Source organism: Streptomyces sp. NPDC056738 (assembly GCF_042790435.1).
Taxonomy (GTDB): Bacteria; Actinomycetota; Actinomycetes; order Streptomycetales; family Streptomycetaceae; genus Streptomyces.
In genome coordinates this window covers 112736-170406 of sequence record NZ_JBHTZF010000014.1, presented here as the reverse complement: position 1 = coordinate 170406, position 57671 = coordinate 112736, and the positions used below count along the sequence as shown (strand labels likewise).

The window sequence follows — 57671 nt, the reverse complement described above, 5'->3', positions numbered from 1 at the left end:
CGTCCGGGTGGACGTCTCCGACGATCTTGCCCTCGGCGCTGCGCGAGACACCGACGTCGAGGACGGCGGCGCCGGGCTTCACGTCCTCGGCGCGGACGAGGTGCGCGGAGCCGGCGGCCGCGATGATGATGTCGGCGCGCTTGAGGTGCGCGGAGAGGTCACGGGTGCCGGTGTGGCACTGGGTGACGGTGGCGTTCTCGCTGCGCCGCGTCAGCAGCAGCGGCATCGGACGCCCGATGGTCACACCGCGACCGACGACCACGACCTCGGCACCCTTGATCTCCACGCCGTAGCGGCGCAGGAGGGTGAGAACGCCGTTGGGGGTGCAGGGCAGCGGGGCGGGCTCGTTGAGGACGAGACGCCCGAGGTTCATCGGGTGCAGGCCGTCCGCGTCCTTGTCCGGGTCCATGAGTTCCAGGATGCGGTTCTCGTCGATGCCCTTGGGGAGCGGCAGTTGGACGATGTAGCCGGTGCAGGCGGGGTCCTCGTTCAGCTCGCGGACCACCGCCTCGATCTCTTCCTGCGTGGCGGTGGCGGGCAGTTCGCGCTGGATGGAGGCGATGCCGACCTGGGCGCAGTCGCGGTGCTTGCCGGCGACGTACTTCTGGCTTCCGGGGTCGTCCCCGACCAGGACAGTCCCGAGGCCGGGCGTGACGCCCTTCTCCTTCAGGGCCGCCACGCGGACGGTCAGGTCGGACTTGATCGCGGCTGCGGTGGCCTTGCCATCGAGAATCTGGGCGGTCATGGCCCCCATCCTCCCGGATGACGCGGTCCAGGTTCCAATCCGGGGCCGCACCGGCCCCCGAGACGGCCCCCGCACCAGCCTTTCCGCGGCCCCCCACCGCTTCCCCACGCCGTCTCGGCCACCCCCCGACGACCCCAGACCACCCGATTCCCCCGATTCCGGCCATGATCACCGATGTTGCACTTGCACAACACATAGGGAAGTTCGCTGGACAAGTAAGAGTCTGCTAAAGAACGATGAGCACACACAGTGTCGCGGGCAGTACCGGGGGGACGGACCGCTCTGTAGAAATTCCTCCGAACCGTGCCGCGCGTAGTCCCCGCAAGAGGCAACGGAGGAACCCCGCCATGAGTTTCGGCGACCCGAACAACCCCTACGGCCCGCCGCCGCAGCAGCCTCCCGCCGCCCCGCCGGGTGCCCCCGGATACGGGTACCCGCAGGCCCCGCCGAGCGTCCCCCCGCAGGGCTACGGCTACCCGCAGCAGCCCGCGTACCCCGGCTACCCGGGCGGCAACATGATGCCGCAGACCATGCCGGGCCTGATGGTCACCGCGCGCGTACTGCTCTACATCGTGGCGGGCGTGCAGATCCTGATCGGCATCTTCGCCATCTTCGGCGCCGCGACGATCAACGACGCGTCCAACGCGGGCGAGGACACCTTCGGCAACAACGGCCTGTCCGACATCGGCCACGCCTCCGCCGGCATCATCTTCGTGTTCGCGCTGATCTTCCTGGGCCTCGCGGGCCTGTCGATCACGCTGGGGGTCAAGTTCACCAGAGGCGGCCAGGGCATCCGGATCACCACCATGGTGTACGGCATCCTGGGCTCCCTGCTGGGCTTCCTCGGCCTGATCAACGCGGCGGACGTCGGCTCCTCCGCGTCGCTGGTGTTCGCGCTGCTGTGGATCGGCTTCGGCGGTGTGATGGCGGCGGCGATGATCGCTCCGTCGGGCGCCGCGTGGTTCAACCGCCCCCGCTACTGAGCGGTCCGGTACGCACCGAGGGCCGTGTCCCACCCTTGTCAGGGGGGACACGGCCCTCGCGTCATCCACGGAACCGAACCCGACCGCCAGGACGAACCCGACCGCCGGGCCGACCCGACCGCGGCGATCAGTGGAAGAAGTGCCGCGTCCCGGTGAAGTACATCGTGATGCCGGCCTTCTTCGCGGCCTCCACGACCAGCTCGTCACGGACGGAGCCGCCGGGCTGGACCACGGCCTTGACGCCCGCGTCGGCGAGGATCTCCAGGCCGTCGGGGAACGGGAAGAACGCGTCCGAGGCGGCGTAGGAGCCGCGGGCGCGCTCGGCGCCGGCCCGCTCGACCGCGAGCTTCGCGGAGTCGACACGGTTGACCTGGCCCATGCCGACGCCGACCGAGGCGCCGTCCTTGGCGAGCAGGATCGCGTTGGACTTCACGGCGCGGCAGGCACGCCACGCGAAGGCCAGCTCGTCGAGCTCGCCCTCGCTCAGGGCGTCGCCGGTCGCCAGCGTCCAGCTCGCCGGGTTGTCGCCGGCGGCCTGGAGCCGGTCGGTGACCTGGAGCAGCGCGCCGCCGTCGACGGGCTTGATCTCGACGGGGGCGGCAGGGGCCTGGTGGGCCCGCAGCACGCGGATGTTCTTCTTCTTGGTGAGGGCTTCGAGGGCGCCGTCCTCGTACTCGGGCGCGACGATGACCTCGGTGAAGATCTCCGCGACCTGCTCGGCCATCTCCTTGGTGACCGGGCGGTTGACCGCGATCACACCGCCGAACGCGGACAGCGGGTCACAGGCGTGCGCCTTGCGGTGCGCCTCGGCGACGTTCGACGCGACGGCGATCCCGCACGGGTTGGCGTGCTTGATGATCGCGACGCAGGGGTCCTCGTGGTCGTACGCGGCACGGCGTGCGGCGTCCGTGTCCGTGTAGTTGTTGTACGACATCTCCTTGCCGTGGAGCTGCTCGGCCTCGGCGAGGCCACCCGTGCCGGACGTGTAGAGGGCGGCGGGCTGGTGCGGGTTCTCGCCGTAGCGCAGGGTGTGCGAGCGCTCCCAGGTGGCACCCAGGAAGTCGGGGAACTGCGAGTCGTCGACGGGCGCGTACGAGGAGGCGAACCAGGAGGCCACGGCGACGTCGTACGCGGCCGTGTGCTGGAAGGCCTCGGCGGCGAGCCGCTTGCGGGTGCGCAGGTCGAAGCCGCCGCTCCGGACGGCGTCGAGGACGTCGTCGTAGCGGCCGGGGCTGGTGACAACGGCGACGGAGGGGTGGTTCTTGGCCGCCGCGCGGACCATCGAGGGACCGCCGATGTCGATCTGCTCGACGCACTCGTCGGGGGTGGCCCCGGACGCGACGGTCTCCTTGAACGGGTAGAGGTTCACGACGACGAGGTCGAACGGCTCGACGCCGAGCTCGGCGAGCTGCTGCCGGTGGCTCTCCAGGCGCAGGTCGGCGAGGATCCCGGCGTGGACCTTGGGGTGCAGGGTCTTGACCCGGCCGTCCAGGCACTCGGGGAAGCCGGTCAGCTCCTCCACCTTGGTGACGGGCACACCGGCCGCGGCGATCTTCGCGGCGGTGGAGCCGGTGGAGACGAGCTCGACGCCGGCGGCGTGCAGCCCACGGGCCAGCTCTTCGAGACCGGTCTTGTCGTACACGCTGACGAGCGCGCGCCGGATGACCCGCTTGGTGCCCTCGGTGCTCTCGGCCGTGACTGTGCTGTCGGCGGTCACTGGATAACTACCTTTCGTCCCTCAATGCGATAGCCGTTGCGGGCGAGCCGCCCCACGACATCGACGAGCAGTCTTCGCTCGACTTCCTTGATGCGCTCGTGCAGAGCGCTCTCGTCGTCCTCGTTGCGGACCTCGACCACGCCCTGGGCGATGATCGGTCCGGTGTCGACGCCGTCGTCGACGAAGTGGACGGTGCAGCCGGTGACCCGGGCTCCGTACGCGAGCGCGTCACGGACGCCGTGGGCTCCGGGAAAACTGGGCAGCAGCGCGGGGTGGGTGTTGACGAAGCGTCCGCCGAAGCGGGCGAGGAATTCCTTCCCCACGATCTTCATGAACCCGGCGGACACGACGAGATCGGGCTCGTACGCGGCGGTCGCCTCGGCGAGCGCCCGGTCCCAGTCGTCCCGGCCTGCGTGGTCCTTGACCTTGCACACGAAGGTCGGGAGCCCCGCACGCTCGGCCCGCGCGAGCCCCTCGATGCCGTCCCGGTCGGCACCGACGGCCACGATCTCGGCCCCGTAGGCCGCCGCGCCCGCTTCCGCGACGGCGTCGAGCAGTGCCTGCAGATTCGTACCTGATCCGGAGACCAGCACGACGAGGCGCTTGGTCTTGGCCACGAGGGGGCCCTTTCTCGGGGGAGCGTTTGTACGGTCGTACGAATGCTTCGCGCCCCGGGATACGGGGAAGTCTACGAAGCGGCCGACCGTCAGCAACGATACCGGCACACCGGGCGGCCCCCACGGGACGGGGGCGAGGCCGGAAGGTAGCGTCTGGGGAGGATCCACCCGGGAACGCCTCCGGCACGGGGAACGCCCTGTGCGCGCGGGACGTTGACCTGGGACGAGAACGAACGTCCGGGGCATGACCCCGGCACCACCTGCGGCACGGGTTCCGGCGATGTCCGGAACACGCGTCCGGGGCACGAAACTCGGGGCGCGAGCCCGGAGTGCGAAGCTCGGGGCGTGGGTCCGGGGCGGACCGGCCCGAGGCGTCAGCCCGGGAGGAACGGCCCGGGGCGCACGTCGCGAGCGCGATGATGTGTGGACCCACCGCCTGCCCGAACCACCAAGGGGAAGACGCTCACCTGATGCCGGACCGCAGTCTCCGACTCCCTCCGCTCCTGCTGCGCGAGCGGCGCTCTTCGTCCACCCCGCCGAGGCCGGGCGAGGACGGCTCCACCGGCGGGCCCGGCTCCGCGGACGGGAACGGCGGCGGCTCGGGCGGAAGCGGCGGCCCCTCGGGCGAGCGCGAACCCGACGAGCCCGGCACTCCCCCGTCCGGCCGGACCTCCGGCCAGGAGGACAACCCGTTCGCGCCGCCGCCGGAGGGGACACCCGACCGGCCCTGGCAGCCGCGCCGGCACGGTCAGGGCTCCGGCGAGAACGACGGGGACGGCCGGCAGGGCTCCGGGCACTCGCCCTGGGGCAGCCAGTGGAGCGACCGGCAGCCCGGTCCCTCCAGCGGCGGCGGCTTCGGCGACCGGCCGGGCGCCCCGCAGGGCCAGGGCGGCCCCGAGGGCGGTCCCGGCGGGACCCCCGGCGGAGGCATGCGCTGGGACCCCACGGACCCGGCCCAGCGCCGCGCCCGTTACGCACTGCTCTCTGGCATGTGGGCGTTCTTCTTCGTCCTCTTCGGCTGGCCGTACGTGGCACTGCTGCTCGGCGCGCTCGCCCTGTACTGGGGCGGCAGCGCCCTGCGGTCCAGGTCGCGTACTCCGGACCCCGACGCCCCGGCCCCCGATCCGAACGTCCGCCCGCAGATGACCGCCGCGGTGAGCGGCATCGTCACCGCGTCGCTGGCCATCGTGCTGGTCGCCGGGGTCTTCACCGCCCACCTCGTCTACAGCGACTACTACTCCTGCACGAACGACGCCCTGACGACCGCCGCGAAGAAGTCCTGCAACGACCTCCTTCCGAAGGACCTGCGCGGCATCCTGGGCACCCACGACTGACGCCGGTCCCGCTGCCCGGGCCGCCCCGGGCAGCGGTGCCGTCCCGGTTCAGCGGGCCGAGCCGTTCCCCGGGGTGTCCGAGGCGGGGTCCTGCGAGTCTGCACTCCCGTCGTCCGCCAAGTCCCCCAGGTCTCCGGGACCTTCCGGTCGGTCTCCGGGACCCTCCGGGTCCTCCGGCCGGTCCCGGCGGTCCGCGCCACCGTCCTCCGGTCCCTGCTCCGGAGACCCGACGGGAGTCCCACCCGCCTTCTTCAGTGCCTCCCATCGGGCCTCCCTCGACGCGTCCGCGTGCCGGCCGCCTCCCGTGGGCTCCCCGGGCAGCGGGTCGTACGGCTCGAAGGGGTCGTAGGAGTCGTACGGGTCGTACGCCTCGTACGGATCGAAGCTGTCCACGGCCGACGGCACCGCGGGGTCGGCCTGACCGGACATGGACACCATCCCCTGGTGCGGAACCGGCGTCGGCAGCGGCAGGGCCGAGGTGCCCCGGCGCCCCGGCATCCAGGCACGCAGCCGCGACGGCGACCACGAAGTCCGCCCGGTCCCGCGCGCGGCCCGGCGGACACCCCCGCCCCCGGCGGCCGCGCGTCCCCGGGCCCGCCATCCGGCCGCGCCCGCCGCGACGGGAATCCCGACGACCGCCGTCCACACCGCCGTCGCGGGCCCCACCTGCCACCACACCGGCCCGAAGTGGGCCAGGGCGCGGACCCCGAGCGGTCCCCCGGCCAGCCCGGCGAGCAGGCCGAGCGCGACGCCGCACCATCCGGCGGCGATCGCCACGGCGGCCACCGTCCGCCCGAGCGGCCAGGGTTCCTCCCGGCCCGGAGTTCCCTGCGCGGCCCCCGCCCTCACCACGAACCACGCCACGGTCACCCCGGCTGCCAGCGGCACCAGCACGCTCGGCCAGGGCGACGGCTCGCCCGACCCCGGTTGCGGCAGTGCCGCGAGCAGCGGAAACGCGGGCAGCAGCTCGGTCGGCGCGTGCGCCCCCGAGACGGCCGCGGTCAGCGGACCGGCGACATGACCCGCACTCAGGACGACTCCCGGACCGAGCCCGTAGGCCGCCCCCCACACGGCCGCGTTCGGCACCAGGACCAGACAGAGCAGCAGGACGGCGAACCGACCCGACCACCCGCCGGTGAGCTGCACGAACGAGGCGCGGGCCGTGTCCCCGTGCCACACGAGCGACGCCGTCACGAGCAGGGCCCCACCCGCGACGAGGACCGCGATCCCGGCCGCGGCGGCCCGCGCGGCGCCGCCGAGCACCCGGTCGTCGGCGGTGACGAGACGGCGTACGGCCGAATCCGGGCGCCCCGCTGTCCGCGGACGCGCCTTCGCGGCCCGCCTTCCCCTGAACGGGCCCGGTCCCCACGGCCGTCCGTGCGCCGTCCAGACGCCCGCCCCCGCGGCGATCACCGCGAGGAGCGGCAGACAGATCGCCGTCCAGGCCCAGGCGGGACGCAGCGTCCCGCCCGCGGCGTACGCCGCGGCGGCCCAGCCGACGGAGAGATAGCCGGCCACGACCCCGGCCCACGCCGTGTGCGGCGAGGACTCCGAGGTGACGTCGGCCGCCTCGCGTGCGGCCCGGTGCAGCAGCCACACCGGGAGGGCCAGCAGGAGCAGCGGTGTCACCCCCACCGGCATCGGCAGTCCGGAGAGTGTGTCGGTGCGGATCAGCTCCACGCCGTGCGCGAGCAGCCAGAGCCCGGCGGCGACGTGCAGCGCCCCGTCCGGCCCGCTGTCCGGGTAGGGCGAGCTGATCCACAGCACCATGACGAGGATGGCGAACCAGGCGAGCCCGAGCCCCGCGGCGAAGACGCCTCCCAGGAGGCTCGTGGCCAGTCCGGGTGAACGGTCGCGCATTCGGGTGAGCAGGTGCGACAACGAGAGCCTGCGGTCGGTGATTTGGGTCACGGCTCTCATGCTCCCAACGACACGCGCTTTCTCGTCGTAACAGGCGAACCCTGGATGTGTCGCTCAATATGCAGTTATGTACTTTTTCGTACGAAGGGGCTTTCTGTGGAACCTGAGATGACACAGAGCCCCGCCACCCCGCTGCCGGCGCCCAAGGAGCGCCGCCGTCTGCGCGAGGGACGGTCACTGACCCAGGCCGATGTGGCCGGCCGACTGGGCGTCAGCCGGTCGACGGTGCGCTCGTGGGAGACCGGCCGTTCGGCCCCGCGCGGCCGTATGCGGGAGGAGTACGCGAGGCTGCTCACGGCCGATCAGCCCGCCGCCCGGCCGGAGGTGACCGTCCCTCAGGAGGACCTCGCCGCGGAGCTGGTGAGCGCGGGGACAGGCGGCGAAGCCGGGGCCGGAGCCGGAGCCGCAAAGGAAGGTTCCGCCCGTGTCGGGGAGCGGCCCGGGCGCAAGCGGGCCGAGGGGCGGCTCACCGAGGGGCTGCCCACCGAGGAGTGGCTCGCCGAGGACGCGCACGCCGGACTCTCGGAGCCTTCGCTGACGCCCGCTCAGGCCTTCGACGCGCTCTACGCGTTCTGCGCCCCCGCCCTCGTACGGCAGACGTATCTGCTGACCGGGCGGCGCGAACTGGCCCGCGAGTCCGTGGAACGGGCGTTCCAGCAGGCCTGGTACCGCTGGCCCGAGGTGGCCGTGGACCGGGATCCGGCCGGATGGGTGCGCGCCACGGCGTACGAGTACGCGCTCTCCCCCTGGCACCGGCTGCGCCCCCGCTACCGTCACCCCGAGGCGCCGCCCGCCGGCGCCGCCGACCGCGCCCTGCTCGACGTACTCCTGGAACTGCCGCCGGTGTACCGGCGCACCCTGCTGCTGTACGACGGCGTGGGGCTGGGGCTGCCGGAGACCGCGGCCGAGACGGAGGCGAGCACGCCAGCGGCGGCCAACCGGGTGCTGCACGCGCGCGAGGCCGTCGCCGAACGGCTGCCGGAGCTGGCGTCGCCGGAGGAACTGCACCGGCGGCTCACCGAACTCGCGAGCGCGGAGCGGCTGCGGGCGGCGAAGCCCCGCACGGTCCGCTGGTACGGCGAGCGCCGGGCCCAGCAGTGGACCCGGGCGGCCATCGCCTTCACGGCCCTGCTGATCGGGGTGACCGCCCTGACGCTCGGCACCGCTCCGGACCACTACGAGGAGCCTCTCGCGCCGCCGGAGACCATCCACGGCCTGCCGCCCCGGGCCGCCCCCGGGCCGCTGTCCGCGGCGGAGCTGAAGCTGCGGGCCCGGCTGAGGTCCCAGCAGATGAACGGCCCCGAACGGCTGATCCCGGAGAACCGCTGACGCCGGTGAGGTCGGCGAGGCCTGCCCGATGGGCGAGGCCGCTGAGGCCCGGGACGAGAAACGCCGGTGGGCCCGCACCCCCGAAAGGGTGCGGGCCCACCGGCGTTCGGTCGGGCGTCGGCTCAGCCGGCGAGGATCTCGCGGGCGAGCTTGGCCGTCTCGGTCGGCGTCTTGCCGACCTTGACGCCGGCGGCCTCGAGGGCCTCCTTCTTCGCGGCGGCCGTACCGGAGGAGCCGGAGACGATGGCGCCGGCGTGGCCCATGGTCTTGCCCTCGGGCGCGGTGAAGCCGGCGACGTAGCCGACGACCGGCTTCGTCACGTTGGCCTTGATGAAGTCGGCCGCGCGCTCCTCGGCGTCGCCGCCGATCTCGCCAATCATGACGATCAGGTCGGTGTCGGGGTCGGCCTCGAACGCGGCGAGCGCGTCGATGTGCGTCGTGCCGATGACCGGGTCGCCACCGATGCCGACGGCGGAGGAGAAGCCGATGTCACGGAGCTCGTACATCATCTGGTACGTCAGCGTGCCGGACTTCGAGACCAGGCCGATGCGGCCCGGCTTCGTGATGTCGCCCGGGATGATGCCGGCGTTGGACTGGCCCGGGGTGATGAGACCGGGGCAGTTCGGGCCGATGATGCGGGTCTTGTTGCCCTTGGCCTTCGCGTACGCCCAGAAGGCGGCGGAGTCGTGGACGGCGATGCCCTCGGTGATGACGACCGCGAGGGGGATCTCCGCGTCGATCGCCTCGACCACGGCGGCCTTGGCGAAGGCCGGCGGCACGAAGAGGACGGACACGTTGGCGCCGGTCTTCTCCATGGCCTCGGCGACCGTGCCGAAGACGGGGATCTCGTTGCCGTCGATGTCGACGGACGTGCCCGCCTTGCGCGGGTTCACGCCACCGACGATGTTCGTCCCGTCCGCGAGCATGAGCTTGGTGTGCTTCATGCCCGTGGCACCGGTCATGCCCTGGACGATGACCTTGCTGTCCTTGTTGAGGAAGATAGCCATGGCTGTTTAGTCCCTCGTCCCTTACTTCGCAGCCGCGAGCTCGGCGGCCTTGTCGGCCGCGCCGTCCATGGTGTCCACGCGCTGGACCAGCGGGTGGTTGGCGTCCGACAGGATCTTGCGACCCAGCTCGGCGTTGTTGCCGTCGAGACGCACGACCAGCGGCTTGGTGACGGCCTCGCCCTTGTCGGCGAGGAGCTGGAGCGCCTGGACGATGCCGTTGGCGACCTCGTCACAGGCGGTGATGCCACCGAAGACGTTGACGAAGACGGACTTGACGTCCGGGTCGCCGAGGATGATCTCCAGGCCGTTCGCCATGACCGCGGCGGAGGCGCCGCCGCCGATGTCGAGGAAGTTGGCGGGCTTGACGCCGCCGTGGTTCTCACCGGCGTACGCGACGACGTCGAGGGTGCTCATGACGAGACCCGCGCCGTTGCCGATGATGCCGACCTCACCGTCGAGCTTGACGTAGTTGAGGTTCTTGGCCTTGGCGGCGGCCTCGAGGGGGTTGGCGGCCGCGTGGTCGACGAGCGCCTCGTGGTCGGGCTGACGGAACTCGGCGTTCTCGTCCAGCGACACCTTGCCGTCGAGGGCGATGACCTTGCCGGAGGCGACCTTGGCGAGCGGGTTCACCTCGACGAGGAGGGCGTCCTCCTTGATGAAGGTGTCCCACAGCGTCACCAGGATCTCGGCCACCTGCTCGGCGACCTCGGCCGGGAACTTCGCCTGGGCGACGATCTCGCGGGCCTTCTCGATCGACACGCCTTCGTTGGCGTCGACCGGCACCTTCGCGAGGGCGTCGGGGTTCTCCTCCGCGACGACCTCGATCTCCACGCCGCCCTGAACGGACGCCATGGCGAGGAAGGTGCGGTTCGTGCGGTCGAGGAGGTACGAGACGTAGTACTCCTCGACGATCTCGGGCGCGGTCTCGGCGATCATCACCTTGTTGACCGTGTGGCCCTTGATGTCCATGCCGAGGATGTCCGTCGCGCGGGCGACGGCCTCGTCCGGGGTGGCGGCGAGCTTGACGCCACCGGCCTTTCCACGGCCACCGACCTTCACCTGGGCCTTGACGACGGACTTGCCGCCAAGACGCTCGGTCGCCTCGCGGGCTGCCTCAGGCGTGTCAATGACTTCACCGGCCAGCACCGGTACACCGTGCTTGGCGAAGAGGTCCCTCGCCTGGTACTCGAACAGGTCCACGCGCGTCCGTCCCTATCAGTGATCTCGCGGTTCGTTGGATGCGTGGGCGTGCCGCGAAGGGCAACGTGACGTCCGCTGTCACAAGGGTGGCGCACACGATGTCCGAGCGCGCGGCATGTCCGTCTCGCAGGTTATCGCCGTGGGGCACGGGACCCTAAATCGCAGCTCACACCACAGCGGTGATACCTGTCACAGAACGGGCCCCGGACCGGCCCTCACCTGGCCGGGGATCACCCCGTGAGGCCCCTGTGAGCAGCCGCTGAGCGCCCCGGACGCACCGCCGCACCAAGGAGTCCGGCCGGTCGGCGGGGCCCCGGGAGCCCGGTCGGGTGGATCCGCCGGCCTTCCGCCGTCCGGGTCCCCCGAACCACCCGGAACCGGTCATCCGTGGTCAGGACGGATCACTCTCATCTGGTGTCCGGGACCGGCAGCGGCCGCTTCTCGATCGCCGCCGCCATAACCTCGGGGAACAGGTCGGGTGTGCAGGCGAACGCCGGAGCACCGAGCGCCGCGAGCGCCGCCGCGTGCTCACGGTCGTACGCGGGCGCCCCCTCGTCGGACAGCGCGAGCAGTGTCACGAACTGGACCCCCGACGACTTCATGGCCGCGACCCGCTTCAGCATCTCGTTGCGGATCCCCCCTTCGTAGAGGTCGCTGATGAGGACGACGACCGTGTCGGCCGGTCTGGTGATCTGCGACTGGCAGTAGGCGAGGGCCCGGTTGATGTCGGTGCCGCCGCCGAGCTGGGTGCCGAAGAGGACGTCGACCGGGTCGTCGAGCTGGTCGGTGAGGTCGACGACGGCCGTGTCGAAGACGACGAGCCGGGTGGCGATGGACCGCATCGACGCCAGCACCGCCCCGAACACGGAGGCGTAGACGACCGACGCCGCCATCGACCCCGACTGGTCGATGCAGAGGACGACCTCCTTCTTCACCGACTGCGAGGCACGCCCGTAGCCGATCAGCCGCTCGGGCACGACCGTGCGGTACTCGGGCAGGTAGTGCTTCAGGTTGGCCGCGATCGTGCGGTTCCAGTCGATGTCGTGGTGGCGCGGTCGGCTGATCCGGGCGCTGCGGTCGAGGGCGCCGGTGAGCGTGGCCCGGGTGCGGGTGGCGAGCCGCTTCTCCAGGTCCTCCACGACCTTGCGCACCACGGCCCGCGCGGTCTCCTTGGTCGTCTCCGGCATGGCCTTGTTCAGGGAGAGGAGGGTGCCCACCAGGTGCACGTCGGCCTCCACCGCCTCCAGCATCTCGGGCTCCAGGAGCAGGGTGGAGAGCCCGAGCCGGTCGATGGCGTCCCGTTGCATCACCTGGACGACGGAGGAGGGGAAGTAGGTCCGGATGTCGCCGAGCCAGCGCGCGACCGACGGCGCCGAGGCCCCGAGCCCCGCCGAACGGTCCCGCCCCGGCCGTCCCCCGCTCCCCTTTCCGTAGAGCGCGCCCAGCGCCCCGTCCATGGCGGCGTCCCGGCCGGAGAGCACGCATCCGGTGCCGTCCGCCTCGTCGCCGCCGAGCACCAGCCGCCAGCGCCGCAGCCGCTCGTCCCCGGCACTCAAGGCCGCCTCGCTCATGGAGCCACCCTCACAAGATCGTCGTCGATGTCTTCGCCGGTACTGATGCCGGTGCCGGTGTCTTCGCCGGTGCCACCGGTGTCTCTTCCTTCGCCGGTGTGCGCACCGGTGTCCGCGTCCGGATCGGCGAGTCCCAGCAGCAGGCTCAGCAGCGGCAGGACGGCGTCGGCGCGCGCGGTGTCGAGGTCGGGGGCGAAACCGGGTATGCCGGAGCCGGAGCCGGTGGCCTCCGCGTGTGCCCGGGGCGCCGGGCCGCGCCGGACGAGCTCGCCCAGGGTCCGGCGCACTCCCGTCTCGTACGCCGAGAACGTCCGGCGCAGCAGCGGCAGCACATCGGTGAACGCGTCGGCCGGCACCCCGGTCAGCCACGTGTCCACCAGCCCGAGCAGGCGCTCGTCGTGCACGAGGAGCATGCCGCCGGAGCCGCCCCCGACGAATCCCTCGATCCACGCGGCCCCGTCCGCGGGTTCCGTCCCCGGCGACAGCACGAGACCCATGAGCCGGGCGGCCTCCTCCTGCGCCAGCTCTCCTTCGTCCAGGAGCAGCCGGACCGCCCGGCCTCTGACCACCCCGGGCACGGTGTCCCGCGCGGCGAGCACCCGCAGCACGGAGTGCCAGCGTCCACGGATCCCCGAGGGCCCGTCGCTCCCCGAGGTCGCCTCCCCCAGCAGTCCCACCGCCCCGTGCACGGCGTCGAGGTGGCGTCGCATCTCCTCGGCGGCGTCGCCGTCGAGGGAGGCGCAGGCCGGCGGGAGACCGACGAAGACGCGTTCGGCGAGACCGGCCGCGACCTCGGAGAGGGCGTGGGTGTCCGTGCCGCGCACGTCGCCGTAGCGCAGGGAGCGGACGAGTGCGGGAAGGGCCTGCGCGAGGTGGCCCACGTCCGTGTCGAGGGCGGCGCGGTCGGCGAGCACCCGCATCACCACGGGCAGCGCGTCCGCGAGCTCGGCGAGGAGGCAGCGTTCGGCCAGGGCCGTGACGTCCGCCAGTGACGGCGCGCCGACGGCGTCCGCCTCGGCCTTGGCCGTCGCCGCGGACACGACGGTCGTGCCCCACACACCGGCCTCGGCGACCCGCACCGACAGCTCCGGCTCCCAGCGGAGCCGCCAGGTCTCCCGGAAGGTGCCCGTGCTGCCGCGGGACGCCACGGGCTCGCCCCACCCGACGCCCAGGAGCCGCAGCCGGTGCAACAGGGTGCTGCGCCCGGCGTCGGTCTCCTTGCGCAGGTCCAGCTCCACCTCCCGTTCCAGGGCCTCGGGCTTGAGCCGCAGCCGCCGCTGGGCCTGGGTGAGGTCCCGCTGCAACGGCACCGCCGGGGCGGATTCCGGCACCTCGCCGAGCACCTCGCCGACCACGAGCCGGTCGCGGACCAGGTCCAGGGGGACGTCCGAGCCCTCGCACATCACGGCACGGACGGCGTCGGTGGTCTCGCTCAGTCCGGGCAGCGGGCGGCCGCGCATCGCCGCGAGGGTGCCGGCCAGGCGCACGGCCTCGATGACGTGGGCCGACGACACTCCCCGGTCCTCGTCGCGCAGCAGCCTGGCCACCTTGGTCATCCACCGCTCGATCGGGCGGTCGGGGGCGCTGAAGAGATGTCCGTACCAGCCCGGCGAGTCGATGCCCGCTCCGTACCCGCTGGCGCGGGACAGCCGGCGGTGTGTCCAGGGCACCCAGGTGAGCTGGACCTTGGCCTTGGGCAGCCCCTTGAGGAGTGCCCGGTCGGCGCCGACCGTGGCCCGCTGCCGCAGGGCGGGCACGTGCCAGGCTCCGCACACGACGGCCACGTCGTCCCCGAACTCCCGCTGTGCCGCCCGGATCTGGAGCCGCATGTACGCCTCGCGCACGAGGTCCCGGTCGTGTCCGCCGACCCCGAACGCCTCGCGCAGCGACCCCATGGCCTCCTCCAGCACGGTGAACGGGGCGAACGGGTCGTCCGCCGCACCGGCCCGGTGCTCGACCACGTCCTCCCACCAGCGCTCCGGGTCGTCGTAGCCGGCAGTCTCGGCGAGGACGGCGAGGGGGTCGATCCGCACGGCGGACGCGTCGGCCGACCGGCCGGAATCACCGGCTGGACCGGGCTGCCCGGGGTCACCCGGGGAATCGGGGGCCTGCGCGGTGCCGGGACCGTCCGGGGCACCGGGAACTCCGGCCGCGCCGGGGTCCACAGCGGTCCCGTGGTCCGCAGGCGCCGCCGGGTCTCCTCCGGGGCCGGGGGCTCCGGGGCACCCGGCCGCAGGCGGGGTGGTGTCGGAGGGCGCGCTCACCGGGCCGTCCCGGTCGGGGGCCGTCCCTTTCCCCTCCTCCTCTTTCTCCCAGGCCAGGGTGTGCGAGGCCGGGAGGTCGATGAAGCGCGCCTCGACCCCGTGTTCCAGCGCCCACCGGATCGCCACCCACTCCGGTGAGAACTCGGCCAGCGGCCAGAAGGCCGAGTGACCGGGCTCGTCCACGACATGGGCGAGCAGCGCCACCGGGGGCCGCATGTCCTTCTCGGCGGCCAGCGGGACGAGTGCGTCCGCCTCGGGCGGGCCCTCGATCAGCACGACCCGGGGTGCCGCCGCGTCCAGCGCCGACCGCACGGCCCGCGCCGACCCGGGTCCGTGGTGCCGCACACCGAGCAGCAACGGCCCCGGCCCCCGCACGAGCGCCCCGTCCCCCGGAGCGGGCGGCCCGGCCTCCCGCTCGGCACTCATGCGCTCACCTCGCGGCAGGCGCGGTAGAAGTCCTTCCAGCCGTCCCGCTCGCGGACGACCGCTTCCAGATACTCCTGCCAGATGACGCGGTCGGCGGCCGGGTCGCGCACGACGGCCCCGAGGATGCCGGCGGCGACGTCACTCGCGCGCAGCACGCCGTCGCCGAAGTGGGCCGCCAGAGCGAGGCCGTTAGTGACGACGGAGATCGCCTCGGCGGTGGACAGCGTGCCGCTGGGCGACTTCAGCTTCGTCCGGCCGTCGGCCGTGATCCCGTCGCGCAGCTCCCGGAAGACGGTGACGACACGGCGGATCTCGTCGACGCCGTCGGGCACGGCGGGCAGGTCGAGGGAGCGGCCGATCTGGTCGACCCGGCGCGAGACGATGTCGACCTCGGCGTCGGCGCTCTCCGGCAACGGCAGCACGACCGTGTTGAAGCGGCGGCGCAGGGCGCTGGAGAGTTCGTTGACCCCGCGGTCGCGGTCGTTGGCCGTGGCGATCAGGTTGAACCCGCGGACGGCCTGCACCTCCTGGCCCAGTTCCGGTATCGGCAGCGTCTTCTCGGACAGGATCGTGATCAGGCTGTCCTGCACGTCGGCGGGCACACGCGTCAGTTCCTCGACCCGGGCGGTCATGCCCTCGGCCATGGCCCGCATGACGGGGCTCGGCACGAGCGCGTCCCGGCTGGGCCCGTGCGCGAGCAACTGCGCGTAGTTCCAGCCGTACCGGATGGCCTCCTCGGGGGTGCCGGCCGTGCCCTGCACGAGCAGGGTCGAATCGCCGCTGACGGCGGCCGCCAGGTGCTCGGACACCCACGTCTTGGCGGTGCCGGGCACACCGAGCAGGAGCAGGGCCCGGTCGGTGGCGAGCGTCGTGACGGCGACCTCGACGATGCGGCGCGGCCCCACGTATTTGGGAGTGATCACCGTGCCGTCCGGCAGGGTGCCGCCCAGCAGATAGGTGGCCACGGCCCAGGGTGACAGCAGCCAGCGCTCGGGGCGGGGCCGGTCGTCCTGCGCGGCGAGCGCGGCGAGTTCGGCGGCGAAGGCGTGCTCGGCGTGCGGTCGCAGCGCCTCGCTCGGCCGGCTCGCCTCCCTCTCTCCCGCGGGTGCGTCGACGGACGTCGGTTCAACGGACACGGACATGCCTGGGTCCCCCTCCAGCTCGGCCGGTTCGGATCTGGTTCCACCGTGCACCACGCCACTGACAATGCGCTCTGACCTGCACAAATGCGCTCGCGAGAGTCGATTGTCAGTGGCGGGTCCTACCTTCGATCGCATGACACAGCAGGCGGTGCGCTGGACGGCGGATCAGGTGCTGGCACTGGCGCCTGACGCCGCGTCACGCAAGGCGGGGAGCAAACTCGGCGCGGCCGGACCGTGGTCCGAGGCGGGCAGCACGGAGGAGGGGACGGTATGGGGACTGTGCAGGGGAAGCGGCAGCAAGCCGTATCAGACGGTCGTGGACATCGCGGACTCGGCGGGTCCGGCTTACAAGTGCAGTTGTCCGAGCCGGAAGTTCCCGTGCAAGCACGCGCTGGGGCTGCTGCTGCTCTGGGCGGGCGCCGACGGAGCGGTGCCGTCCGCGCAGGCGCCGGACTGGGCCGCCCAGTGGCTGGAGGGCAGACGCAGGCGCGCGGAGAGCAGGAGCTCGCCGGGCGGGGGATCTGGAGCCGCCTCGCCGGGTGATCCCGAGGCGGCCCGGCGCAGGGCCGAACGCCGGGCCGAGCGGATCACCGCGGGGGCGGCCGAGCTGGAGCAGCGGCTGGCGGACCTGCTGCGCGGCGGACTGGCCTCCGCCGAGCGTGCGGGGTACGGGATGTGGGAGGAGACGGCCGCCCGGATGGTCGACGCGCAGGCTCCCGGTCTGGCGGCGCGCGTGCGCGAGTTGGGGGCGATCCCGTCGTCGGGGCCGGGCTGGCCCGTGCGGCTCCTCGAGGAGTGCGCGCTGCTGCATCTGCTCGACCAGGGCTGGCTGCGGCGCGAGCGGCTGCCGGACGACCTGGCCGCGACGGTCCGCTCCCGCGTCGGGCTGCCCGGCTCCGCGGACGGCCCGCCGGTGCGTGACCGCTGGCTGGTCCTCGCGCAGTACGACACGGCGGACGCCCGGCTCACGACCCGCAGGATCTGGCTGTACGGCGCCGAGTCCGGCCGGACGGCCCTGCTCCTGTCCTACGGCGCGGCGGGCCGGGCACCCGAACTGGCGCTTCCGGTGGGGCTGGCTTTCGAGGCGGAGCTGTCCGCGTACCCGGGCGCCGGCCAAGCGCGGGCGGCGCTGGGCGAGCGCTTCACCGCCCCGGCACCCGAGGCGATCCGACCGAAGGGCCTGACGACGTCTCAGGCCGCCGCCCGCTACGGAGAGGCGCTTCGAGCCGACCCGTGGCTGGACTCCTGCCCCGTCACTCTGGAGCGGGTGATCCCGGCCCCGGACGGCGACTCGTGGCAACTCGCCGACGCCGACGGCGAGTCGGCCCTCCCGCTCAGCCCCTCCTCGCGGGCCCGGCCCGAACTGTGGCGTCTGGTCGCCCTGTCCGGGGGCGCGCCGGTCACGGTCTTCGGCGAGTGCGGCCACCGCGGCTTCACTCCGCTGACGGCATGGCCGCAGGGCGAGGGCGAGGCGATTTCGCTGTGCTGACCTCCGTACGGAAAGGACGCTCATGACCACCACACCGGCTTCGACGGGCGCAGCCGTCGGCGGCTCCTGGGAGGAGCTCGTCACCGTGGCGCTGCTCGGCACGGAGCGGCGCGCGCTTCCCGGACAACAGCCCGGGCGGCAGGCTCCGGTGGCGCTGCTGGACGCGGCGGCCGTGGAGACCGTGCGGCGGCGGGCCGGGGTGCGGCCGGCACGGGCGGCGGCCCTTCCGGAACCCGCGGCACCGGACCCGCGGACCCCGCTGCCCCCCGCCGCTGCCCGCAGGCTCTCCACCCTGCTGGCGGACCGCCCCGGAACGGGCGGCGGTGGCCGCAGGGGCGCGGCGCCCGACCTCGTCGAGCTGCTGCCCCAGTGGCTGGCCCTGGCCAACGCGCGCGGTTTCGCCGCGCCCCCGCAGGCACTTCCGGCGCTCCTCGACGCGGCCCGCGGGCGCACCGACCTGCGGCCCGCCGCCCTCGCCTTCGCCGGGCCGCGGGCCCTGTGGCTGGCCGGGCTGAACCCGGAGTGGCGGTTCGCGCTGCGCACCTCATCGGGCGGCGCCACCGCACTGCCGGAGGCGCCCGAGGACATACAACGGCTGTGGCAGGAAGGGCTGTTCGCGGAGCGGGTCGCTCTGCTGGCGGCGGTACGGGCCGAGGACCCTGCCGCCGGACGGGCCCTGCTCGTCACGACCTGGTCGACCGAGCGTGCCGAGGACCGGTTGATGTTCCTCGACTCCCTCCGCTCCGGGCTGTCCGCCGAGGACGAGACGTTCCTCGAAGGCGCCCTGACGGACCGCAGCCGCAACGTGCGGGCGACGGCGGCCGAGCTGCTGTCCGCGCTGCCGGGGTCCGCGCTCGCCGCGCGGATGGCGGACCGGGCCGCCTCCTGCGTGGCCGTCGACCACACGCGGGAGGCCCCGGTGATCACGGTCGAGGCGCCGCACGAGTGCGACGCCGCGATGGAGCGGGACGGGGTGGTGGCGAAACCCCCGGCCCGCCGGGGCGAACGGTCCTGGTGGCTGGGCCAGCTCGTCGAGGCGGCACCGCTCGCGACCTGGGGCGAGCGGCTCGGGGGCCGTTCGCCGGAAGAGGTGGTGGCCCTGCCCGTGGCGGACGGCTGGCAGGGGGAACTGCACGCGGCCTGGTGCCGGGCGGCGGTGCGGCAGCGTGATCCCGCGTGGTCGAGGGCACTCCTCGGGCCGCCCTCCGCTCCGGAGGCCGGAGGGCCGGGAGCGGTGTCACTGGCCGAGCGGGCCAAGCTGCTCGCCACCCTGAGCGCCGGGGAGCGGGCCGACTGGGTGGCCGGTTTCATCGGCACGCACGGACTGTCCGAGGCGTTCCAACTGCTCGGGGTGTGCGCGGTGCCCTGGGCGGGCGGACTGGGGCGGGCGGTGGTGGACGCGCTCGACATCGCGCGGGACGCGGGGAGCTTCCCGTGGAGCTTCAGCGGGGTGATGGGGCTGGCCGAGCGCTGCCTGGACCCGGCGGAGGCAGGGCGGCTCGAAGGTCTCACCTCGGTCCCCGACGAGTCGGAGCACGCGGCACCGGGGTCCGGGGACTACTGGGCCGAGGCCTTCCAGCGGCTCGTGACGACCCTGCGCCTGAGAGCGACCATGTCCGCCGAACTCACGTCCCCCTGACCGCCCCGGCATCGCCGCCGGTCGGGCGATCGGCAACGGGCCCGGCGCCCGAACCCGCCGGGGGTTCCGCCCGGCCCGCGTGGGCCCCCTGTCCCAGGAACACCGGAAGCACCCAGGACCCGGTCCGGCCCGAAACCCCGGAGAACCCGTGCGCTCGAAGGGGGCGTGCACCGGTCACCCGGCGAAGCCGGACCCCCTCCGGCGCCGAACACCCCCGGCACCGGCGACAGCGAAGATCACCGGCGTCCGCACGAACCACCAGGGACACCGGCGGTCACGCGGGCGCGGCACGTCGGCGGTCACGCGGGCCGGCGCGGGCACCCGGCGGCCATGCGGGCGCGGCACGATCGGCGCAGCAGTCACGCGGGCAGGCGCAAGCCCGCCCGGTGGCCGCGCGGGCAGAGGTGCAGGACCCTGCGCCCCGCCGGCACCCGGGCAGGCGTGGGCACCCGGGAAGGCGCAGGCGCCCGGTCACGCTCCGGCGGGCTGCCTGACGTTCGCCCGGACCCAGTCCACGATGGACACCGTCGTCGCGCCCGGGGTGAAGATCTCCGCGACGCCCTTCTCCTTGAGGGGAGCGATGTCCGCCTCGGGGATGATGCCGCCGCCGAAGACCTTGATGTCCTCGGCCTCGCGCTCCTTCAGGAGGGCGATGACGGCCGCGAAGAGCGTGTTGTGGGCGCCGGACAGGATGGACAGGCCGATCGCGTCGGCGTCCTCCTGGATCGCGGTGTCGACGATCTGCTCCGGGGTCTGATGAAGCCCGGTGTAGATGACCTCCATACCGGCGTCGCGCAGCGCCCGCGCGATCACCTTGGCCCCACGATCGTGGCCGTCGAGCCCCGGCTTGGCCACCACCACGCGGATCGGACCGGCTGCCACACCCATCACTGCCTCCATGAACGGACTACTTCAAACCTGCACCGACAAGGACTGCCGACACATGCCTGCGACGACCGCCGCCGGACCACGACCGACGACTGGCCGAAATCCACCGATTGATCCACCGATTGCTTCATCGATTGATTCACCGATTGACCAGTATTGACTACCCGCTGTCACCAACAGGCGTCCGTCGACCGTGCCGACTACTGACCATCGACACATATCGCTCAGTTTTCCGCTCGCCACACCGGATCACTCCGGAACACCGATCGCGCCAAGCGGCACAGGCGTCCCGGGCCCTTTCGGCCCGGGAAGTGAACGAACGTTATCGCCAGCATCCCGCAACCGGCAGTTTCGCGGTGGAGACCGAGGGGGAAATCACACACTGGGACAAGTTCGCCGCGCACGGTTCCGTACGGCGGCACTGGCGCCGCAGGGATCTGCGGCGTACGGGCCTCGGCCGGAGCGGGCGCAAGAAGAGCCGCGACCAGGTGGCCGCACATCGCGTCGTCAGCGGGACGACATGGTGCTGGGGCACATCGGCGACGGCACGACAGCGGGGAGCGCGGCCGGGCAGCAGGACAGCGGAACACGAAGGCGACTCCACGCCACGACACGCAGCCGTCGCATCCAGCACGGCCGACGGTCGGGGAGCCGGGGTCGGCGTCGTATACCGCGCCCTTCGCCGAGCGCTCCGCAGCGTCACCGGTCTCACACGCCGGGGACGTGTCGTGGACCGCCGCCGTCGCCGACCTCACGGCTTTCCACTAGGGCACACGGGGGACGGAGTGGTCCTCCCGCGTGCCGACTGGAGGTCGGCCATGAAGGTGACCGAGGCTGCGTCGCCCTTTCTCCCCCTGTGCCAGCGCCTGTTTCCGACGAAACTGGCCGGGCTCTCGGTGGCCCTGCTGAAGGCCACGGCACTGGAGCTCGCGATCCTCGCCGGGCACCTCCTCCTCTATCCCTCCGGCATCACGCAGGAGCGCCGCACCGGACGTCCGCTCCCCCCACCCGACGTGACGGCCACGCTCCCCACCGAGTCCAAGCCCCCGGTCGTCCTGCTGCACGGCTTCATCGACAACCGCTCCGTCTTCGTCCTGCTGCGCCGCAATCTCGCCCAGCACGGCAGGCAGCACATCGAGTCCCTGAACTACTCGCCGCTGACGTGCGACATCCGTACGGCGGCGGAACTGCTCGGCCGGCACATCGAGGAGATCTGCGAGCGCACGGGCCATGACCGCGTGGACATCGTCGGGCACAGCCTCGGCGGACTGATCGCGCGCTACTACGTCCAGTGCCTCGGCGGCGACACCCACGTCCGCACCCTCGTCACGCTCGGCACCCCGCACTCGGGCACCCGGGTCGCGCCGCTGATGAACGCGCACCCGATCGTCCGGCAGATGCGCCCCGGTTCCCCCGTGATCGAGGAACTGACCGGCCCCGCTCCGGGCTGCCGTACGCAGTTCGTCAGCTTCTGGAGCGATCTCGACCACCTGATGGACCCGCTGGAGACGGCCTGCGTCGAGCACCCCGACCTGCTCGCCCAGAACGTCCGCGTGAGCGGTGTCGGCCATCTCGCGCTGCCCGTGCATCCGGCCGTCGCGACCGGCATCCGGCAGGCACTCGACATCGAGATGTCCGGAGCTCGCGCCGTGGCCCGCAGCAGCGGACTCACGGTGGCGTGACGGTGGCGATGGTGTGAGAGCCGGCCCCATGGTGGCGTGAGGTGCCACGGAAGCGCGACGGAAGCACCGCGGAAGCGGTCCGAGGGGGCACGAAACGGTCCGAGGGCGGCCGTCGGGAGGGCTGACGGCCGCCCAACGGCCTTCCCACGGAAGCAAATTCTCGAACACTTATCGAACGCCAGGCCAAGGCCTTGCCCGCCCTCCCCCGAAACACGGCCGAATGCCCGTTTCCTGCGAAGGGGAAACCTGCCGAAGATTGTCGCGCCCGCATACCGCCGGGTACAGTCGCCGCACTGCTCTGCCAGCCCCTGTTGTCGAGGCGAAAGAGAAGTTGGTGAACGACCGTCACCCGTCGGGGATCGCGACTCCCCCGGCCCCGGCTTCCGACGCCGCCTCGGCGTCCTACGCGTCCTACGGCGCGCAAGAAGCCCAGTACGGCGACTTCACCGCGTACGCCGACCACTCCGCCACCGCCTTCGACCCGGGCGCGGCCACCATGGGCGCCTACGCCGGCTCGGACTTCGCCGGAGACCCGCTCTTCGGCACCATGCCGAACGGGGCCGGCACCGGCTCGTACGACGCCACGCAGTGGAACGCGGGGATCCAGCAGCCGATGGGCTATGACCCGTACGCCGCGCAGCACACGGCCTACGACACCGGCGCCCACGACTCGACGGCCTGGACGAACGGCTACCAGCAGCTCACCGACATCCCCGCGCAGCATCCCGGCCCCGACGCCTCGGGCCAGTGGGACGCCAACGCCTGGATCCAGCCCGAGCAGCCCCTCGACGGCACCCAGCAGTGGACGGTGCCGACGCAGGAGACCGGCGCGTACGACGCCACGCAGTGGAACAGCGCCGGCGGCCAGGGCATGTACGAGGCCTACGAGCACCCGCGGACGGAGACGTACGAGCACGCGCAGACGGAGACGTACGAGCACGCCGGGACGGACCCGTACGACCAGCCGCAGCCGGAGTCCGCGTCGTACGACCACGCACTGACGCAGCTCGACATGACGTACGAGGGGACGCCTGACGCGGCGGACGCGGTGCCCTTCGACCAGCAGGCGACCACGACCTTCGACCACGCGGTCCACGGTCGGCCCGACACCGGCGGGAGCGAGGCCGGGTTCGACCCGGCCGAGGACTTCGCGGACACGGACGGCCCCGACGACCACGACCCGTACGACCCGTACGACGAGGACCGCGAGCGGCCGCTGCTGGAGGACCAGGAGGAGATCACCCCGGTCCGCCACCCCGTGCCCCGCGGTGGCTCCCGCGCCCGGCGCCGCAGCCCCGCGAAACGTTCCGCTCTGCTGACCGTCGCGGTGCCCTCGGCCTGTGTCATGGGGGTCGCGGGGATCGCCGCCGCCTCCGTGGGCGGTGTCGGCGGCCTCGGCGGGAACGACTCGAAGGACACCACGGCCAGCGCCTCCGACACGACCCCGGTGAAGCCGTCGGCCGCCAACGTCAAGCTGGACACCCAGCTCCAGAGTCTGTCCGCCGGCGCGGACGACTTCGCCGACCGGGCGAGCCGCACGCAGGAACGTATCGACCTCAAGGCGCAGCAGGCGACGGAGAAGAAGAAGGCGGCGGAGGAGGCGGCCCGCAAGGAGCGGCTGCGTCCGAAGTTCGCCCTTCCCGTCGGGCAGCACGGCCTCAGCGCCTACTTCGGCCAGGCAGGCGTCAACTGGATGTCCGTGCACACGGGCATCGACTTCCCCGTCTCCTACGGGACGCCGGTGATGGCCGCGACGGACGGGACCGTCCGGACGCAGTGGAACAGCGCGTACGGCAACATGATGATCGTGACCGCGATGGACGGCACGGAGACGTGGTACTGCCACCTCTCCACGTACAAGGTCGCCTCGGGCACCACCATCAAGGCCGGCGAGCAGATCGCCTTCTCGGGGAACTCCGGCAACTCGACCGGCCCGCACCTGCACTTCGAGGTCCGCCCGGCGGGCGGCGCGGCGATCGACCCGCTGCCGTGGCTGCGCAGCCACGGCCTGGACCCCACGTAACGACCCCGATCGCGGGCGGGAACCCGGCCGCCGCGTGCCCTCGGGCAGAAACCCGGCGCCCGTGGCCCTCGGCCGCCCGTCTCCGGACGGCCGACGGCCCCGCGCACGGTCTCGCGGACCGTCGCTCGCGGACTACAGCTTCTCCACCGGCGCGTACCGCAGCAGCAGTCGCTTCGGCTTGGGCTCTCCGAAGTCGACCGTCGCCTCCGCGTTCGCGCCCGTCCCCTTCACGCCGACGACGGTGCCGAGGCCGAACTGGTCGTGCGTGACCCGGTCGCCGACGGCCAGCGAGACCACCGGCTTCTCGGTGGCACCGCGGCGGGTGGCGAACCCGGAGGCACCCGAGGCCGCGGACCGCGAACGCGAGGACGAGAGCGAGGCGGCGACACCGGAGACGGGACCCGCGGGCCGGGACGCCGTCGCTCCCGTGCGCTTCCAGTCCAGATGGGTCGCCGGGATCTCCTCCAGGAAGCGGGAGGGCGGGTTGTACGAGGGCTGCCCCCACGCACTGCGCATGGAGGACCGGGTGAGGTAGAGCCGCTCACGGGCGCGGGTGATGCCGACGTACGCCAGGCGCCGCTCCTCCTCCAGCTCCTTGACCTGTCCGAGCGCGCGCATGTGCGGGAAGACGCCGTCCTCCATGCCGGTCAGGAAGACCACGGGGAACTCGAGGCCCTTGGCGGTGTGCAGGGTCATCAGGGTGATGACGCCGTTGCCGTCCTCCTCGTCCGGGATCTGGTCGGAGTCGGCGACGAGCGCGACCCGCTCCAGGAACGCGGAGAGTCCGGCCGGGGTCTCGTCCTCGCCGGTCTCCTGCTCGAACTCCAGGGCCACGGCGGCGAGTTCCTGGAGGTTCTCGATCCGGGTCTCGTCCTGCGGGTCGGTCGAGGCCTGCAACTCGGCGAGATAGCCGGTGCGTTCGAGGACGGCCTCCAGGATGGTCGCCGGGCCCGCACCGGACTCGACGATCGTACGGAGGTCCTCCATGAGCGTGTTGAACCGCTTGACCGCGTTGGTGGAGCGCGCGGCCATGCCGTAGGCCTCGTCGACGCGGCGCAGCGCCTGCGGGAAGCTGATCTTCTCGCGCTGCGCCAGGGCGTCGATCATCGCCTCGGCGCGGTCGCCGATCCCGCGCTTGGGCACGTTCAGGATGCGGCGCATGGGGACCGAGTCCTCGGGGTTGGCCAGCACCCTGAGGTAGGCGAGGACGTCCCGGACCTCCTTGCGCTCGTAGAAGCGGACACCGCCGACGACCTTGTACGGCAGGCCGACGCGGATGAAGATCTCTTCGAAGACACGGGACTGCGCGTTCGTGCGGTAGAAGACCGCGACGTCGCCGGCCCTGGCGTCGCCCGCGTCGGTGAGGCGGTCTATCTCTTCGGCGACGAACTGGGCCTCGTCGTGCTCGGTGTCCGCGACGTAGCCCGTGATGTTCGAGCCGGCGCCCGCGTTGGTCCACAGGTTCTTGGGGCGGCGGGACTCGTTGCGCTCGATGACCGCGTTGGCGGCGGACAGGATCGTCTGGGTGGAGCGGTAGTTCTGCTCCAGGAGGATCGTCGTCGCGTTCGGGTAGTCCTCCTCGAACTGGAGGATGTTGCGGATGGTCGCGCCGCGGAAGGCGTAGATCGACTGGTCCGCGTCACCCACGACGCACAGCTCGGCCGGAGGCAGGTCGTACTCGCTGGGCGGTACGTCCACGGGGTGCTCGGAGGTCCCCACGAGTTCGCGGACGAGGGCGTACTGGGCGTGATTGGTGTCCTGGTACTCGTCGACGAGGACGTGCCGGAAGCGGCGGCGGTAGTGCTCGGCGACGTCCGGGAAGGCGCGCAGCAGGTTGACCGTGGTCATGATCAGGTCGTCGAAGTCGAGCGCGTTGGCCTCGCGCAGCCTCGACTGGTACATCGCGTACGCCTGGGCGAGGGTCTTCTCGAAGCCGTCGGCGGCCTGGGCGGCGAAGTCCTCCTCGTCGATCAGCTCGTTCTTCAGGTTCGAGATCTTGGCACTGAACGACTTCGGCGGGAACCGCTTGGGGTCGAGGTCGAGATCACGGCAGACGAGGGCCATCAGGCGCTTGGAGTCGGCGGCGTCGTAGATCGAGAAGGACGAGGTGAAGCCGAGGGTCTTGCTCTCGCGGCGGAGGATGCGGACGCAGGCGCTGTGGAAGGTCATCACCCACATCGCGTTGGCGCGCGGGCCGACGAGCGCCTCGACACGCTCCTTCATCTCACCGGCGGCCTTGTTGGTGAACGTGATCGCGAGGATCTGGCCGGGGTGGACGTCGCGCTCGCCCAGCAGGTGCGCGATGCGGTGGGTGAGCACACGCGTCTTGCCCGAGCCGGCGCCGGCCACGATGAGCAGCGGGGAGCCGGAGTGCACCACGGCCGCGCGCTGGTTCTCGTTCAGTCCGTCCAGCAGGGCCGCGGGGTCCACGGCGGGCCTGGGCGCGCCGTCGCGGTAGTACGCGTCCCGGCTCGGCGGCAGGTCGAACTTCCCGCCGAACAGATCGTCCGGAACCGGCTCCGGTACGTGATCGTCCTCGGGCGGCGGCGGGTGTTCGTCCTCGTGGCCCGCGGAGGGCTTGAGGTTCGCCAGGAAGCTGTCGTCAAAGAGGCTGCTCATCGCTCTCCGAGTCTAGGCCGCCCCACTGACAGCCCGCCGCCACCCCGAGAACTCGGCCCGAAGTCGTGACGAGGCGCCCGGCGGACACCAGGTAAGCCCCCTGCCTCCGCCGAGATCCCACCCCGCGACCGTGCGCGACCGTACGGGCACCCGGCGTGAAGGGTCGCCCCGGACCGTGGTCGAGGCATGCGCCCGTCGCCGCCCGCACTGCCCCCGCGACACCAGCGACATGTGCCGCACCCCCGGCACCTGTGCACCGCCGCACCCGCCGCACCCGGCCGCACCCGCGACACCTGTGGCGTCTGCCGCACCTGGCGCACTGCCGCCCTGGCGCACTGCCGCTCTGCCGCACCTGGCGAATGGTCACGAAAATGTATCGGACGTATCGGGCATCAACCTTCACACGGGCCACACCCGTTGGCTAGCGTGCTCGAAGGCCGCTCGACCGCATCCGGCGAACTCCGCCGGGCCGGGCGGCCTCCGCCGAATCCGGTGTGCCGCGAGGCCCCGGAGCCGGGGACCCACCGACTTTGGGGTGAATCGGTCCAACCGCCCCGTGGGGCACGGACCGTAGGGCAGCCTTCCGGAACCACCCGCCCGAACCCGACAGCTAACTCGGCAGGCGGATGACGGAAGGAGTCGCCTCTCTTGGCGTCACACCGCAAGGCGCGTCCCACCGGCACGCGCATCGGGGGCATACGGACCCCCTTCCTCGCCACAGCGGCACTCACCTCCGTGGCCCTGCTCTCCCAGACCGCCGACGCCACCCCCTCGGCCGAGCCCCGGCCCAGCATCGAAGAGGTCTCCAAGAAGGTCGACGACCTCTACCACCAGGCCGAGACCGCCACCGACAAGTACAACGCGACCCGGGAGAAGACCGCCGAGCAGCGCAAGCGCGTCGACACCCTGCTCGACGACGTCGCCCAGCGCACCGAGAAGCTCAACAGCGCGCGCGAGGAACTGGGGACGTTCGCCGCGGCGCAGTACCGCACGGGGGCCGCCGCGCCCTCCACCGCGACCCTGCTGCTCGCCGACAACCCCCAGGACTACTTCGACCAGACCCAGTTGATGAGCCGCCTGACGACCCGCCAGAAGGCGGCCGTCGACGACTACATCACGGAGCAGGCGGCCACCACCAAGAAGCGGACGGAGGCCACCGAGAGCCTGGAGTCGCTGACCGCCTCGCAGAAGGCGCTCAAGACGTCCAAGGCCGACGTGCAGCGCAAGCTCTCCGAGGCCCGGGATCTGCTCTCGAAGCTGAACTCCGAGGAAAAGGCGCGGCTGGCGGCGATCGAGAAGAAGAAGCGGGAACAGGCCGCGGCCAAGGCGGCGGAGCTGGCGAAGCAGCAGGCCGCCGCGGAGAAGGCCGCCCAGTCGCAGTCCTCGTCGGACGGCACGGCCGACCCGGCCACCGGCTCGGCCGCCGGCTCGACGGCCGGGTCGTCGTCGGGATCGACGACCACGAGCTCCTCGTCGAAGGCGGCGGAGGCGCTCGCGTTCGCCCGCGCGCAGATCGGCAAGCCGTACGTCTGGGGCGCCACCGGCCCGGACTCCTACGACTGCTCGGGCCTGACCCAGGCCGCCTGGAAGGCCGCGGGCGTCAGCCTCCCGCGCGTCACCTACGACCAGGTGAACGCCGGCACGACGGTCTCCCTCGCCGACGCCCGGCCCGGCGACCTGGTCTTCTTCTACGACGACATCAGCCACGTCGGCATCTACATCGGCGACGGCATGATGATCCACGCGCCGAAGCCGGGAGCGTACGTCCGCGAGGAGTCGATCTACTACGACGGCACCTCGGCGATCCACAGCGTGGTGCGCCCGGCGTAGCCCGGACGCGGAAGCCCCTCTCGCGGGGCACGGGCGCCGGGGTCTGCCGATCCCCGCGCGCGTGCCCCGCGTTTTCGTCGCCGCCCGCGCGTGGCCCGCCCGCAACCGCTCGACGGGTCCCTAGCATCGACGCATGCCAGACACACCGGACATGACGGACACCATTCCGCTCCGCGCCTGGTGGGCGGGGTGGGCCCCCGCCGCCGGCGCCGCCGTCATGGCCACCGGCATCCTCTCGACCGGGCTGTACCTGACCGGCTACGAGGTCCTGTCGCGGATCGCGCTGGTCCTCGCGTCGCTCGCCTGGGTCGGGCTCGCCTCGGACTTCCTCGCCCGCCTGGTGGGCGACCGGGCGCAATGGGCGCGACGGGCCGCCGCCCCGGCGGGGCTCGACGCGGTCGCGGCGACCACCGTGCTCGGCACCCGGTTCGCGACCCTTGGATGGCGGACGCTCGCCGAGGTCCTGCTCGCGCTGTCGGCCGTGCTCTGGCCGGTCCTGCTGCTGACCGTGCTGCGGCACTGGCGGCGCCGGATGGCGGGAGAGGTGTTCCTCGTCTGCGTGGCCACGCAGGGGCTCTCGGTCCTCGGCTCGACGATCGCCGCCGAGGTGGGCTCGGACTGGCTGGCGCACGCCGCGATGACGCTGTTCTGGGTGGGGGTCGCGCTCTACGTCGTCTCGTTCGCGAACTTCGACCCGCGGGAGGTGCGGAAGGGCGCCGGGGACCACTGGATCGCGGCCGGCGCGCTGGGCATCTCGGCGCTGGCCGGGGCCGGGCTCGTCGTGGCGCACGACGTGAATCCGTATCTGTGGAACAACGACGACCAGGGCGTCCTGCGCGCCACGACCGGCGCGCTGCTCGTGCTGGACCTCGTCTGCTACTTCCTGCTGGCCGTCGCGGAGGTGGTGTGGCCGCGCCCGCGGTACGACGTACGGCGCTGGTCGTCCGTCTTCCCGATGGGGATGTCGGCGGTGGCCACGCTCGCGGTCTCGGCCGCCCTCGACGTCTTCTGGCTCAAGGGGACCGGGCAGGTGCTGCTGTGGATCGCGGTGGCGGCCTGGCTCCTGGCGGTCGTGGGTACCGCTCTCGCCTTCGGATCCGAGGTCAGGTCCACAGGACGGCGATGAAGATGTTCGTGACGGTCAGCAGTCCGACCAGGCCGAAGAGGCGCTTGTCGACCGTCTCGTCGTCCCGCTTCACGTAGACGAGCCCGAGGATCACGATCAGCAGGGCCAGCTTCACACCGATCTTGACGGTGTTCACCGTGCCGCCGTCGGCCTGGTTGAGCCCGACCAGGGCGACTCCGGTCACCAGCATGGTCAGCGCGCCGTGCAGCATCGCCGGGACGAAGCGGGCGGTGCCCTTGCCCATCGCCTTCATCTGCGTGAGGAAGCCGCCGAGGAGCGCGGCGATGCCGATGATGTGCAGGCCGACGAAGAGGTGGATGAGTACGCCCATGGGGCCGGAGCCTAACCGCACCCCCTGACGCCCCCGCCGACCGGGCCCCTCCCGACCGGGGCGCCCCAACCTCCACTCTCCCTCCACCCGACCGTCGCGCGTCACCCATAGCACCGGCACCACGCGAACTGTCCGGGATTCGCCGCTTCGGTCATGACCCTGCGTGAAGTCGATGACGTACAGACAGGATCTTGGTCACATTTGGTCACCCGTCGATCCAATCGCGATAGTTCCGTACATAGCGTTACCAACGGCGCACTCTCAGGTTTAGCGTCCTCCACCAGGTGACCGGCTCCCCACCACCGTCCGGGCCAGGGACGGCAGTCGGACACCACCGCCGAGAAGGTCCGGCGGCGGCCCGCTCCCCCTGTGTGCGCCGCCGCCGGACGTGTCACCGCTTGACCGCACCTCAAGGGCGGTCGCACGGAAGGATGTGGGCCCTCGTGGCAGCGCACCGCAAGGCCAGACAGCGCTCGGTCGGCGGAAACACGGCCCGCACGGCGGTCACCATCGCCCTCGCGGGCGCGGCGACGGCCACCGCCTTCGACGGGGTCGGACACGCCGACCCCCAGCTCTCCCCGGCACAGGTGAAGGCCCGGGTCGACAAGCTGTACGAGGAGGCGGAGGCCGCCACCCAGAAGTACGACGGCGCCAAGGAGAAGGCCGGCCAGGCGGAGGCGAAGCTGAGCAAGCTCCGCGACGAGGCGGCCCGCCGGGAGGACCGGCTCAACTCGGCCAGGGACGCGCTGGGTTCGATGGCGGCGGCGCAGTACCGCAGCGGCGGGCTCGACCCCGTGGTGCAGCTCGCGCTCTCCGACCACCCCGATCAGTACCTGGACGGGGCCGCGCTCGCCGAGCGGGTCGGCACCCGGCAGTCGGCCGAGATCGCCGGGGTACGCAAACAGCTCCGCGAGCTGGAGCAGCTGCGCGGGTCGGCGGACATCGAACTGGCCGAGCTCAAGTCGCGGCAGACCGAGCTGAAGCAGCACAAGAAGACGGTCAACGAGAAGCTCGAAGCGGCCCGCCGGCTGCTCGACCGCCTCACTCCGCAGCAGCGCACGCAGTACGCGGAGCGAGGCGGCGCGAACGACGGGCAGCACGTCTCGCGCGACGCCTCGCGTGACCCCGCACCGGTCGCGTCGTCCGGCGCCTCCGGCTCGTCCGGTGCCGCCGCTGCGGGCACCGCGGCGCCCAACTCCCGGGCGGCGGCCGCCGTCGCCTACGCCTACTCGAAGCTCGGCAGCCCCTACGTGTGGGGCGCCACCGGACCCAACGCCTTCGACTGTTCCGGGCTCGCCCAGGCCGCGTACCGATCCGCGGGCGTCTCCCTGCCCCGCACGACCTACTCCCAGATCAACGCCGGCCGACGGGTCACCCTGTCCGAACTCCAGCCCGGCGACCTGGTGTTCTTCTACGCGGGCATCACCCACGTGGGCATCTACATCGGCAACGGCCAGATGATCCACGCCCCGAATCCGTCGGCGCCCGTGCGGGTGGCCCCGATCAGCGAGATGCCCTTCGCCGGGGCCACCCGGGTCGCCTGAGCGCCGGGGTCAGACCAGGCGGCGGGCCGTCGCCCAGCGGGTCAGCTCGTGGCGGTTGGAGAGCTGGAGCTTGCGCAGGACCGCCGAGACGTGCGACTCGACCGTCTTGACGGAGATGAAGAGCTGCTTGGCGATCTCTTTGTACGCGTACCCCCGGGCGATGAGGCGCAGGACCTCGCGTTCGCGCTGGGTGAGGCGGTCCATGTCCTCGTCGACGGGCGGGGCGTCGGTGGAGGCGAAGGCGTCGAGGACGAATCCGGCGAGGCGCGGGGAGAAGACCGCGTCGCCGTCCTGGACGCGGAACACGGAGTCCACGAGATCCGTGCCGGTGATCGTCTTCGTCACATAGCCCCGGGCGCCGCCGCGGATCACACCGATCACGTCCTCGGCGGCGTCCGACACGGACAGCGCGAGGAAGCGGACCGGCTGCTCGGCGTCGGCCATCAACGGAGCGCAGCGGCGCAGCACTTCGACACCGCCGCCGCCGGGAAGATGGACGTCCAGGAGGACGACCTCGGGGCGGGTGGCCGTGATGACCGTGACCGCCTGGTCGACGTCCGCGGCCTCGCCGACCACCTCGACACCGGTCCGCGCGGTCTCCCCGATCTCGGCCTGGACCCCCGTACGGAACATGCGGTGGTCGTCCACGAGCACCACGCGCACCCGGCGCCCGCCCTCGGCGCCGGCTCCCGCGGACGCGGTGGCACCGGAGGTCTCCGCGGCCGAACCGCCGGACTCCACAGGCTCGTTCGTGTCGCTCATGACGTTTTCTCCGCCCTCTCCATCTCCAGCTCGACCTCCGTGCCGCCGTCCGGCACCGCGCGCAGCCGCGCCGTGCCGCCGTTGCGTTCCATGCGGCCGATGATCGATTCTCTGACGCCCATGCGGTCGGCGGGTATCGCGTCGAGGTCGAAGCCCGGGCCGCGGTCGCGGACGGACACGAAGACCGTCCTGCCCTCGACTTCGGCGTAGACCTGTACCGCGCCGCCCTCGCCACCGTACTTGGCGGCGTTCACCATCGCTTCCCTCGCCGCCTGCATCTGCGCGGTCAGCCGGTCGTCGAGGGGGCAGTCGCCCACGACGACGACCTCGATGGGGACGCCGTGCTTGTCCTCCACCTCGGCGGCGTGGCCGCGGACCGCCTCGGCGAGGGTGGCGGGCTCCTCGTCCTCGTCCTTGCCGCTGCCGTCCGGCTTGTACAGCCAGGCGCGCAGATCGCGTTCCTGGGCGCGGGCCAGCCGGCGCACCTCGTTCGCGTTCTCCGCGTTGCGCTGGATCAGGGTGAGGGTGTGCAGCACGGAGTCGTGGACGTGGGCGGCGACCTCGGCCCGTTCCTGCGCGCGGATGCGCATCAGGCGCTCCTCGGACAGGTCCTGGGTCATCCGGATCAGATAGGGGCCCGCGAGCAGGGCGATACCGACGAGGACCGCGAGCGCCGCCTGGAGCACCGAGCCGAGGTGGGCCGCGGAGCCCTGGAGGACGAAGATCCCGGAGACGCCGGCCGTGACGAGCAGCACGCCCGCCGCGGAGCGCAGGAGCGTGAGCGTACGGCGGCGGCGGCCGACCTCCGCCCAGCGGGCCCGCCGCGCGTTGTCCGCCTGGCGCCAGACCAGGGCGACGCCCGCGCCGACGAGGACCGTGGGCCACAGATACGCCTTCGTGCCGCCGCCGAGATTCACGTTGCCGACGAAGACCATGGCCACGACGACCATGAGGAGCAGGGCGACGATCTGGCCCTTGTCCGGCTTGCGGGCCACCAGTCTGCGCCGGCCGTCGGGCGAGGTCTCGGTGGTGAACGCCGGGGTGCGGCCGGAGCCGACGCCGCCGACGCCGAGCGGTACGAAGAACCAGAACGCGGCGTACAGCAGCGCGCCCAGCCCGTCCGCCATGAACAGTCCGACGAACACCAGCCGCACCCAGACCACGGGCAGCCCGAGATGCCCGGCGAGCCCTCGCGCCACTCCCCCGAGCCAGCGTCCGTCGCTGCTTCGGTAGAGCTTGCGCGGGGGCCGCGGGTCGTCGGTGGGCAGGACTGCGGCTTCCGGCATGCCACCGATGTTCACACGCCCGGCCCACCGGAGCATCAGGGTCGGCCCCGGATACTCCCCTGATCTTCGAGAACCGGCGTTCGAACGCCCCCCGCCCTCCCCTCCGGGCGGATATCAGGGTTCGGCCAGGGTCATCCCGACTGCCGCCGCGCCGTCCCGCCCGTCACCATGGACGCATGACAGATCAGCAGCACGCGGCGGCGGAGCCGGAGCCCGGCGCCGCTCCGGGTGACGAGCCGCGTGCTCACGGGGAAGCGGCCGCGGCCCGGCCGGCCGGCGCAGCCGCCGACGCCTCCTCCGAGGTGCCGCGCAGGTTCCGGCGCGACCGCCGGCAGAAGACGCTCGGCGGGGTGTGCGCCGGGCTCGGCCGGCAGTGCGACATGGACCCGGTGATCTTCCGGATCGTGCTCGCGGTGCTCGCCGCGACCGGCGGCATCGGCCTCATCTTCTACGGCTTCGCGTGGCTCTTCGTCCCGTACGACGACGAGGAGGAGAACGAGGTCCGCAAGCTGCTCACCGGCCGGGTCGACGGTCCCGCGCTGACCGCCGTGCTCTTCGCGCTGGTCGGCTGCGGGGTGTTCCTGTCCATGCTCAAGAACGGCAGCGTGCTGACGTTCGCCGTCGTCCTGTCCCTGCTGCTGGCGGGCGCGGGCTACTGGTCGCAGAACCGCGGCGCCGCCGACCCGGACCCGCTGGCCGCGCAGGCCGCCGCCGACGCGCCGCCGGAGGCGAAGGCCCCGCCCGCCCCCGACTCCTATCCCTCGTGGTGGCGCGACCCGATCGTGAAGGACGGTTCGCACGTCGGCGGCACCGGCTACATGTGGGGTCCCGTGGAGACCCGGGACCGCGACGTCGCGGCCGCGCTCAACATCGCCCGCGGCACCTCACGCCCCGTCCCGCGGACGGAACGGGAGCGCGGACCACGCGGCCCCCGTCCGATAGGCGGCCGCGTCTTCCTGCTCGCGCTGCTCGCCGGCGGCCTCACCACCAGCCTGAACTGGCACGACCACGCGCTCGGCACCAGCCTCCAGGCCGGACTGGCCGCCGCGCTCATCGTGTTCGGCCTGGGCATCGCCGTGAGCTCGTTCCGCGGTCGCACGGGCGCGGGAACGGTCTTCCTCGCGGTGATCACGGCCGGTCTCCTGGCGGCCTCGGCGGCCCTGCCGAAGGACATCGGCACCCACTGGGTACGGACGGACTGGACCCCGGCGACCGCGGCCGACGTACGGCCGGGCTACGACCTGGGCACGGGAGTGGGCACCCTCGACCTGAGCGGTGTCGACCTCGCCAAGGGGCAGACCGTGAGGACGAAGGCCGAGGTGGGCGCGGGCCATCTGAAGGTGATCGTCCCCAAGGACGCGACCGTGCGGCTGTCCGTCGAGGTGGGCGTGGGCGACATCCAGCTTCCGGGTGACGACAAGAAGGACGTGGACGTGGAACCGGGCAAGCACAAACGGGTGACACTGCCGCCGGCGACGGGCGCCAAGGGCGGAGGCGTCTTCGACCTCGACCTCCAGGTCGGCGTCGGCCAGGCGGAGGTGGCCCGTGCCTCGTCATGAGTTCCAGCCCGGAAAGCTGGTGGCGGGCCTGTTCCTCACCGCCGGGGGCATCGCCTACGCCGGAGACGCGGGGGGCTGGTGGGACACCGAGTGGTTCGCCATCATCCCCGTCGTCGTGGTCGGGCTCTGCCTGGCGGGCGCCGTGGCCTCGGTGAACCACGCCGTCCGCAGACGCCGCGCGGGGCGGAGCCGCACCTGAACTCCCGCTCCGCCCGCACGGCTTCATGCGGGCCCGGCGATCGAACCCGTCGGGCTCAGTAGCCGGTCCGCTGCTGACGGCGTCGTTTGATCACGGCGTCCAACGACCAGTAGGACGCGCCGGCCAGCAGCAGGGGCGTCCAGCAGAACAGGTACGGGAGGTCGTTGCCGTAGTAGTACGGGTCGGAGGCCCAGCTCACCGTCAGCCACAGGCTGAGCGAGATGAGGGCGCCGCCGAGCGCGGCAAGGCGGGCCAGCAGGCCTATCAGGGTGCCGATCCCGACGGCCAGTTCGCCGAACGCGATGGCGTAGCCGAAGCCGACGGGGTTCTTCAGGGACAGGTCGACGAGGGCCGGTATCGCGGAGGAATCACGCACCGTGCGCATCATGTCGCCGATCGAGCCGGAGCCGGAGGCCTTCAGGAAGGCGCTGTCCGTGAGTTTGTCGAGGCCGGCGTAGATGAAGGTGACGCCCAGGAAGATCCGTAGTGGCAACAGGGCGTAGTGGGTCGCGGTCTCCCGCCAGTCCCGTCGTTCCCCCAGATACTGGGTGTGAGTATCCGTCCGCATACCGTGAGTCATCGCTCTCCGCCACCTCTCACCCGCGTGCCGTTGACCACTCAACAGACCATACGTACGAATCGGTTCCCCGACTCAGCCGAGGGAACCTTTTTCCGGGCCTCACCTCCCAGAACACCCCCCGGCCCCACCTCTCCCACCCACCCAAAAACCTTCCTTCGCCCCCTCCGCCCCTACCCGTCCCACCCCTGGGGCTCCGCCCCAGACCCCGCTCCTCAATCGCCGGAGGGGCTGAATTTTCCCGGCCGGGGCTGAAACTGGCCCCGGACCGGAGAGTGGGCCGAGGGACTGGAACTGGCCCGCTCACCCTGGCCACCGCGCACCCGCAGCCGGGATCCGGCGGGAGGGGACGTGCCGGTACATCACATGCCCGTCGCTTCCCACGGTCACCACTCACCCAACGGCGACGGGCGGATGTACCGGCGCGGCCCCGACCCACCCACCGGCCGGACCCGGGCCACCACCGGCCGGACCCGGGACCCGGCACCGCGATGGCCGCCGCGGTCTCAGTCCGTCACATCGATCTCGTACCGGTTCGTCTCCACGCCCGCGGCCGTCACCACCTGCACCTCCACCCGCCCCGGCTCCACGTCCACCGGCACCGGCACGGTCAGCACCGCGTCCGTGGGATTGCTGAACCCCCCGGACACCGGCACCAACGGCACATGCACATGCACCGCCCCGATCCGCACGACCATCCGCGACAAGCGGTCCGCGCCCTGAGCCCCGGGCGGCACGAACCCGGCCCCCCGGATCTCGATGTCGTCCCCGGTCCGGATCGGCGCGTCCAGATCACCCGCCTCTCGGGACCGGACCACGGACAGGATCACCGGCCGCCCGCCCTCGGCGTACTTCCCGGCGAGATAGGTCGCGGCCGACACCAGCACCAACAGGGCCAGCCCCCACGGCAGATCGGGCAACTGCGACGGCCGCCGAGCCAGCCGCACCGCGGCGAAGACGAGAGCGACCCCGCTGATCACGACGTACTGGATGTCGGCGAAGCCACCCCGCCCCGAGTCGTCGGTGAGCAGATCCGCCGCCCGCGGCCGGTCGGCGCGGACCTTCTGGAGCCGCTGCCCCAGCACCCGCAGCCCGACCACGCGCCGCACCAGCACGGCGACCCCGCAGACCACGGCGACGACGGTCACGACCCCGGCCGCCCGGGCGAGTTCGAACCCGGCGATGAGTTCGTCCCGGAGCCCGTGCGAGGACGCCGCGGCGAGCCGGCCCACCAGCACGAGCACCGCGTACACCACGAACAGCACCCAGCCGGCGGCCACCGCACGGGAGGTGGAGATCCGGTTGTCCTCGCCGATGACCGGTGCCAGGGCCCCGCCCCGCGTCCGGTGCAGCCAGGCCGCCCCGGTCAGAAGCCCGGCCAGCACGACCGCGGCGACCAGTCCCGCCGTCCGCGCCGCCGTCCAGCCGGCCCCGATCGCGGTGAGCGCCTGCACGAGCAGGAGGACGACGACGGCGGCCCACACGGTGAACGCGGTGTACCGCCACAGCCGGCCCAGCCACGCCTCGCCCTCGAGCCGGCCGCGTTCGGCCACGAGGTCGGCGGACTGGGTGAGTTCGTCGGACACCCACTGCCGGGACGCGGAGGCGGAGTGCGCGACCCCCGCGGGCAGCCCCTGCCCCGACGCCAGCGCGTCGCGCTTGGCGAGGAACGCGGCGACGGCCCGCCGGTGCCCCGTACGCGCCCCGTGCGGACAGTCCCCGCACGTACAGCCGCCCTCGTGTCCGCCGGGCCCCCCGCCCGACCGACCGACCGGCCCACCGCCGGGCCCGCCACCCGGACCGCCGCCAGAGCCACCGCTCCGCCCGGTGCCCGACCCGGACCCCGGCCCGGCACCGTGCCCCGCACCGTGTCTCGCCTCCTGCACCGCCACGCCCACTGCCGCCTTCCCGCGCCAGAACACACTCCGTAGAGCCGGAATGTCACGAACATCCGGCTGCCGCGCCCCCACCCGACAACTCTCCTGTGACGAAAGCGAATTGTGCCGTACTCGGCACCCCGCGCACGCGTCAGGTCGGGTCGGCGGGGGTGAAGCGAGCCACCGCTTGTTGACCCGACGCCCCGCTGTTCCGGCGGCCGCGAGGGCGGTTCCGGCGGACCTGGGGGAAGGCCGACCAGGTCCGACCAGGTCCGTCCGTCGCCCTGGCCGAGCAGATGTCCTAGCTGAGCAGATCGGGTTCGCTGCGGCTGATGTCCTGCCACAGGGGCTGGTAGTTGATCCACGCCACCAGGTCGCCGCCGAGCTGTTCACGGGTGGCGACCGCCTGCTTGTGGTCGATGACTAGGGGCCTGCCCGCGGCCTTCGCGGTGAGCTGGACCTGGCTCGACCGTTCCATGGACAGGAACCACCAGGCCGCCGCGTCCACCGAGTCCCCGACGGTCAGCAGCCCGTGGTTGCGCAGCACGAGCGCCTTGCGGCTGCCCAGCGCGGACGCGATCCTGCGGCCCTCCTCGGCGTCGACGGCGACCCCGCTGTAGGCGTCGTACAGCGCGTGATCCTCGTAGAAGGCGCAGCTCTCCTGGGTGATCGGGTCGAGCAGGTCGCCGAGGGCGGCCAGGGCGCGGCCGTGCACGGAGTGGCAGTGGGCGACGGCGACGACATCGGGGCGGGCCGCGTGGACCTGGGAGTGCACGGTGAACGCGGCCTGGTTCACGTGGTAGCGGCCCTCGATCACCTGGCCCTCCTGGTTGGCCATGACCAGGTCGCCGACGGTGACGTGCTTGAACGGCATGCCGAACGGGTTCACCCAGAAACAGTCGCTGTACTCGGGGTCGCGCGCCGTGATGTGTCCGGAGACGCCGTCCTCGAAGCCGAGCCGTCCGAACAGCCGCAGCGCGCCGGCCAGCCGCTCCTTGCGGTGCCGCCGTTCGTCGTCCAGCGATTCGTGCATCGGCGGCATGGCGAAGCGGAGCTGGTCGGTGGGGCGGGGCAGCGGCGGAGTGGGCCCGTGCATCTGTCCTCCAGCACTGGCGTGTTCGGTACGAGCGGAAGTTACCCGGGGTCAGCGCAGGAGAACAGGGGTGTTCCATGAGAGAAAAGTGTGGGATGCCCAGGGACACGGGCGATACCCGACAGAAGATGTCGGGTATGCGCGTCAGACTCGCGGCATGAACTGGGCAGCACTCTCCACCGCCGAGCCGGCCTTCGCCGACACCGTCGAGCGGCGCTTCGGCGCCTTCACCCACCACGTCCTCGCGACCCTCCGCAAGGACGGCTCGCCCCGCACCTCGGGCATCGAGGTGCGCTTCCTCGACGGCGAGCTGTGGCTCGGCATGATGCCGGACTCCCTCAAGGCGCTCGACCTGCGCCGCGACCCGCGCTTCGCGCTCCAGGTGAACCCGGGGGCCGGTACGGACATGGGCGGCGGCGACGTACGGATCAGCGGGCGGGCGGTCGAGGTGGGCGACGGCGTTCCCGCCAAGGCGGCGTACGTGAAAGAGGTGGAACCGCCGGAGCCGTTCCACCTCTTCCGCACCGAGCTGACGGAGGTCACGCGGACCTTCGTCGAGGACGAGACGTATCTCGTCGTCCAGGTCTGGAAGCCCGGCGCGCCGGTGCGCACGCTCAAGCGGACCTGAGGCGGGAGTTCCCTCCCGCCCGCGGGAGGACTACTCCCACTCGATGGTGCCCGGGGGCTTGCTCGTCACGTCGAGCACGACGCGGTTGACGTCCGCGACCTCGTTCGTGATCCGCGTCGAGATCTTCGCCAGGACGTCGTACGGAAGCCGCGACCAGTCCGCCGTCATGGCGTCCTCGCTGGACACCGGGCGCAGGACGATCGGGTGGCCGTAGGTCCGGCCGTCGCCCTGGACGCCCACGCTGCGCACGTCGGCGAGCAGGACGACCGGGCACTGCCAGATGTCGCGGTCGAGACCGGCGGCGGTCAGCTCCTCGCGGGCGATGGCATCGGCGGCACGGAGCAGGTCGAGACGCTCCTTGGTCACCTCGCCGACGATGCGGATGCCGAGGCCGGGGCCGGGGAACGGCTGGCGCTGGACGATCTCCTCGGGCAGGCCGAGCTCCTGGCCCACCATCCGGACCTCGTCCTTGAACAGCTTGCGCAGCGGCTCGACGAGCTGGAACTCCAGGTCCTCGGGGAGGCCGCCCACGTTGTGGTGGGACTTGATGTTGGCGGTGCCGGTGCCGCCGCCGGACTCGACGACGTCCGGGTAGAGCGTGCCCTGGACCAGGAACGCGACGTCCTCGCCCTCGGCGGCCTCGGCGATGATCTCCGCCTGGGCCTGCTCGAAGACGCGGATGAACTCGCGCCCGATGATCTTCCGCTTCTCCTCGGGGTCGGAGACGCCCTTGAGCGCGGTGAGGAAGCGCTCCTCCGCGTCCACGACCTTGAGCTGCACGCCGGTCGCGGCGACGAAGTCCTTCTCGACCTGCTCGGTCTCGCCCTGGCGCATCAGACCGTGGTCGACGTACACACAGGTGAGCTGGGAGCCGATGGCCTTCTGGACGAGGGCCGCGGCGACCGCGGAGTCCACGCCGCCGGACAGACCGCAGATGGCGCGCTTGGTGCCGACCTGCTCGCGGATCAGGGCGACCTGCTCGTCGATGACGTTGCCGGTGGTCCAGGACGGGGTGAGACCCGCGCCGCGGTACAGGAAGTGCTCCAGGACCTGCTGGCCGTGCGTGGAGTGCATGACCTCGGGGTGGTACTGGACGCCGTAGAGCTTCTTCTCGTCGTTCTCGAACGCGGCGACCGGGACGACGTCCGTGGAGGCCGTGACGGTGAAGCCCTCGGGGGCGGCGGAGCAGGCGTCGCCGTGCGACATCCACACCGGCTGCTCGTCCGGGGTGCCCTCGAACAGGGTGGAGCCGGACTTCGAGACGTGCAGCGGCGTACGGCCGTACTCGCGGGCGCCGGTGTTGTCGACCGTGCCGCCGAGGGTCGTGGCCATGAGCTGGAAGCCGTAGCACATGCCGAAGACGGGGACGCCCGCCTCGAAGATCTCGCGGTCCAGGCGCGGGGCGCCCTCCGCGTAGACCGACGAGGGACCGCCGGAGAGGATGATCGCGGCCGGGTTCTTGGCGAGCATCTCCTGGACCGGCATGGTGCTCGGCACGATCTCGCTGTAGACCCGGGCCTCACGGACTCGACGGGCGATGAGCTGGGCGTACTGCGCACCGAAGTCGACGACCAGGACGGTGTCGGGGGCGGCGGGGGACGCTTCTGGCACGGTCTGCCTTCCGGCGGTGAGCAAAAGGGTGTGTACGGCCGATTCTACCGGGGGCCGCGGGGGGCCTGGCGCCCCCGGGGTTTCGGACACCGGGTCTCACCATCCGAACCGTCTTGGCCGGCGCCGTCGCGGGCGTGCATACTTCCCTCATGCTCACGCACACGACCTTCCTGTTTACCTATGGCAACCGGCCCACCGGCTGCCATGGTCGTGCTGCTTGAGCAACTGACAAGCGACTTCCCAGGCGCCCCGGGCCGACAAGGCCCGGGGCGTCTGCCGTTTCCGGGCCGGTTCGCTCCGGGGCACCCCTTCCACCGAGGAGCCCCACCATGGCCGACGTACTCGACAAGACCGGCGCCCGTACCGACGAGGCCGCCGACGTGATCACCGGTGCCCGTGAACGCATCGACGCCCTGGACGACCGGATCATCGGTCTCGTGCAGGAACGGATGGCCGTCTCGGCCGTGATCCAGGAGGCGCGGATCACGTCCGGCGGCCGCCGGGTGAACCTCTCCCGCGAGATGGAGATCCTCGGCCACTACCGGGACGCGCTCGGCAAGCCGGGCACCTCGCTGGCGATGACGCTGCTCGAACTGTGCCGCGGCCGGATCTGAGAGCCGCACCCGGCGTACGCACGTACGCATTCCCTCTCACCCGTACGGCGCGTATCCGGGGTGCCGCGGACTTCGTTTCTTCTGGTGTCCGTGTCAGCCAGGGGCGGGCCCGAAAGAACCACGCGTGGCTTCACTGGAGCGATGAGACGTACGGATCGTGCCGTGCGTCGTGGGACCTCGCTCCAGGTCGTGTGACCGGACGGCAGGGGACAGCAGCCCGGTCACTCAAGAGAACGGCCGGCCCCGGGGACGCCCGGGGCCGTCCGACGGACCCTGTCCGAGCCGTCAGGTACGGGACACCGTGCCGCATCCGGCCGTGCGGGAGGTCTCCAGGGCGTGGCTGCGGTCGTACGGGTCGGTGGCCGGGCCGGTCGGCGTCGCGCCGGTGGGTGCCGCCGAGTGGAACTGCGGGTGCAGGAAGCCGTCGTAGACGTCGCAGGCGGAGTTGCCGATGCTCTCGTCGTAGTGATTGATCGTCAATCTGCCCGCTGTGACCTGGTACTTCCTCGGGTCGAGGAACCCGGCGTCGAGGACGCGGCGCACGATGGTGCGGGTCACCTCGTCCTTGTTCCCGTCGGCCGGGGACACCGGGTAGACGAAGGTGTAGTCGGCGTGGACGGCGACGGACCCGTCCTTGCCCGCCTTGAACGTGATCCGGCCGCGCACCTTGACCACCTGGCCGACCAGGCGCACCTCGTCGGGGTCGAAGCGGCTGAACAGGGTCAGCGGATCGTGCTTCTCGTCCGGCGCGCTCAGCCGGCGGTCGATGTCGTCGATCATGTGGGGCTGCTTGGGATCGAGGACGGCGATGGCCGCCTTCGGACGCTCGCCGCGCAGGGTCGCCGGATCGAGGTTGGCCCCGACGAGCAGGTTCTTGGTCTGCCGCAGCGCCGCGGCCACCTGCGCCTTCGTGAACGAGCCGACCGGCTCGGCCTCCGGGAGGACGACGGCGTCGGCACCGTCGGCCCAGCGCTCGGCCGGCGATCCGGCGAACGGCCGTTGCCTGGTGGGTGTCAGCGAGGCCGCGGCGGAGGGCGGCGCGGTCGGGGCGGCGGTCTCGGCGGGCAGCTCGGGTCCGGCCGAAGCGGACCCCGACGCGGACGAGGACGCGGCGCCGAAGAGGTCGCCCGGCAGCAGGGACGGCTTCATCGCGACGACGGCCACGGCGACGGCGAGCGGAACCCCGAGGATCGCCCACAGTCTGCGCCGCCGGGAGGCACGCCGGTCCATCTCGCGCCAGGCGGGACCCGTCCGCCAGCCCTCGGGCTGCGCGGCCGGACGCGACTCCTTGCGGGCGGTCCGGCGGGTGGCCCGCGCGGCCTCCCGCTCGTCCTGGAGGCGCAGCCGCTCCGTCACCATGCGCGCCCGGGCGGACGGCTCCTTGGGTGCCGAGGCGCGGATGTCGCGCTCGCTGTCGCGCGCGAAGCGTTCCCACACGTCGTCAGGAACCGTCGGCTCACCGGATTCCCCGGGCTGTTGATCAGACACGAAGCTCTTTCTAAGTGTCTCGAACGGGCGTGCGCAAGCCGCACATCGATGTGACCCAGCACACATAAGAATCTCGTCAGATCCAGGACAACCATTCTCAGACCTCGCCGGTCTCACCTGCAGAACCAACGGTCACATCCGCGCCCACACGCGGTGGGCCGCCCACAAACTCCATAATCGCGCCGCGAGTTCACGGCGCACTGGATCACCGAGGTCTTCATGAAGCTTCGCCGTGCCATGGCCACTGCGGCCGCGACGGCTGTCATAGCACCGCTCGCGTTGCTGTCGGTCGCGCCGGCCGCGTTCGCGGAAGAAAGCCCGTCCCCGAGTGCGAGCGTGTCCGAGTCCGCGACCGAGTCGGCGTCGCCGAGCCCGAGCGTGTCGGCTCCCGAGCCGACCGACGCGGCGTCGGCCTCCGCCTCGGCCTCCGCCTCCACCTCCGCATCGGCTCCGGCCCCGAGCGACTCCGCGTCGGCGTCCGCGCCCGCGCCGAGCGCCTCCGCCTCGGAGTCGGAGTCCCCCGAGCCCGAGCCCTCCGAGTGCTCGGACTCCAAGGTCGACGTGTCCATCACCGGACTGCCCGGCAAGATCGCGGCGGGCAGCGGCTGGCACAAGTTCTCCCTGAACGTCCTGAACAACTCGGACTCCACCCTGAGTGACCTCGGCTTCTTCGCGGGCGCTTCGCCCGACAAGAACGGTGAGGACATGTTCAAGAGCAAGCAGGTCCAGCTCCAGGCGTACAACCCGGACGACAAGGTCTGGGAGAACGTCGACGAGGACGGGTACGCGGTCGGCTTCGTCGGCTACACCGACGAGCTCAAGCCCGACTACGAGGTCGACATCCCGCTTCGTATCAACGTGAAGTCCAGCGCCCCGGTCGGCGCCGGCTTCTCCCTCGGCGCCAGCATCTACGGCGACGCCGACGCGGAGTGCACCGGCTACGGCGAGGTCGCCTACAAGTTCCAGATCGTCGCGGCCGGCACGGACACCGACGGCACCAAGCCGCAGGGCGGCGGCAAGGTCCCGGTCTCGGACAAGCCCGCCGACAAGAGCAACACGCCTTCGGTCGACGGCAGCCTCGCCGAGACGGGCTCCAGCTCCGCGCTGCCGATGATCGGCCTCGCCGGCGGTATCGCCGTCGTCGCCGGCGCCGGTGCGCTGGTCGTCGTCCGTCGCCGCAAGGCCGGCACGAACGCGTAACACCGCAGCCGACACCACCGACGCGCGCGTCGGTCACGTACGAAGAGAAGGACCTGCGCTCGGAGGGGGGCGCAGGTCCTTCTTTTCGTTGGGCTTACGGCTTCGGCGGCATCGTCGGCATGCCCAGGAAGGGCAGCCGCAGCGCTCCGAAGGCGTCCGCGGGGACGACGGGACGGTTCGGCTCCACCGCCTTGAGACGCTCGTACGCAGCTCCCGGCGCCGGACGCGGATCGGCCTCGCCCTTGTTGGGCCAGAACGACATGGCCCGCTCGGCCTGCGCGGTGATGGTGAGCGACGGGTTGACGCCGAGGTTCGCGGAGACGGCGGCACCGTCGACGACGGAGATCCCCGGGTGCCCGTGGAGCCGGTGGTAGGGGTCGATGACGCCCTCCTCCGCGCCGGCGCCGATCGGGCAGCCGCCGAGGAAGTGCGCGGTGAGCGGGGTGCCCATCAGCTCGCCGACATTGCTGCCCGGGAAACCGTTGATCTCCTCGGCGAGCACGGAAGCGGCCCGCGAAGCGGCCTTGATCTGCTTGGGGTTGGGGGCACCGTGCCCCTGGCGTGCCGTCAGCAGGCCCTTGCCCGCGCCCTTCGGCTTGAGATACGTCGTCAGGGAGTTGTCGAGGGACTGCATCACCAGGCCGATGATGGTCCGTTCGGACCAGCGGCGGTTGGAGAGCGAGCGCATCACCAGCAGCGGGTGCCGGACCGCGTTGACGAACCAGCCCGCCACCCTCGACGAGCCCTCGGCGTAGGGGACCTGGAGGATGGACATGCCGCCCATCGCGTTGGAGCCCTTGCCGTAGCGGACGGGTTCGATGTGGGTGTCCGCGTCCGGGTGGATCGAGGACGTGATGGCCACGCCCCGGGTGAAGTCGGCCTTCGTCCCGTGCGCCTTGCGGTAGCGGCGGTCGTCGGTCTGCGCGCCCACCAGGGCCTCGGAGTTGGTGCGGGTCAGCTCGCCGAGCCGCTTCGACAGGTGAGGGAGCTGACCGCCGGCCTTCATGCGGTGGAGCAGCGTCTGGGTGCCGTAGGTGCCGGCCGCGAGGACGACCCGGCGCGCGGTGAAGGTCCGCCCTTGGCCCTTGCGCCGGTTGTCGGTCGGGAGGGTCTGGACGGCGTAGCCGCCGCGCGAGTCGTCGGTGACGGACACGACGGTCGTCATGGGATGGACGACGGCGCCCGCCTTCTCGGCGAGGTGGAGGTAGTTCTCGTTGAGGGTGTTCTTGGCGCCGTGGCGGCAGCCGGTCATGCACTCGCCGCACTCGGTGCAGGCCTTGCGCGCGGGCCCGACACCGCCGAAGTACGGGTCGGCGACCTCCTCACCGGGCTTCGCCCCGGCCGAGCCGTCCGCGTCCTGCCCGTCGCCGAAGAAGACACCGACCGGCGCCATGTGGAAGGTGTCGCCGACCCCCATGCGCTCCGCGGCGGCCTTGAGGTGGACGTCCGACGGGGTCGTGGTCGGGTTGAGCCGCACGCCCAGCATGCGCCGGGCCTGGTCGTAGTACGGCTTCAGCTCCTCCTCCCAGTCGGTGATGTCCTTCCACTGAGGGTCCTCGAAGAACGGCTTCGGCGGCACGTAGAGGGTGTTGGCGTAGTTGAGCGAACCGCCGCCCACACCCGCGCCGGCGAGCACCATCACGTTGCCCAGCAGATGGATGCGCTGGATGCCGTACATGCCCAGCCGCGGGGCCCAGAGGTAGTTCTTGACGTCCCAGGAGTTCTTGGGGAGCGTGTCGCGGGTGAAGCGCCGGCCGGCTTCGAGGACACCGACGCGGTACCCCTTCTCCGTCAGCCGCAGTGCGGTGACGGAGCCGCCGAACCCGGAACCCACGACGACGACGTCGTAGTCGTACGTCTCCTCGTCCGGCTGTTCCTGGACAGAGCTCTCCTGTGACACGTGCCGCTCTCCTCATCGAGACCGTCGAGACGTTCGGAACCGTTTCAGAACCGCTGAGGACCTTGGGGGATCCTTTCGAGAACGGGGCTACCGCAGCCGGAGCGCCTTCATGACCTTCAGGCTCCGGCTCATGAACGCCGCGTACTTCTCGTCGTCCATGCCGAGGGACGGGGCCATCGGCAGCAGCCGCTGCTGCGCGACGGTCTGCGCCTCGGTGTACTTGAGGATGCCCTCGGAGCCGTGGCGGCGGCCGAGGCCGGAGTCCTTCATGCCGCCCATCGGCGACTGGACGCTGCCGTACGCGGGCGCGTAGCCCTCGTTGACGTTCACCGTGCCGGTCCGCAGCCGGGCCGCGAGCGCGCGGCCGCGCCGGCCGTCCTTCGTCCAGACGGAGGAGTTGAGGCCGTACGCGGTGGAGTTGGCGCGCTCGACGACCTCGTCCTCGGTCGTGAAGCGGTAGAGGGAGACGACGGGGCCGAAGGTCTCCTCGGCGCAGACGGCCATCGGGGCCTCGACTCCGTCGAGGATGGTGGGCTCGTAGAAGTACGGGCCCACGTCGGGCCGGGCGACACCGCCGGCGACGACCCTGGCCCCCTTGGCCACGGCTTCCTCGACGTGCCGCGTCACCGTCTCGAGCTGGCGTTCGCCGACCAGCGAGCCCATGTCCGCCCCGTACGCGAGGGATGTGCCGAGCCGCATGGCGCGGGTCCGGGCGGCGAACCGCTCCGTGAACGCGTCGGCTATGGACTCGTGGACGTACAGCCGCTCGATGGAGATGCAGAGCTGTCCGGCGGAGGAGAAGCAGGCCCGGACGGCGCCGGCGGCGGCCTTGTCGAGGTCGGCGTCCTCCAGGACCACCATGGCGTTCTTGCCGCCGAGTTCGAGGGAGACGCCGACGAGACGGGCGGCCGCGCCCTGGGCGACCTCACGGCCGGTACGGGTGGACCCGGTGAAGGAGACGTAGTCGGCGTGCCGGACGACCTCGGGTCCGACGACCGGTCCGTCGCCGATGACGACCTGGAAGATCTCGGCGGGCAGCCCGGCCTCGACGAGCAGGTCGCGCGCCCACAGGGCGGTCAGGCAGGTCTCGGTGTCGGGCTTCATGACGACCGCGTTGCCCGCGACGAACGCCGGCAGCGCGTCGCCGACCGACAGCTCCAGCGGGTAGTTCCAGGGCGCGATCTGCCCGACGACACCGCGCGGGTGACGCAGTTCGGTGACCTTGGTGAGGGTCGGCATCGCGCCCGCGTGGCGCTTGGGCCGCAGATAGGAGGGCGCCTTGAGTCCGTAGTGCCGTGCGGCGACCAGGACGGCCTGGACCTCCTCGTGGGCGTGCAGCCGGGCCTTGCCGGTCTCCAACTGGATGAGGTCCAGGACCTCGGCCTGCCGGGCGAGCACGAGGTCGTGGAAGCGGAGCAGGACGGCGGCGCGGCGGCGGACCGGAGTGGCCGCCCAGGCGCCCTGCGCGGCACGGGCCCGCTCGAAGGCCTTCTCGACGTCCGCGGGGGTGGACTCGGGCAGGTCGGCGAGCTTCTCGCCGGTGAACGGCGTGTGGTTGGCGGTCCGCCCGGACCCGGTCACTCCCTTGGCGAGCTGCGCGACGAGCTCGGGGGTGACCACGTCGGCGGCGGTGCGGGCGCCGGCCGGGGCGGGGGCGAGGGGGTTGGTGCCGAGAGTGGCGGGGGCCGCCGTCGCGTCCTCGCCGGCTCCGGCCTGGTCCCCGGCGGCCTCGGCCTCGTCCGCGGCGGTGACCTCCGTGGCGTCGGCCTCGTCCGCGGCAGCGGCGACCGCCGTCCCGTCCGCGCGCACCGCGTCGGCCGCGGCGGTCGCGGACGTCAGGTCCGCCTCGCTCGTGGTGGCGGACGTCAGGTCCGCGTCGGTCGCGGCGGCCACGCCGACCGCTGCGTCGGTACCGGCCGCCTCATCGGCGCCGGTGCTTTCCGTGGCCTGCTCCGCGGCCTGCGAGTCCGTCATGAGCCGCAGGGTATGCCCACGCGCTCCCTTTGGGTACCCGTCGGTAATGGCCTTTCACGGAGCGCTCACACACTGCCAGTGATCACTGGCAGCAAATGCGCTGATCAGGGCGTTGTCGGTCCGACGATCACCCGTCGATCGGTTTTCACGGTTTGTCGACGTCCAGGTTCGCGATCGCCGCCTCGGCGACCTCGCGGCCTCGCGCGGTGAAGTCGCCGCCGCCCGGATAGCTGATCGTGAGCTTGTACATGTCCCCGGCCTTCGACTTGTAGTAGAAGAGCCGCACCTCGCGCGGGCGGGGGTTCTGGCTGTCGTCGGTCTTGTAGGTCACCGTGTTCTCGGCGGACTCCCGGCCCCGGTACGTCGCCCTCGCGTCCGGCTTCGTCCGCGGCCCCGCCGGCATGTTCAGCTCGTAGGCACCGCTCGCCTTGAACGTACCGTCGTCCGCGTACATCTCGGCCCGGGCGGAGTCCTTGATCACCTTGCTGGTGTCCTCGGACTTCAGGTCGAGTCTCAGCCCGATCCAGATGCTCCCGCTCCAGTCGGTGTACGTGACCCAGTGGGTCTTGTCCGTCTTCCGGTCCGGGGTCCCCTCCTGGTAGTCCGCGGGCACCGCCAGTGTCGCGGCGACGTCGGCCACGTGCCGCGTCTTCCAGCCGTCCGGCAGCGGACCGGCGAACGGGTCCGCGATCACCACGTACGCCGTCACCGCGGCCGCCGCGACCGCCGTGGCGACCGCCGCCGCGAGGCCGATCAGGGTCCTGCGGCCGATACGGACGCCCCCGCCTCCGGACGCCGGGGTGCCGTCGCCACCGGCGACGCCCTCCGTCCGGGTGACCTGCGTCGGGGCGAGGACGGGCGGCCGTGCGGCCTCCTCCAGGAGGCGCCGGACCTCGGCCGCCGCGGGACGGTGGGACGGTTCCTTGGCGAGCAGGCCGTTGATGGCCTCCGTGAGCGGGCCGCCCGCGGAGGCGGGCGCGGCCGGTGTCGCGTTGAGGACCGACTGGAGGGTGGCGGGCGTGTTGCTGCGCCGGAACGGCGAGACGCCCTCGGTGGCCGCGTAGAGCACCACGCCGAGCGACCAGAGGTCGGAGGCGGGACCCGGGCGCACGCCGAGGACCCGCTCCGGGGCGATGTACTCGGGTGAGCCGACGAAGCCGCCGGTGTCCGTCAGGTTGGTCTCGCCCTCGATGCTGGCGATGCCGAAGTCGGTGAGCACGACACGGTCGTGCGGGCCGAGGAGCACGTTGTCGGGCTTGACGTCACGGTGCAGGACGCCCGCCGCGTGCGCCGCCTCCAGGGCGCCGAGGACCTCCAGGCCGATGCGCGCGGTCTCTCGGCTGCCGAGGGTGCCCTCCCTGAGCGCGTCGCCGAGCGAACGGCCCCGCACCAGCTCCATGACGATCCAGGGCCGCCCGTCCACGACGGCGACGTCGTGGACGTTCACCACGGCGGGATGGTCGAGCCGGGCCGCCGCGCGGGCCTCGCGCCGCATCCGCTCGTACGCGGTGGCCCGTTCGCGCTCGGGAAGGTGGTCCGGGACGCGCGGTTCCTTGACGGCTACCTCGCGCTCCACGGTCTCGTCCCTGGCCCGCCACACCGTGCCCATGCCGCCGTGCCCCAGCTTGGCGAGCAGGCGATAGCGCCCGGCGACGAGCCGGCCGGCTCCCGGTTCGTCCGAGGGGCCCGGCGCGGTGTTCTCCGGCGGGCCCGCGACGGTCCGGGCGGGCGTGGCATACGGATTGCCCGGGTACGGCACGGCGACCGGGCCCTCCGCCCGCCGCTCCGGCACCGTGACGCCCGGCCTCGGGTCCGGCGCGGCGCGCCTGGGGTCCGGAACCCCGGCCGCCTGTGGCACGTCCGGTGCCGGGGCCGCGTGCGGCACGTCCGGTGCCGGGGCACCTTGGTGCGGGTGCGGTGCCGGGGCACCCTGGTGCGGGTCCGGGATCACGGCGCGCGGCTGCCCGCCCCGTACCGCCCGTCCAGGTGGTTGCAGACCGAAACTCGTTGGCTCGTCGCCCCGGTGAGGGACTCCCCCGTCGTCGCTCATGCCCTCATCTGTATCGCGGCGGACGCCCGGCCTTCCAGACCCTTCGCCCACCGGTCACAGACCCGTGACGCACCCAATCCCTTATCTCCCCTTTACGGGGTTACGCGTCACGGCGGTACGGGTGACCGGGCCACGCGTCACGGGGGTTGCGCGTCACACGGCGCGTCACAGGGCGCGTCACGAGGCCGCGAACGTGTCCACGGCCACGTCGAAGTACTCCTTCGCCTCCGTCACCCGGCCCACCGGCGCGGAGACCCAGACGTCGTACATCCGGCCGCCCTCCTCCCAGCACAGGTCGTAGGTGTGCCGCGGGCCCTCCGCCGTGGTGAAGCCGTTCCAGGTGAACTCCCAGAGGGCGGCGGTGTTTCCGTCGTGCACGGTCCGCGTGACCCTGCCGTCGCGGTAACCGGGGTTGCTCGAGGGGCCGTCGGCGTCCGCCCTGCGCATCACGCCGAGCGGACCGCCCGTCGCGGGATCGGCCACCTTGATGCCGATGCGGAAGGTGTCCCCCGACGACATGTAGAAGATCCGCTCGCCCTGCGGGTCGCGGGTGAACCCCTCGGGCACGGCGAGCGAGAAGCCGTTCGGATCCGAGGCGACACGGTAGCCCGAGGGCGCGGTGCGGGCGGAGGCGGACGGAGTCCGGTGGCCGGTCACCGTGACGGTGGGGCCGGCGCCGGTGGGCGGGGCCGACGACGTGCCGGACGCCGAGGTCGCGCCGGAGGAGGTGCCCGGTGCGCTGGGCGTGCCCGGCGTGCTCGACGAGGCCGGTTTCCCGTCCCCGCCCCCGCCCACCAGCAGCGCGGCCGCCGACACGCCCGCTCCGGCCATCGCGGCGACCAGCGCGGCTGCGACGAGGAGGCTGCGCGTGGACTGCCGGGGCGGCGGGTCGGACGCGGTGCCGCCGGAGGACGGCGACGGATCGGGCGCGGGTCTGCGCAGCGACACGTGGGGCACGTCCCGCCGCGTCGGCGTGTACGGGACCAGCAGCCGCGGCGTACGGCCCGTGTCCCGGTAGGCGCGCAGCATCCGCTCCGCCTCCGCCGCGTCCAGCCGCCGCTCCGGATCGCGCTCCAGCAGTCCTCGTACGACGGGCAGCAGCGGAGCGGCCTGGGCGGGGGGACGGATCTCGTCGACGACGACGGCGTGCAGGATGCCGCCGAGCGAGTCGCGTCGAAAGGGTGAGGCGCCGCTCAGCACGGCGCACAGCAGCACGCCGAGCGACCACAGGTCGGACTCGGGGCCGGTGCGCGCCCCGGCCATGCGTTCGGGCGCGGTGTATTCGGGCGAGCCGACGAACGCGCCGGTCTCGGTGAGCGTCGTCGCGCCCGCGACCTGGGCGATCCCGAAGTCGGTGAGGACGACGCGGTCGGTGCCCGCCTCGACGAGGACGTTGGCGGGCTTGAGGTCGCGGTGCAGGACGCCCGCGTCGTGCGCGCGGCGCAGCGCGCCGAGCAGGTCGATGCCGATGCGGGCGGCCTCGCGGGCGTCGACCGGCCCGTTCGCGGAGATCCGTTCGGCGAGCGAGCCGCCGTCGATCAGCTCCATGACGATGTACGGGCGTTCGTCGTCCTCGACGACGTCGTGGACGACGATGATGTGCGGGTGGTGGAGCTGGGCGACGGCCCGCGCCTCGCGCAGGGTGCGGTCGCGCTGGAGCCGGGACTCCTCCGCCGAGAGCGAGTCGTCGAGGGCCAGTTCCTTCACGGCGACCCGCCGGCCGAGCAGTTGGTCGGTGGCCCGCCAGACGACGCCCATGCCGCCCCGGCCGATTCTGGTCTCCAGCCGATAACGCCCCGCGATCACACGGGCGTTCTCCCCCTCGGTCCCCATGGGTCTCATCATGCCCCACCGGACGGACCCCCTCCGTGGCACCGACCGGCCAAGTATGCCGCCGCCCCGGGACAGCCGACGGCACGCGCCCGGGCCCCGGGCGCGGATCAGCCCTCCTGGAAGCTCCGCAGGATCACGCCGAACTGCTTCTCGGTGGCGGTCCACTCGCCGGCGGGCGAGGACTCGTAGACGGCGTACTCGGTGCCGTCACTGTTCATGTACCCGACGTCGATCGCGTGGTAGGGCCCCGGGAAATAGTGCGGCGGGTCCTTGGCCAGGGCGTCCCACGTGTACTCCCAGCGGGCGCCCGGCCGGTCCCGGAAGAGCTCCTCCTTGAGGAGCAGTTGGCTGTAGTTCCGCAGCCGACTCGAGAGGTTCTCGTCCAGGTCGCTCATGTGCTCGTACGAGGAGCTGAAGTCCGGATCGGTGTCGACGGCGACCCGTACGAGGTGCTTGCCCTGGTCGGGCGTGAAGTCGACCTGCTGGAGGCCGTCCTTGTCGATGGAGACGGAGCGCGTCCACCCCTTGGGCAGGGAGATGCTGAAGCCCACCGGGTCATCGTGCCGCTTCCAGCCCGCGGGGAGCGACCTCTGACCGCCCTTGTCGCTCGGCTTGGAACTCGGCTTGTCGCTCGGCTTGTCGTCGGCGCTTCCGGTCGACGACGCGGAGGCGGAACCGCCGGGGCCGCCGCCCGTGCCGAAGTGCTGCAACGTGACCGCGACGCCCCCGCCGACGACCCCTGCCAGGGCCATGACCAGGGCGAACGTGCGCAGGCGGTGCCGCTTCGGCGGCGCGGGCACCTGCCCGATCGTCACCGGCCGGTACGGCGTGGTGGCGGCCGTGTGCGCGCGGGTACCGGTGCCGGTCCGCGTCTCCGTGGTGTCGTACGCGGGCCGCCCCGTCGGCGCGTGCGACGGCGCCCCTTCCGGCAGTCGTCCCTCCGCCGCCTCGGCGAGCATCTGCTCGACCTGCTCGGAGCCGGGCCGCTCGGCCGGATCCTTGCGCAGCAGCGCGGCGAGGACGGGCCCCAGCACTCCCGCGTTGACCGGTTCGGCGGGTTCCTCCTCGACGACGGCCTGCATGGTGCCGATGGGCGAGGTGCGGCGGAACGGCGACCGGCCCTCGACCGCCGTGTACAGCGTGGCGCCGAGCGCCCACAGGTCGGACGCCGGGCCCGGGTCGTGGCCGCGCACCCGCTCTGGGGCGAGGTAGTCGACGGAGCCGACGACCTCTCCGGTGCGGGTGATGGTGGTGTCGCCCTCGATCTGGGCGATGCCGAAGTCGGTGAGCAGCACCCGGTTGTCGCGGCCGAGCAGGACGTTGCCGGGCTTGATGTCGCGGTGCAGGACGCCCGCCGCGTGCGCGGCGCGCAGGGCCCGCAGGACCCACAGGCCGATGCGCGCGGCCTCGCGCGGCTCGATGCGGCCGCGCTCCTTCACCGCGTCGGCCAGCGACTCGCCCTCGACCAGCTCCATCACGATCCAGGGGCGGCCGTCGTGATCGAGGACGTCGTGCACGGTGACGACGGCGGAGTGGTTGATGCGCGCGGCGGCGCGGGCCTCGGCACGGGTGCGGGCCAGCAGGACGCTCTGCTCACTGTCGGAGACGTAGAGCGCGGCGGTCAGCTCCTTGACCGCGACGGCGCGGTGCAGCACCTCGTCGTGGGCGCGCCAAACACGGCCCATGCCACCGCTGCCGATGGATTCGACAAGCCGGTAGCGGCCCGCGAGGAGCAGGCCCTGCATCTGATTCACGTTTCCCCGCAATGGTCTTGACAGGGTCAGACTAAGGAGCGGTGCCCACCCTGGGAACAAGCGGGGTCGTACGGAGACCTCACTGTGACGGTTGTCCCATCCCTGTACGGAAGGGAACCGTTCGGTGTTCACCGGCCCCCGCCTGGCCAAACAGGGCGTGCGGCGGGCAAAAGGGTTGCTCAGTGGCCGACTTGGTACGTCGACGACGCCTGCTCGTACAGCCGCGAGACCTCGTCGCGTTCGGCGTCCGGGCCGCGGACCTGCACCACGTGGTAGTGCCCCGCGATCAGGATGGCGAGGTTGCGGACGTAGAGCGAGTGCCCCGCGGAGTCCTGCCAGGTGAACTGGCCCTCGGCCATCGCCTTGCCGCCCACGTCGATCCGCCGCATCCCGCTGGAGGTGGCCCAGGTCGAGTCCCGGAAGGGCTGCAACTCCTTCTCGCTCTCCCGCTGATACGTCATGGGGTCGCTGCCGTACGTGGCGGTGCCGTCCCGCCCGGGGACGACGATGAGCTCGAAGTCCCCCTGGGAGTAGACGATCTGGCCCCTGCCGTTCTTCGGCGAACGCGTCCAGCCGCTCGCCACGGCGATCCGGAATCCCTCGGGATCCTTGCGCAGGGTGAACCCGTCGGCGACACCGGGATCGGCGGTGGTGTGCGAGGAGGTCGAACTGGACTTCCCCGAGGGGCTCTTGTCGGGGTCGGGCGAGGTCTGGTCGGAGCCGGGGGCGTTGCTCGCGGTCGGATCGCCGCCGGGCTGTGTGGCGGGGCCCGCCTGTCCGGCGGCGCCGGTCCGCCCGTCGTCGGTGCCGCTCCGGTCCGCCTTGGGCATGAAGACGACGGCGTACGTGACCGCGGCGGCCAGCAGGAGCAGGATCAGCAGGAGGAGGTTCCGGCCCAGCCGGCGCGGACCTGCGGCGTTCTCCTGCCTGGCCCGCTTGTGGCGGGCGTGCGCGCTGGTCGCGGGCAGCCCGGCACGGCGCCTGCGGACGAGTTCGCCCCGGCGCCGTACGATCGGCAGCCGGCTCGGGTCGGCCGGCGGTACGGACACGACGTGCGCCCCGGCCTCGGGCTCCGGCGCGGAGCGCACCAGCGACCGCAGCCAGCCGCGCAATTCCTCGAAGTCGAGCCGTTCGGTGGGGTCCTGGCGCAGCAGCGACTCGACGACGGGCCGCAGCGGTCCGCACTCCTCGGCGAAGGCGGGCGGTTCCGCGCACACCAACTGGACCAGTTCGGCGGTGTTCTCCTCCGGGTAGGGGGCGTGTCCCTGCACGGCGCGGAAGAGCAGTGCGCCGAGCGCCCACAGGTCGGTCGCCGGTCCGATCGGAGCCGCCAACTGCCAGTTCTCGTGCACCGGTCCGGCCTGCTCGGGCGCCCAGCGTTCGGTGACCGGCCCGACGACGGCCATCCGCGCCTGCCGGGCCCGCTCGGCCGCGAGCGCGGTGGCGGGCCCCCGGCGCGGCGGGGCCCCGGCGACCAGGTCGCCCCAGCCCCCGCCGGGCCTGCCGGAGGGGTGCGGGGCGGGAGCGAGTCCCTGCGGAGCACCGGGCGCCCGCGTGTGGTCGGGGGCCGGGGAGACGCCGGGCACACGGGCGTGCCCCGTGCCGGTGAAGCCGCCGGGCGGTACGGGCACTTGGCCGCCGCCGGACGCCGGGAAACCGCCGGTGGACCGGCCGTCGTCCGGGGTCCGCCCGCCGCCGAGGGGCCCTCCGGGGGCCGGGACGCCGGGACGGCCGCCCGGTCCCGTGCCGTAGGGGGCCTGTCCGGGCGCGAGCGCGGAACGGCGGTACGCCGTGTCACCCCCGGCCGGTCCCGCGCCGGGGCGTGCCTGGACTCCGTACCTCCCGGTGCCGCCGACGCCGTACGGGTCGGCTATCTGCCCCGGCGGCACCCCGTGCGCCGACGGACCACCGGCCTGGCCGGGAAGCTGCGGCGGGGTGCCGGCCTGGGACCCGGACGGGTGCGGAGAGGTGCCGTACCGGCCGTCCTGGCCGGGAACGCGCGACGACGAGGTGGGGGCCGGGGACCCCGGGGCCTGCGGTGAAGCGCCGTAGCGGCCGTCCTGGCCGGGAAGGTGCGGCGTGGGGGCCTGGGCCTGCGGGGAGGCGTCGTAGCGGCCGTTCTGGCCGGTCCGGTCGCCGGGGGCTGAAGGACGCGGGGACGGAAGGGCGAGCGGGTCGCCCCGGCGCTCTCCCTGTACGCGGGCGGCGGCACGCGCTCCGGCGCGGTACGCGGCGATGGCCCCGGCGCGCGCGGCACGGATGTCGTCCTCGCCGCCCTCGGCCTGCCCGCCGGTCTCCGGTCCGCCGTCCGGACCGGCGCCTCCCGCCGGACGGCCCGGTCCCGCCGGACCACCGGCTTCGAGGGCACGCGGTCCCCGGCCGGCCACGGGCGCACCGGGGACCGGGCTGCCCGGAACCGGCGTTCCCTGCTCGGCGCGGGCCTCGATCGCGGCCCGCCGGGCCGCTTCGGCGTCGGCGCCGCTCGTGGCCGCGACGGCGACACCGCGCGGGGCGCCGCCGAATCCGGCACCGGCGACGGGCCCCCGCCCGCCCGCGGCGCCCTGCCCGCCGCCCGGGCCGCCCTGGGGAGCTCCCGGCCCGGCCGGACCGGCGTCACCGGGCTGCCCGGCGTGCGGGAAGGCTCCGTGACCGGCCGTGAGGTCGTCCTCCGGCGCGGGCACCGGGTCGTACCCGCACAGCGCCTCTTCGGCGGCCCCGGCCGCCAGCCCGGTGAGCAGGACGCGGCCGTCGTCGCAGACGAGCACCGTACGCACGGTGATGTTCCGGTGCACCCAGCCGTGCGCGTGCAGGACCCGCAGCGCGGTGAGGACGTCGGCGGCGACCTCCGCGGCGCGGTAGGGGCTGAGCGGCTTCTCGGCGAGCAGCGCGGCCAGCGGCCTCGCGGGCACCAGCTCGCTGACGATCCACAGCGAGCCGCCCTCGGCGAACACGTCGAAGACCTGGTCGAGCCGGGGGTGGTCGGGGATCCGGGCGGCCGCCTGCGCCGCGTCGATCGCGCGCAGGACCGCCGGTTCGGTGGGCCGCCGGGTGGAGCGGGCCGACGCCCGCCGCACGCCGCCGTCCCGGGCCACGAACCCGTCGGGCAGCCCGTCCGCGTCGAGCACCTCGGCCTCGACGACCTCCGGCAACGGCACCTGCCGTACCAGGACTTCCTGCCCGCTGTAGGTGTCGAAGGCCCGGCTCTCGGCGAGTTCGTACTCGTCGGACGGCGGCAGGGGCAGGCGGTAGCGGTCGGCGAGTACCCGTCCCGCGTAGTCGTCCACGATGCTCCCCCAGCCGACCGGTTGGTCAATTCCGTTCGCCGTGCGTCCCGTTGTGGCTTCGTTCGGTCCGCAACCACTCACGATACGTGCCCGAGGCAACCCGCAGAGCGGTGATGCGAGATCTCGGGCATCGCTCGTAGCGGAACGTCACCGTTGCGAGCGGTACGTCACGACTTCGGCTGGAAGGTCGCGGTCAGCGTGGCCCACGTGCTCTTGCGCAGCGCGCTGTCCCACGCGGCGTCCTTGGCCGTGTACATGAGCGCGTAGCCCTGATGCGCGTTCACCACGAAACCCCGGTCGATCGAGTGGAACTTCGTGCCGCCGTCCACGTAGGTGAACTCCCAGTCGGCCGTGTTCCAGCTGCGGTAGCTCACGCTCTCTATGTGGATCTTCTTGTACTGGGAGCGCACCATGTAGCGCTCCTGGTTCTCCCAGTCCGCGACCGGGTCGTCCTTGGGCGTCGACGTCCAGCCGACGAGGAGCTTCTGCCCGTCGGGACCGGTGAACCGGGCTCCCGCGGCGTCCTGGGACTCGTACTTCCATCCCTTCGGCAGCC

41 protein-coding genes and 1 riboswitch (2 of these 42 running past the window's edge) are annotated in these 57671 nt (G+C 72.5%); of the genes, 15 read left to right on the top strand and 26 right to left on the bottom strand.

Annotation, left to right across the window (positions count from 1 at the left end; all coding sequences use genetic code 11):
* Positions 1–745 carry the 5' portion of a bifunctional methylenetetrahydrofolate dehydrogenase/methenyltetrahydrofolate cyclohydrolase gene (locus ACFRIC_RS32360; protein ID WP_037626775.1) on the bottom strand. The gene continues 110 nt to the left of window position 1, outside the view, so 745 of the gene's 855 nt are visible here — the first part of the coding sequence; its start codon is at positions 743–745; its stop codon lies beyond the left edge, outside the window.
* Positions 746–1092: 347 nt separating this feature from the next.
* Here ACFRIC_RS32360 and ACFRIC_RS32355 point away from each other — a divergent pair, with 347 nt between their 5' ends.
* Complete coding sequence (locus tag ACFRIC_RS32355; RefSeq protein WP_382793180.1) at positions 1093–1728, top strand: hypothetical protein; 636 nt, start codon at positions 1093–1095, stop codon at positions 1726–1728.
* A 127-nt stretch (positions 1729–1855) separates the two neighbouring features.
* On the opposite strand, the gene purH is transcribed toward ACFRIC_RS32355, so the two are convergent.
* Both purH and purN read right to left on the bottom strand, forming a co-directional pair.
* Positions 1856–3445 carry a bifunctional phosphoribosylaminoimidazolecarboxamide formyltransferase/IMP cyclohydrolase gene (gene purH, locus ACFRIC_RS32350; RefSeq protein ID WP_382793177.1) on the bottom strand — a complete coding sequence of 530 codons (1590 nt, stop codon included), beginning with the start codon at positions 3443–3445 and terminating at the stop codon, positions 1856–1858.
* A complete protein-coding gene (purN, locus tag ACFRIC_RS32345; RefSeq protein WP_382793174.1) occupies positions 3442–4062 on the bottom strand; it encodes a phosphoribosylglycinamide formyltransferase in 621 nt (206 codons plus the stop codon). The genes purH and purN overlap by 4 nt, the downstream gene beginning before the upstream one ends.
* A gap of 470 nt (positions 4063–4532) precedes the next feature.
* On the opposite strand from purN, the gene ACFRIC_RS32340 reads away from it, so the two are divergent.
* Positions 4533–5396, top strand: coding sequence for a hypothetical protein (locus ACFRIC_RS32340; protein ID WP_382793172.1), 864 nt, complete (start codon positions 4533–4535; stop codon positions 5394–5396).
* A gap of 48 nt (positions 5397–5444) precedes the next feature.
* Here the strand turns inward: ACFRIC_RS32340 and ACFRIC_RS32335 are convergent, their stop codons facing one another.
* Positions 5445–7316 carry a DUF6350 family protein gene (locus ACFRIC_RS32335; protein WP_382793170.1) on the bottom strand — a complete coding sequence of 624 codons (1872 nt, stop codon included), beginning with the start codon at positions 7314–7316 and terminating at the stop codon, positions 5445–5447.
* Between the two features lie 108 nt (positions 7317–7424).
* Here ACFRIC_RS32335 and ACFRIC_RS32330 point away from each other — a divergent pair, with 108 nt between their 5' ends.
* Positions 7425–8645 carry a helix-turn-helix domain-containing protein gene (locus tag ACFRIC_RS32330; RefSeq protein ID WP_382793167.1) on the top strand — a complete coding sequence of 407 codons (1221 nt, stop codon included), beginning with the start codon at positions 7425–7427 and terminating at the stop codon, positions 8643–8645.
* 122 nt (positions 8646–8767) lie between these two features.
* Here the strand turns inward: ACFRIC_RS32330 and sucD are convergent, their stop codons facing one another.
* The 5 genes from sucD to ACFRIC_RS32305 form a co-directional block, all read right to left on the bottom strand.
* Positions 8768–9652, bottom strand: a complete 885-nt coding sequence (sucD, locus tag ACFRIC_RS32325) for a succinate--CoA ligase subunit alpha (RefSeq protein ID WP_382793164.1) — start codon at positions 9650–9652, stop codon at positions 8768–8770.
* Between the two features lie 21 nt (positions 9653–9673).
* The gene (gene sucC, locus ACFRIC_RS32320) at positions 9674–10852 is read right to left on the bottom strand and encodes an ADP-forming succinate--CoA ligase subunit beta (RefSeq protein WP_365870771.1); all 1179 of its coding nucleotides are present in this window, start codon (positions 10850–10852) and stop codon (positions 9674–9676) included.
* Between the two features lie 407 nt (positions 10853–11259).
* Positions 11260–12423, bottom strand: coding sequence for a VWA domain-containing protein (locus ACFRIC_RS32315; RefSeq protein ID WP_382793161.1), 1164 nt, complete (start codon positions 12421–12423; stop codon positions 11260–11262).
* On the bottom strand, positions 12420–15113 hold the full coding sequence (locus ACFRIC_RS32310; protein ID WP_382793159.1) for a DUF5682 family protein: 2694 nt from the start codon (positions 15111–15113) through the stop codon (positions 12420–12422). The genes ACFRIC_RS32315 and ACFRIC_RS32310 overlap by 4 nt, the downstream gene beginning before the upstream one ends.
* On the bottom strand, positions 15110–16255 hold the full coding sequence (locus ACFRIC_RS32305; protein ID WP_382793157.1) for an AAA family ATPase: 1146 nt from the start codon (positions 16253–16255) through the stop codon (positions 15110–15112). The genes ACFRIC_RS32310 and ACFRIC_RS32305 overlap by 4 nt, the downstream gene beginning before the upstream one ends.
* 133 nt (positions 16256–16388) lie before the next feature.
* On the opposite strand from ACFRIC_RS32305, the gene ACFRIC_RS32300 reads away from it, so the two are divergent.
* Together ACFRIC_RS32300 and ACFRIC_RS32295 are read left to right on the top strand one after the other, a co-directional pair.
* Positions 16389–17744, top strand: coding sequence for an SWIM zinc finger family protein (locus tag ACFRIC_RS32300; RefSeq protein WP_382793154.1), 1356 nt, complete (start codon positions 16389–16391; stop codon positions 17742–17744).
* 22 nt (positions 17745–17766) lie between these two features.
* A complete protein-coding gene (locus ACFRIC_RS32295) occupies positions 17767–19383 on the top strand; it encodes a DUF5691 domain-containing protein (RefSeq protein ID WP_382793151.1) in 1617 nt (538 codons plus the stop codon).
* 471 nt (positions 19384–19854) lie between these two features.
* On the opposite strand, the gene ACFRIC_RS32290 is transcribed toward ACFRIC_RS32295, so the two are convergent.
* Positions 19855–20271, bottom strand: a complete 417-nt coding sequence (locus tag ACFRIC_RS32290; protein WP_037626795.1) for a cobalamin B12-binding domain-containing protein — start codon at positions 20269–20271, stop codon at positions 19855–19857.
* An 818-nt stretch (positions 20272–21089) separates the two neighbouring features.
* Here ACFRIC_RS32290 and ACFRIC_RS32285 point away from each other — a divergent pair.
* Both ACFRIC_RS32285 and ACFRIC_RS32280 read left to right on the top strand, forming a co-directional pair.
* On the top strand, positions 21090–21953 hold the full coding sequence (locus ACFRIC_RS32285) for an esterase/lipase family protein (RefSeq protein ID WP_382793148.1): 864 nt from the start codon (positions 21090–21092) through the stop codon (positions 21951–21953).
* Positions 21954–22287: 334 nt separating this feature from the next.
* On the top strand, positions 22288–23976 hold the full coding sequence (locus tag ACFRIC_RS32280; RefSeq protein WP_382793146.1) for a M23 family metallopeptidase: 1689 nt from the start codon (positions 22288–22290) through the stop codon (positions 23974–23976).
* A gap of 132 nt (positions 23977–24108) precedes the next feature.
* Here the strand turns inward: ACFRIC_RS32280 and pcrA are convergent, their stop codons facing one another.
* A complete protein-coding gene (gene pcrA / locus ACFRIC_RS32275; RefSeq protein ID WP_382793143.1) occupies positions 24109–26595 on the bottom strand; it encodes a DNA helicase PcrA in 2487 nt (828 codons plus the stop codon).
* 471 nt (positions 26596–27066) lie between these two features.
* Positions 27067–27236, top strand: a riboswitch (cyclic di-AMP (ydaO/yuaA leader).
* Positions 27237–27243: 7 nt separating this feature from the next.
* On the opposite strand from pcrA, the gene ACFRIC_RS32270 reads away from it, so the two are divergent.
* Entirely contained in the window at positions 27244–28425 is a 1182-nt protein-coding gene (locus ACFRIC_RS32270) for an NlpC/P60 family protein (protein ID WP_382793140.1), read from the top strand.
* A 133-nt stretch (positions 28426–28558) separates the two neighbouring features.
* Positions 28559–29551 carry a tellurite resistance/C4-dicarboxylate transporter family protein gene (locus tag ACFRIC_RS32265; RefSeq protein ID WP_382793138.1) on the top strand — a complete coding sequence of 331 codons (993 nt, stop codon included), beginning with the start codon at positions 28559–28561 and terminating at the stop codon, positions 29549–29551.
* Here ACFRIC_RS32265 and ACFRIC_RS32260 read toward each other — a convergent pair.
* Positions 29529–29882: a hypothetical protein gene (locus ACFRIC_RS32260; protein ID WP_382793136.1), complete on the bottom strand. Its 354-nt coding sequence runs from the start codon at positions 29880–29882 to the stop codon at positions 29529–29531. The genes ACFRIC_RS32265 and ACFRIC_RS32260 overlap by 23 nt on opposite strands.
* A gap of 443 nt (positions 29883–30325) precedes the next feature.
* On the opposite strand from ACFRIC_RS32260, the gene ACFRIC_RS32255 reads away from it, so the two are divergent.
* Complete coding sequence (locus ACFRIC_RS32255) at positions 30326–31426, top strand: NlpC/P60 family protein (protein ID WP_382793133.1); 1101 nt, start codon at positions 30326–30328, stop codon at positions 31424–31426.
* Between the two features lie 9 nt (positions 31427–31435).
* Here ACFRIC_RS32255 and ACFRIC_RS32250 read toward each other — a convergent pair whose 3' ends face one another.
* Positions 31436–32188, bottom strand: coding sequence for a LuxR C-terminal-related transcriptional regulator (locus ACFRIC_RS32250; RefSeq protein WP_382793131.1), 753 nt, complete (start codon positions 32186–32188; stop codon positions 31436–31438).
* Positions 32185–33474, bottom strand: a complete 1290-nt coding sequence (locus tag ACFRIC_RS32245; protein ID WP_355766706.1) for a PspC domain-containing protein — start codon at positions 33472–33474, stop codon at positions 32185–32187. Before ACFRIC_RS32245 ends, ACFRIC_RS32250 begins: the two co-directional genes overlap by 4 nt.
* Positions 33475–33650: 176 nt before the next feature.
* Here ACFRIC_RS32245 and ACFRIC_RS32240 point away from each other — a divergent pair, with 176 nt between their 5' ends.
* A complete protein-coding gene (locus ACFRIC_RS32240) occupies positions 33651–35033 on the top strand; it encodes a PspC domain-containing protein (RefSeq protein WP_382793128.1) in 1383 nt (460 codons plus the stop codon).
* Entirely contained in the window at positions 35020–35232 is a 213-nt protein-coding gene (locus ACFRIC_RS32235) for a hypothetical protein (RefSeq protein WP_382793125.1), read from the top strand. Before ACFRIC_RS32240 ends, ACFRIC_RS32235 begins: the two co-directional genes overlap by 14 nt.
* A gap of 55 nt (positions 35233–35287) precedes the next feature.
* Here ACFRIC_RS32235 and ACFRIC_RS32230 read toward each other — a convergent pair whose 3' ends face one another.
* From ACFRIC_RS32230 to ACFRIC_RS32220, 3 genes are all read right to left on the bottom strand, one after another.
* On the bottom strand, positions 35288–35812 hold the full coding sequence (locus tag ACFRIC_RS32230) for a DoxX family protein (RefSeq protein ID WP_382793123.1): 525 nt from the start codon (positions 35810–35812) through the stop codon (positions 35288–35290).
* Between the two features lie 503 nt (positions 35813–36315).
* A complete protein-coding gene (locus ACFRIC_RS32225; protein ID WP_382793120.1) occupies positions 36316–37701 on the bottom strand; it encodes a hypothetical protein in 1386 nt (461 codons plus the stop codon).
* 286 nt (positions 37702–37987) lie between these two features.
* Positions 37988–38782: a class II aldolase/adducin family protein gene (locus tag ACFRIC_RS32220; protein ID WP_382793117.1), complete on the bottom strand. Its 795-nt coding sequence runs from the start codon at positions 38780–38782 to the stop codon at positions 37988–37990.
* Positions 38783–38936: 154 nt separating this feature from the next.
* Between ACFRIC_RS32220 and ACFRIC_RS32215 the strand changes: the two genes are divergently transcribed.
* The gene (locus ACFRIC_RS32215) at positions 38937–39407 is read left to right on the top strand and encodes a pyridoxamine 5'-phosphate oxidase family protein (RefSeq protein ID WP_382793114.1); all 471 of its coding nucleotides are present in this window, start codon (positions 38937–38939) and stop codon (positions 39405–39407) included.
* A gap of 30 nt (positions 39408–39437) precedes the next feature.
* Here the strand turns inward: ACFRIC_RS32215 and guaA are convergent, their stop codons facing one another.
* Positions 39438–41018 carry a glutamine-hydrolyzing GMP synthase gene (guaA, locus tag ACFRIC_RS32210; RefSeq protein WP_382793110.1) on the bottom strand — a complete coding sequence of 527 codons (1581 nt, stop codon included), beginning with the start codon at positions 41016–41018 and terminating at the stop codon, positions 39438–39440.
* 329 nt (positions 41019–41347) lie between these two features.
* On the opposite strand from guaA, the gene ACFRIC_RS32205 reads away from it, so the two are divergent.
* Positions 41348–41632 carry a chorismate mutase gene (locus ACFRIC_RS32205; RefSeq protein WP_329301276.1) on the top strand — a complete coding sequence of 95 codons (285 nt, stop codon included), beginning with the start codon at positions 41348–41350 and terminating at the stop codon, positions 41630–41632.
* Between the two features lie 285 nt (positions 41633–41917).
* On the opposite strand, the gene ACFRIC_RS32200 is transcribed toward ACFRIC_RS32205, so the two are convergent.
* Positions 41918–43120, bottom strand: coding sequence for a hypothetical protein (locus ACFRIC_RS32200; RefSeq protein WP_382793107.1), 1203 nt, complete (start codon positions 43118–43120; stop codon positions 41918–41920).
* 219 nt (positions 43121–43339) lie between these two features.
* Between ACFRIC_RS32200 and ACFRIC_RS32195 the strand changes: the two genes are divergently transcribed.
* Positions 43340–44320, top strand: a complete 981-nt coding sequence (locus tag ACFRIC_RS32195; protein ID WP_382793105.1) for an LAETG motif-containing sortase-dependent surface protein — start codon at positions 43340–43342, stop codon at positions 44318–44320.
* Positions 44321–44414: 94 nt separating this feature from the next.
* On the opposite strand, the gene ACFRIC_RS32190 is transcribed toward ACFRIC_RS32195, so the two are convergent.
* From ACFRIC_RS32190 to ACFRIC_RS32160, 7 genes are all read right to left on the bottom strand, one after another.
* Complete coding sequence (locus ACFRIC_RS32190; RefSeq protein ID WP_382793103.1) at positions 44415–46220, bottom strand: GMC family oxidoreductase N-terminal domain-containing protein; 1806 nt, start codon at positions 46218–46220, stop codon at positions 44415–44417.
* 87 nt (positions 46221–46307) lie between these two features.
* Complete coding sequence (locus ACFRIC_RS32185; protein ID WP_382793100.1) at positions 46308–48194, bottom strand: succinic semialdehyde dehydrogenase; 1887 nt, start codon at positions 48192–48194, stop codon at positions 46308–46310.
* 145 nt (positions 48195–48339) lie between these two features.
* Positions 48340–50244 carry a protein kinase gene (locus ACFRIC_RS32180; protein WP_382793097.1) on the bottom strand — a complete coding sequence of 635 codons (1905 nt, stop codon included), beginning with the start codon at positions 50242–50244 and terminating at the stop codon, positions 48340–48342.
* Between the two features lie 177 nt (positions 50245–50421).
* Positions 50422–52077, bottom strand: a complete 1656-nt coding sequence (locus ACFRIC_RS32175; protein WP_382793095.1) for a protein kinase — start codon at positions 52075–52077, stop codon at positions 50422–50424.
* A 107-nt stretch (positions 52078–52184) separates the two neighbouring features.
* Positions 52185–53822, bottom strand: a complete 1638-nt coding sequence (locus ACFRIC_RS32170) for a serine/threonine-protein kinase (RefSeq protein ID WP_382793507.1) — start codon at positions 53820–53822, stop codon at positions 52185–52187.
* Positions 53823–54010: 188 nt separating this feature from the next.
* A complete protein-coding gene (locus ACFRIC_RS32165) occupies positions 54011–57115 on the bottom strand; it encodes a protein kinase (protein ID WP_382793092.1) in 3105 nt (1034 codons plus the stop codon).
* 167 nt (positions 57116–57282) lie between these two features.
* On the bottom strand, positions 57283–57671 hold the end of the coding sequence (locus ACFRIC_RS32160) for a serine/threonine-protein kinase (protein WP_382793505.1). Its footprint extends 1756 nt past the window's final position; the window shows 389 of its 2145 coding nt (coding positions 1757–2145); the start codon falls outside the window, past its right edge; the stop codon is at positions 57283–57285.

Coding starts and splice junctions, on each gene's coding strand:
- ACFRIC_RS32355 (WP_382793180.1), top strand. CDS start 1,093: ATGAGTTTCGGCGACCCGAACAACCCCTACGGCCCGCCGCCGCAGCAG.
- ACFRIC_RS32340 (WP_382793172.1), top strand. CDS start 4,533: ATGCCGGACCGCAGTCTCCGACTCCCTCCGCTCCTGCTGCGCGAGCGG.
- ACFRIC_RS32335 (WP_382793170.1), bottom strand. CDS start 7,316: ATGAGAGCCGTGACCCAAATCACCGACCGCAGGCTCTCGTTGTCGCAC.
- ACFRIC_RS32330 (WP_382793167.1), top strand. CDS start 7,425: ATGACACAGAGCCCCGCCACCCCGCTGCCGGCGCCCAAGGAGCGCCGC.
- sucD (WP_382793164.1), bottom strand. CDS start 9,652: ATGGCTATCTTCCTCAACAAGGACAGCAAGGTCATCGTCCAGGGCATG.
- ACFRIC_RS32315 (WP_382793161.1), bottom strand. CDS start 12,423: ATGAGCGAGGCGGCCTTGAGTGCCGGGGACGAGCGGCTGCGGCGCTGG.
- ACFRIC_RS32310 (WP_382793159.1), bottom strand. CDS start 15,113: ATGAGTGCCGAGCGGGAGGCCGGGCCGCCCGCTCCGGGGGACGGGGCG.
- ACFRIC_RS32305 (WP_382793157.1), bottom strand. CDS start 16,255: ATGTCCGTGTCCGTTGAACCGACGTCCGTCGACGCACCCGCGGGAGAG.
- ACFRIC_RS32300 (WP_382793154.1), top strand. CDS start 16,389: ATGACACAGCAGGCGGTGCGCTGGACGGCGGATCAGGTGCTGGCACTG.
- ACFRIC_RS32295 (WP_382793151.1), top strand. CDS start 17,767: ATGACCACCACACCGGCTTCGACGGGCGCAGCCGTCGGCGGCTCCTGG.
- ACFRIC_RS32290 (WP_037626795.1), bottom strand. CDS start 20,271: ATGGGTGTGGCAGCCGGTCCGATCCGCGTGGTGGTGGCCAAGCCGGGG.
- ACFRIC_RS32285 (WP_382793148.1), top strand. CDS start 21,090: ATGAAGGTGACCGAGGCTGCGTCGCCCTTTCTCCCCCTGTGCCAGCGC.
- pcrA (WP_382793143.1), bottom strand. CDS start 26,595: ATGAGCAGCCTCTTTGACGACAGCTTCCTGGCGAACCTCAAGCCCTCC.
- ACFRIC_RS32265 (WP_382793138.1), top strand. CDS start 28,559: ATGCCAGACACACCGGACATGACGGACACCATTCCGCTCCGCGCCTGG.
- ACFRIC_RS32260 (WP_382793136.1), bottom strand. CDS start 29,882: ATGGGCGTACTCATCCACCTCTTCGTCGGCCTGCACATCATCGGCATC.
- ACFRIC_RS32250 (WP_382793131.1), bottom strand. CDS start 32,188: ATGAGCGACACGAACGAGCCTGTGGAGTCCGGCGGTTCGGCCGCGGAG.
- ACFRIC_RS32245 (WP_355766706.1), bottom strand. CDS start 33,474: ATGCCGGAAGCCGCAGTCCTGCCCACCGACGACCCGCGGCCCCCGCGC.
- ACFRIC_RS32240 (WP_382793128.1), top strand. CDS start 33,651: ATGACAGATCAGCAGCACGCGGCGGCGGAGCCGGAGCCCGGCGCCGCT.
- ACFRIC_RS32230 (WP_382793123.1), bottom strand. CDS start 35,812: ATGACTCACGGTATGCGGACGGATACTCACACCCAGTATCTGGGGGAA.
- ACFRIC_RS32220 (WP_382793117.1), bottom strand. CDS start 38,782: ATGCACGGGCCCACTCCGCCGCTGCCCCGCCCCACCGACCAGCTCCGC.
- ACFRIC_RS32215 (WP_382793114.1), top strand. CDS start 38,937: ATGAACTGGGCAGCACTCTCCACCGCCGAGCCGGCCTTCGCCGACACC.
- ACFRIC_RS32205 (WP_329301276.1), top strand. CDS start 41,348: ATGGCCGACGTACTCGACAAGACCGGCGCCCGTACCGACGAGGCCGCC.
- ACFRIC_RS32195 (WP_382793105.1), top strand. CDS start 43,340: ATGAAGCTTCGCCGTGCCATGGCCACTGCGGCCGCGACGGCTGTCATA.
- ACFRIC_RS32185 (WP_382793100.1), bottom strand. CDS start 48,194: ATGACGGACTCGCAGGCCGCGGAGCAGGCCACGGAAAGCACCGGCGCC.
- ACFRIC_RS32180 (WP_382793097.1), bottom strand. CDS start 50,244: ATGAGCGACGACGGGGGAGTCCCTCACCGGGGCGACGAGCCAACGAGT.
- ACFRIC_RS32175 (WP_382793095.1), bottom strand. CDS start 52,077: ATGGGGACCGAGGGGGAGAACGCCCGTGTGATCGCGGGGCGTTATCGG.
- ACFRIC_RS32170 (WP_382793507.1), bottom strand. CDS start 53,822: ATGCAGGGCCTGCTCCTCGCGGGCCGCTACCGGCTTGTCGAATCCATC.